The sequence below is a fragment of the Lysinibacillus sp. A1 genome, from assembly GCF_000801965.1.
Taxonomy (GTDB): Bacteria; Bacillota; Bacilli; order Bacillales_A; family Planococcaceae; genus Lysinibacillus; species Lysinibacillus fusiformis.
Genome location: NZ_JSZM01000020.1, coordinates 57,672 through 115,342, shown reverse-complemented (window position 1 = coordinate 115,342; position 57,671 = coordinate 57,672). Strand labels below are relative to the sequence as shown.

The following is a 57,671-nucleotide window of genomic DNA, read 5'->3' as shown; positions in this document are numbered from 1 at the left end:
GCCGATTTTTTGTTTCATTCGCTTGTACTATATCCAATCCCTCTATGTGTTTGAATAATGTTCTCTCCTATTTTTTCTCGCAATCGTCGAATATGTGTGTCCACTGTTCGTGGATCTCCCATATAGTCCAATCCCCACACTAAATCTAGTAATTGATCTCTCGTCAAAATTTGTCTCCGATTTTGACTAAAAATTCGTAACAAATCGAATTCCGTTTTCGTTAACTCTATTTCTGTCCCTGCTCGCCAAACACGTTTACTTGTAACATCGAAGGACACATCATGCAATTGTTGAATAGCTTCAATTTGCAGTAATTTTTTTGCCCTCATTATCAGTACCTTAGGATAAAAGGGTTTATTGACATAATCGTCAGCCCCCTCTGCTAACGCCTGAAATTCATCTTCACCAGTGTCCCTTGCTGTAAGCATTAAGACCTTAATCTTTTGTGTTTTTTTCATTTCACGACAAACCATCATCCCATCTATTTTAGGCATCATCCAATCTAAAATGGCCAAATCAATTTTTTCTTGATAAAAAACGGTAAGTGCCTCCTCTCCATTTGTTGCGGTAAAAACCGTGAAACCCTCTCTTTGAAAATAGTTTTGTAAAATCTTTAACATATCTAATTCATCATCTGCAATGAGAATATTCATGTATGAAGCTCCTAATTATCATATTTTTCCAGATTATATTGTTCGATTATAGCAATTAATTTTTCGGGATATAAAGGATCTGTCGAGTAATTGCTTTTTTTCAAGGCATAGGCGGCTTCTTGATAGGTTGAAGCCGCCAGAACCTCTTCGTATTGTTGTTCATTCCAACTGGTACCCTCTAATAATAGCTGACGATGGTCCTTTAATGCACTTTTCCAATCAGGGTAAGCCCTAAATTCTGCTTCAGTTGTAAAGCTTTTATTTTGTTCATATTCAACTGTCGGCATTTTAATAGACTTTCCATGATATCTGCCTTTTATCCCAAACAGGTTATTTGCATTAACCGCTAATTCACTTTTACCGTAATTCGACTCCAATATAGCCTGTGCAATAATTACACTAGGCAATATCTCTTGATTTTGCTTATTTAATGCAACGGCTATTGATGCTATTTCATCAATAAATTCAACTTCGTCTTGATGACCATGTCCAAATAGCTTGACCATATAAAGGGCTAAAATAACGATAAGTAATAGAATACTGATTTTTTTCATTGTGTTTTACCTCATTTCCATTTAACTGATGGTTATATCGTAAAACAGCAATGTTACAGTTATTTGACAAAACATTAAAAGTTGTAAAAACAGCCCGTACTTTTTAAGGTACAGGCTTGCGCATTGTTTGTTTCAACCTCTTCCGATTAACAATGCGAAGTTAAAGGGAACATGAAATTCCCTGGCAGAATCGCCTTTTTTGAAAGAACAAATAAAGCGTCGTCATCATTAGGTTGGATGGTCGCGGTCATGCCATTCAAGGTAAACTCCGGCGTGAAATAAAACACCACTTTTTGGGTAGAATCTTTCACAATAATGGCTAACAACTCCTCTATATGAATGGGCTGTAAGGAGATGATATCAAAAATATTTAATACCCCCTCCTCTTCCTCCATCAATACTATTGTTTCTAATTCTTCTAGATAGTAAATGGCTTGAGGGAAAACTAACGTAAAATAAAACATTAATAAACTTTCATTTTGCTCAACAGCGATTATACTTGAATGGATATATCGATTTTTTGCATAATCCTCAAGGAGTGCTAGATCTTGCTCAACTGTCAGCTGTTGGACGCTAGTCTGCTTTCGTTGAATAGGACTTGCTGTAAGGTCTAAGCTGAATTCACTTTCATGTATACGAGTAAAGCCAAACTTCGGATAAAAATCTAATACTGTTTCATTGGCAAAGAGATACATGAAATCACAGGTCCCCTCATACTCTTTCATGATATGCAGCATCAGCTGCTTTGCCAAGCCTTGATGACGATAATGTTCATCGGTCATGACCGTACCAATCTGAATCCCCTTTAATTGCTCGCCTTTTATGCGAATCGACATTTTATAAACCGAAGCATTCGCAATCACTTTTCCTTCTTGAACAAATGAATAAGGAATATATTGGTCGTTCCAATACCCTTTGCTATACCAATCTCGAAAATCCAATCCAAACGTTGTTATCGCTAAATCATTAAAGCTTTCCTTTAATCGATCATCATGACGATAATCGCTCACTAATTCGTACTTTTCCATGTTTATTCCCTCCGATTTTATCTATTTATACATTATTATTATTGGAATCATCACCTCCTAAAAACAGAAAAAGACTCTATGAGAAAACCTCATAAAGTCTTTGCTTATATACAGAAAACAACGTTAACCACTGCAGTGGCTACGATAGTATCTGTTTATATGGATCAGACAAATTTATGCTTCTCTACGTTATCGCAAAAGGGCAATACTAAATAGACCTATCATGTTTCAAGTATGATAGAATGGCCCTTCTATTAAATTCATGGGAATTTAATTTGCGATAATAAGTTTTAGCATAAATGTCTAATCTCCCTTCTGTTTTTAAGATTACTGTAAGCTTACCACTTTTTGTTAAATGTTGTCTAGAGATATATTGACAATGTTTAGATTGAAAAAGCATGAAATAAGTATAGAAAATCCTTCAAATGTTAAATCTATAAACGAAAGTTAATCATGAAGGGAGCCTATAATTCAGCATGAAATTTAAACTACCTTTCAATAAACAACAACCACCATCCGTCGAAGAGACACCAAAAGTAAAAGAAAATCTTGTAAGGGTCGCCCCGACAACTGATCATTTTATTCAGTCGATTCAAAATGCGACGAATAACCCAGCTGATTTAATCATGAAGGCTATCCCACCGAATGTTACGCTTATTTATATAGATAATTTAGTCGATGATCAGACATTGAACAATGACATTCTTGCTAATTTGCTAAATAACCCTCAGGAAACACTAGAAGGCATTGAGATGACTCTTTCTATTCCTGAAGTTGTCAAATCCAATCTACTACAGGAAACAGTAGAATCGATGGTCAATGGGTCTGTCGTTATTCATCTAGACGGCTACTCTGAAGTTCTTATTGGCAATATCGCTACTCGAGAATCCCGATCATTATCGGCGCCAGAAAATGAGTCACAAGTAATTGGGACTCAGGTTGGGTTTAATGAAAGTCTAACTACAAATATTTCTTTAATCCGTCGCTACATAGTAAGTCCTAATCTTTGTCATGAAAAACTAAAAATCGGCACGCGTACAAATACCTCGGTCTCATTGCTATATATGAATGGCATTGCTAATGAGCAAATGGTCAATACAATGCGCCAACGAATTACGGATCTTTATGTCGATGAACTACTTGATAGTGCCGTTTTGGCAGAGATGATTGATGATAATTCATTGTCAGTATTCCCTCAGATGTTACTGACGGAAAGGCCTGACCGATTTTGTGATGCGATACTAGATGGCAAAATGGGCGTTTTAGTGGATGGTAGCTCAATGGCCATCATTTGCCCGCAAACATTTACTGAGTTTTTTCAAAGCCAGGAAGATCAAAACTTACGCTGGCAAATTGCTACCTTTCTTCGTTTATTACGACTTTCTGCCTTCATTTTATCCGTCTATTTAACACCCTTTTACGTAGCGGCTTTAACTTTTCATTATGAGGTCATTCCGCAAGCCTTTTTAGTGCCATTAAGTGAATCCAGAGCCTTAGTTCCTTTCCCACCTATATTCGAGGCATTATTATTGGAATTTATTATTGAACTACTGCGAGAAGCTGGGGCAAGGCTACCAACTAAAATTGGACAAACTATTGGTATCGTAGGCGGTATCGTAATAGGGACTGCCGCTGTACAAGCAGGTATTACAAGTAATATTTTATTAATTATCATTGCTTTAAGTGCACTCGCATCCTTCACTTCGCCGAGTTATATGATGGGCAATGTCATTCGTTTGATTCGTTTCCCGATCATTATCCTTGCAGGCTTTTGGGGTTTTTATGGCATCATGCTAGCTTTTTGTTTTATTCTTATTCATCTTTTACGTCAAACAAGCCTGGGTGCTCCGTATATGTCTCCTTTCTATCCACCAAGGTTGAAAGAAATGCGGGATAGTATTATCAGATTGCCTATTCCCTTAACAGCGAAAAGACCTGCGTTAACGAGACCAAAGGATAAATATAAATTCGAGCCTGAGCCAATAAAACCGGAAAAAAGTTGAACTGAAGGTGAAAGAAATGAATAATCCTAAACAACTTAACCCGAAAGAGATGATTAACGCTTATTTACTCTTTTTTGTCGTGCACGGCGCTCAAATTGGGGTCGGCATACAGGGATTTCAACGTATTATCTATCAAGATGCAAGGCAGGATGCATGGATTTCAGTTCTTTTAGCAGGTATTGCTACACATATTGTCACATTTTGTATGATTAAAACATTGGAAATATACGGCTCCAATGATTTATATGGTATCCAACAAGATATTTTCGGAAAATGGATTGGCAATTTTTTAAATGCTTTGTATGTCACTTATTGCACCGTCGCCTTTTTTTCTGTTCTGCGTAATTACATTGAAGTGATCCACGCATGGATTTTCCCTAGTATTGGGACATGGTTTCTGTCAGCTACTTTATTAATCATTATTATTTATGCTTTTACAGGTGGACTTAGAGTTATAGTGGGTGTGTCCTTTTTCAGTATTATTCTCTCCCTATGGATATTACCAATGCTAGCCTTTCCAATGAAGTTTGCCTCTGCGGAAAGTTTATTTCCGATTTTTGAAAACGATATTCGTTCCATTTTAAAGGGTGCCCATTCCATGACCTTTACCATTATCGGCTTCGAAATCTTAAATGTTATTTACCCCTTTGTAAAGGACAAAAAAAATATCCGCAAACCTGTTCATTTAGGGTTGTTGTTTACAACATTGATTTATGTTGTAGTCATGATAGTGTCCATTGCTTATTACAGTGAGGGAAAATTACTAAAAACAATTTGGGCAACATTAACATTGTTTAGTTTTATTAGCTTCCCTTTTATAGAACGCTTTGAATTTATAGCCGTTTGTTTTTGGATGCTAATTATTATACCGAATCTATGTCTGTATTTATGGGCTGCTTATCGAGGGGTAATTCGATTAGTTAAAATACGCGCCACGACATTTGTTTGGGTATTTTCCTTCATCGTTTTCATTTTCACAATGATCATTCAAACACGTACAGAAATTGATACGATTAACACCGTATTTGGCAATATAGCATTTTACGTTATTTTTATTTACCCTATTTTGTTATGGATCTTGGCTATATTAAAAAAGAAGTTTTCATCAAAGAAGGTGCCCAAAAATGAACAAGCTTAGATGCTCTTTTATTGTTTTTCTGTCATTGATATTTTTATATGGGTGTGCTCAAACGAATGTATTGGATAAAGTAGGGTTAACCACACTAGTGGGCTACGATGTAGGAGCAGAAAGCAAAATAGCTGCGACAGCCGTTATTCGTGAAGTCAATCCAGAGTTCCAAAGCAAAGTGGAAGTTTTGACGACAGAAAATGAAACGAGTAAAGGAAATCGTATGGAAGCGAACAGGAAGCTTTCTAAAAAAATAATGGTCGGTCAAATGAGGGTTATTTTGTTTGGTGAAGAATTAGCAAAAGAAGATTTACGTTATTATATTGATACTAGTCTAGAAAACGCAAGCGTCAGCAACGGTATTTATATGGCCGTAGTGGAAGGTAAAGCAGCACCATTTCTGAATTACGAATACAAAAATATTGAGGATATTGGTCAGCATGTATTCAGATTAATCGAGCAAAATGTGAAACAGGAATATATGATTTCGGCGACTCTTCATCAGATTGCTCATGATTATTATTCCATTGGACGAGATTTAGCTATGCCTACCATCAAAAGAGATGGTGAGTTTGTGGAGCTAAGTGGCGTGGCTCTCTTTAAAGGTGGCAAAATGGTTAGTACGCTTCCAGCAAAAGATAGCTTTTATGTAAAAATTGTCAGAGATACGTTTAAAGTAGGTTTATATGAAACCATTTTGGAGAAAGAAGATATTCCACCTAAATTACTGCATAAGCCTGCAAATAAAATAACAGTAGCCTTTGATGCCATTCACTCGAATAGAGAGATGAAATTAATTGATGCAAAAAATCCTGAGTTTGATTTAAATATTAAAATTAAGTCAAGGGTATTAGAAGTATTTCCAGATATTAATCAAGGTAACCGAGAAAGCGTGGCAGCCCTTGAAAAAGCCATCGAAAAAAAATTGACGAAGGAAATAGCAAGAGTCATTGCCCATAGTCAGGAAGTAGAATCCGATATTTTTGGCTTTGGTGAAAAATATAGAAGCGTTGTGAGACATTCTAATTTAACAAAAGACAAATGGCATGAAATGTATAAAGATATGAAAGTAAATGTGAAAGTTGATTTTGTGGTCTTAAGAGACGGTGTTTTTGAATAAGCTATTGCCCATCATGGCCTGTCATAATGGATATAAAATGATGGAAGAACATGTCATAGTGGATATCGAATGCAATACGATGTCTTTTTTCATCACTATTAACATTTTCAAATGGTCGTGTTTCGGCAATGCTCTGCCCTCTAGCAGGTCCATCTAATTTATCGACGACAGTTACAGAGTAAGACTCATAAATGAACATCTCAGGATAAATCGTTGCCATTAGTGTTAACGCATCATGGACTGGGCTACCTAGTAGTGACGGGTCCCGTTTCTGATAAAATTTTGTATAATATTCCATGAGAGGTTTGAGGATTTTTGTCTTGCCAAATGAGTCTATATAATCAACCATCCCAGGTGTAACAATCGCCTTCTGTGTAGCATTCAATGGAATAATTGTGACATTTTTCGCATAGTTGAGCACAATATTTACCGCAAATGGGTCCCCATGAAAGTTTGCTTCTGCTACGGTCGTAACATTACCTGGCACCCAAAATGCTCCACCCATAATATAAAATTCCTTCACATGTTGCATGAGCTGCTTATAAAGAATAAACATCGTCGCTAGTGATGTAAGACGCCCAATATTAACAATGATTAGCTCATCATCCTTATATTTCTCGATGATTTGAACGATTTCTAAAAAGTTTTCAATTTTTATTTCATGATCTTCGTTTGGAATAATGGGACCAAGCCCATGTTCTCCATGTATTTCTGGATAATATGTTGGCTGTTCACCAGTTAGAGGGATCTCTGCTCCTAAAATAACGGGAATTCCCTCGGGAAAATCAAATAATTTCATGACATAATAAATATTAGATACAGCATCTTTTCTTGAGACATTTCCATAATCAGCAATTAACCCAACGATTTCGATTTCTTTGTGTAATCTTGCATAAATCAATGCTATCGTATCGTCGATGCCAATGTCTCCGAATAATAAGACCTTTTTCATCAAACATAAACCTCCCTTTTACTGCCAATTCACCTATCCTTATAGTACGGTTCCTATGACCAAGACGACACTGATTGTTTACTTTTTTGGAAAAATTAGTACATAAAAACCCATCTGTCATTGGCAGATGGGTTTCGAAACGGATATATTAACGATTCTGTTCAAGGAACTGATAAACAGCCATCATTTCTTGTTTATTTAACTCTCTAATACGATTGAAAATAGGAATTTGCGCCACTGCTTCCAACTGGTTTCCTTCCGTTACCACATCGCTGACGATACCCGTTAGCCATGTATGCACGTCAATGTCTTCGATGTTTACCTTTTGGCCCTCATCATTAATACCAGTTGCACCACAGCTGACGCATGGAACCGTTAATTTATAGACACCGTCATGTAGTCCATCTTCTGTCAGAACCTTTTTCCCCTTACAGAATGGACATGCATGACTCCCTTTCACTTTATTGATTTGCGTCACTATTTTTTTATAGCCAAAAGCTTCATAAACATACGTCAGTTTTTTATATTTACCATTCGTAAAATATTGATCAATGATGGTGTCTCTCGTTTCATAAATATTCGGGAAATCACAAATCGTTACTTGATTTTTACGGCTGATGGCAGCAATATTATCTTTGATTTTATCCCAGAATGGTAATGTGTTTTGCAGAACAATCTCGTAGCCAACAAAGCTTGCAAGCTCTAATTCCAGCATTTTCAGCGATACTTGCGTTTCTCTTGGCAGTAATGAAACATCCTGTATGAGTGACATATCACTGCCTACAATGGCTTTGATTTTTTCAAGCTGTGGTAAATGGCCTACTAGTTTGATGACCTCATCAATCGGTTGATGAATTATTTCTCGAATATCCGTGTCACCAAAGCGTAATTTCTTTTGGTGATTAAGGACAGAGCCATGACAAATTGGGCAAGGGACCATCTCTCTTGTTTCCTTCATTTGCTCTTTAATGATGGATTTAGAGATAACCATATAACGGCCAATAATAAGATTAAAGCCTTCCCATTTTTTTGAGGATTTTGTTGCTTTATCATAAAATGATTTGTCCCAATATCCATATAAGAATGTATGCTTTTCTTCTTCCGTCATTTCATTATAGCTCTTACTGATATCTTGACCCAGTTCATTTTTGATCTCTTCAAAAAGGAATGCTAATTTTGAATGCTGGTAGTATTTTAGAACATCCATCACCTCTGGATACAATAAGCCGTCCCAGAATGGCACATTTTTATGTTGAATGACTAAATCAAAATCGAATTCTTCAATCTGTAATCGACCCGAACAGCTAGGACAATGATTTTCTTGGCTAAAGAAATCAAAGCTTCTCGTATCCTTATTGGTCGGATGGGCAGCCACAATATGATTGATAAGACCACCTATTTCATATAGAAAACTATATTGGCTGTATAAATGTCTTTCAAGGTCAATCGCAATAACAGGTGCAATTTTATTGGATTCATATTCACCGTAAATTAGACGCGCCATTGATGAAAGACTTTTTAAGATGCCACCTTTGTATATATTTTCGGCATTTTTAAAATAGCGAATAGGATTGTCTTGTAAGTAATGAATACCCTTTTTCGATGCTAAGGTAGATGTGATTGGTAAATCAGCTTTGCTTTTCGTAAGGTGCGATTGTTTAAAATATGCTTGATGATCCACTACATCAAGATGTGTCACTGGCCCCTGCTGTCTTTTACCAAAGTCCACAATATAATCAGAGCTTTCAAGCATATAGGCATTATGCTCAATCATGACAATGGAGATCGAATCATCTTTCAAAATATCCCTAATACTATCAATAAATTGGTTTAAAATATTTTGCGATAATCCTTTGGAAGGCTCATCAAAAATAAACAGTGTGTGAGGATTTCGCGTATTGGCGAACAGCTCTGATACTAAATGAACACATTGGAATTCACCCGTGGAAAGAGTTTGTGTTTTTCTTTCCAGCGTTAAATAGCCTAGCCCAAGTTTGATGAGCAAGCTTAAACGTTTATGCGCAATATCTTCCGTTGGGAGCTCCTCGATAATGTCTTCAATCGAGCGTTGAAAAATATCATCGATTTCGTCACTATATTTGGTCAATTTCTTTTTTATATCAAGAAATGTCGCAACAGTAGATCGGCTTGTAATTGACTGATTTCGATCTTGCCCAACCATCACTAATTTATCTTTTGGATAGCGCTTAAGAAAATCCTTTGCGATACACTCATTTACTAGAGTTGATTTCCCACAGCCAGACTCTCCTGTGAAGGTGACCAGTTGATTTTGGGGAATTTCTATCTCGGCAATTTGGATATTGCGGCAATGTAGGTCGCGGAATTGATAGAAGGTCTTTGGTTTTAGCTGACTACGTTCCCAATAGATAGGCTGTGGTCGAGGAGATTCTTCCACAATTCTTCCTCCGTATTTTCCACTCCCTGGTCCAAAGAATAGATGCTTATCTGCAGTATCTAAAACCGTATCCGAATGATCAATTAGCCAAATTTGATTTTTAGAGCCAAGTCGTTGAATCTGCTCTAAAATTTTCAAGAGTGTGTCATGGTCAAGACCTACCGAGATTTCATCAACAATAATTACCGTATTTTCGCTCGTTGCCATAAACTCAGCTAAATAGAGTCTTGTTAATTCTCCTCCTGATAAAGTACCCATAATGCGATTTAATGTTAAATAGCCAATATTCATTTGGATAATATTTTGAAGAATATGTTGTTTCTCTTCACTAATCTTTAATTCCGCTGATAATGAATGGATTGTTTCAACACTTAATTGATGGATATCCGAAATACTATATTGTCCATCTCTTATTGTTAGCTGATGCTGCTCTACTTCCTCGCTATAGCGCTTTCCCAGACATTTTTTACATTCAACATTTTTCGTCGTCCCTCGTCCTTTACACGCCGGACACCAGCCTAGTGCATTATTAAAGGAAAAAACTTCTGGAGATAAATGAAACTCTTCCGCTAATCGATCACGTATTTCCTTAAATACACCTGTATGCGTACCGATAGTTGAGCGTGGATTTGTAGATATGGATGATTTCCCTAGAAAAAGAACTAATGGCATATTCTCCATTTTTATGGCACTAAAATTCGTTTCCATAATTGCTGGAAACAAATATTGATATTCAGCCTTAGGTAATAAAGAAACAAGACGTTTTTTGGATTCTTCCCCTATCGTTTGACAAAAAGTGGTTTTCCCTGACCCAGACAACCCTGCAATGCCAAGGGATAGATCTTCAGGTAAGTCGACATCTAAACGGTTTATATTGTTGGCAATAAGTTGATTAATCTTCATTCTGTTTTCCTTCCGTGTTTACTATTTTCACAAGGACTTTAATATCTAGGAACAGTGACCTTCAGAAAATGAAAGAACACAATTCATTTGAAGGAATTGCGCTCTTTTTCATAAAGGTTGATTTGATTACTAGGCTAATACTTTTTCAAGCTGGCTAGCCATGTTAGTCCAAGCGTATTTAGCTCCTTCAATTGCTCCTTGACGAGCTTTTGTTTCTTCACTAAATCCACCTTGATCGAGATGTAACTGAGTTGTCCCATCAGATGCTTGCGTTAATGTCCATGTTACGGTTGTTGTTTCACCCGCACTTGTCCATGTATAAGATAGTTTATGTGGCTCTTCAATCTCAAGTACCTCACAATCGACAATACCATCCCACCATTCGTTTGGCTCAGCTCGGAACTGGAATTTATGGCCAACAATCGGCTGAAAATCATTGCTCCAAATCCATTTTGCAAGTGTGTCCGAATCAGTTAAGGCATGCCATACTTGCTCGATGGAACTTGTAAATGTAAAATCTAATGCTACATCTGGTTTCATTTGTCTTCCCCCAATAATAAATGTAATTTTGAAATTCTTGCTTTCCAAAAATCTTCGTAAATCGATATCCAATCTTGTATTTCTTTCAATGGAGCCGCATTTAGCCTATATCTTGTTTCCCTACCTTCTTTTCGAGCGATCACAAGACCTGCGTCTTTCAGGATAGTTAAATGTTTTGACACGGCAGTACGTCCCATATCAAAGTGAGCCGTTAATTCGTGAAGCGGTAACTCATCTGCCTTAGCTAATAAATTAATCAATTGGCGTCTTGTAGGGTCAGCAATGGCTACATACACGTCACGCTCTTGATGATTGTTATTCAAAACCACCACCCTTTCTAATATGACACTAAATGGTGTCCTAATTATATGACACCGTTTAGTGTCTAGTCAATTATTATTTTGGACATTTTGCTATGGATTTTATACTTATCAATACAAAAAACACAAAGGTGAGCTCCTCTGTGCTTGTATTGATGATGATTGTCTATGGATATTTTGCTTTGGACATGCCATAAAACAGGCATCCATCTGTTTTTTGGTTATTTTTATGCAAGCTCTAATGGTAAAAATGCATATTCACCATCTCGAATAATTGGACATTTACGAACTTTGATCGGAAATTGGAAAAGGGGTCCATCCAAAACGGTAGTATGGAATTCTCCCCCTTCTCCACAAGGGTCGATATTACGCTCTTCCAGCTCTTTTATATAATCAGGGGTAAGTACTCGTCCTAAATCCTCTTCTGTCATGCCTAATGACAGATTAACGGTCACTACCATCGTGACAAACCCTAAGTGAATAAATTCATCAACAGCTTCCCGATGATTCATCTCCCATAACGGCATACCAAGCTTTAATCCAGCTTTTTTCGTCACCTCATCATGCCAGCAGCCGTGTGCGGGCATATCTAAATCGCCCGTAACTAACACCTCTGCCCCTTGATTTTTCGCATTGTTTAAAAGTTCAATAAATACACGTTCATAATGCGTCCAACTTGCCGCAGCCGTATAAACTGGCAATCCGATAGAATCGGCTTGAGCCTGTATAAGCTCGGGTGGCATACCGTGTGATCGAGAACGTTTCCCTTCCTCCTCCAGCATGACAATCAGACCTATCGCTCGTCCCACCTGTGATGCTTTATATAAAGCTAAAACACTATCCTTTCCCCCACTGAATGAAGCGATGAATGGATGATTTTGCGCATTATTTTTCCAGCCAGTTGTTTCTGTCATTTCTATTTCTCCTTTTACTGTCCATGAAGATCAATCCTTCTTGCACTGTTATTAGGTAGTCGTTAATAAGTTAGCTTCTTCAATTTTGCTCACCTAGGTTATTAATTTATCTTACATGATAAAGATGAAGGATATCACCCCTTTATTTTATCACAAGCATGCTGGATATTTATGTTAAGGTATAGATAACGGTTGATGGAAAAAGGAGGAATGTTATGAGTGATTATGTAAAAGCACTAAGACAACAGGTTGGGACAATGCCTCTTATTTTGGTAGGTTCAACGGTCATTGTCTTGAATGACGAGAAACAAATTCTTCTCCAGCTGCGCTCTGATATAAAAATGTGGGGTTTACCTGGAGGAGCGATGGAGCCTGGTGAAAGTTTAGAGGATACTGCTAGACGTGAACTGTTTGAGGAAACTGGCCTACAAACCTCCCAACTTCGTTTTATAACGATGCTATCTGGTCAGCAGGATTATTTTCACTATCCAAATGGGGATGAAGTATATGGGGTAACTGCCGTCTTTATGGCAGATCAAATAGATGGACAGCTTGCAACGGTTGATGGCGAGAGTTTACAGCTAGGCTATTTTTCTTTAGATGCGTTGCCATCTAATATCGTCAAGAAAGCAAAAGTTATTATCGATACCTATTTATTAAAGGAAAACTTCACTAACAAGATGAAAGGTCGTGACTACGTTGAACGTTTTTAAAGCAATGTTATTTGATTTAGATAACACCTTACTTAATAGAGATGAGGCAGTAGATAGATTATTTTTCAAGCTAGTAAAAATGTGTTACAGGGATGTCGATCATACGTTAGAAAATGAAATGCGACAACAATTTAAAGTTTATGATGGAAAATACTTTGGTCAGCGTGATAAAACCGATGTTATCGCATCATTTTTTGATGAATTTCCTCCGCAAAATGGCATGCCAAACCATGCTATTCAAGACTTTTGGAATCTTCACTTCCCTCAATGTTTTGCTGTTCATCAGGATACGATAACGTTCATTCATCGTATAAAGCAGCAAGTGAAAGTGGGCATAATCACAAATGGCTCTGTAGAAAGGCAGAAAGCTAAAATAGCCTATACAAATTTAGATCGCTGTTTTGATACGGTCATTATTTCTGAGGAAGTGGGATTTAGTAAACCAGATAAGCGTATTTTTGAAATGGCCTTAAAAAGACTGAATGTCAATCCAGAGGAAACTCTTTTTGTTGGGGATGACTTAGAAAAGGATATTGATGGGTGTCAACAGGCCCGTATAAAGGGCATCTGGTTTAATCCAGACATGCGCAAAAATGACACTACTATTCAGCCATATGCCGAGATTCATACGTTGGAGCATTTAGGAAGCTACTTCAAATAAAAGAACAAAACCCCTGAGTTTTCTCCCAGGGGTTCGTGTCTGTACTATTAATATGCTTGGGCAAACCAAACAGTATGTTTTGCTTCATTTCCACAGCAAATACACGTCGTTTTTGTTATTGGTGGATTGAATGGAATATTGCGAGTCGTGTATTTCGTTTCTTCCTTCACTTTTTCCTCACACCCATCTTCCCCACACCACCCAGCAAGTATCCAGCCTGGAATAGTGCCGTTTTCCTTAGCTGTTTCAATGTGCTGCTGTAATTGTGGCAGTGTATCAATCGTTGAATGAGCATGTGCCTCTCTGAATCGACGAGCCTTTTCTAGTAAGCGTGTTTGCATCGTCGTTAATTCGTCCTCAATGGCTGCCACAATAGTTGATAATTCAATCGTCTGTTTGTCATCCTCATCACGTGCTTTCAGTAAAGCTTGATTGTTTTCAAGATCACGTGGGCCTAATTCGATACGAACAGGCACTCCTTTTAGCTCCCATTCATTAAACTTAAAGCCTGGCGATTGGTCTGAATCATCAAGTCGTACGCGAATCCCCTTCGCTTTTAATGCCACAAAAATTGCATCCAGCTGCTCCATAATTTGAGGATTCTTTTTCCAAGGTCCTACTGGAATTAAGACCACTTGGGTTGGAGCAATTCGTGGAGGTAACACTAATCCTTGCTCATCCCCGTGCACCATAATGACAGAACCAATTAAACGAGTAGATGTCCCCCAAGATGTTGTGTGTACATATTCGTGCTGGTTCGCTTTATTTAAATATTTTATGTTAAAGGCTTCTGCAAATTTTGTCCCTAAATAATGAGACGTACCTGCTTGCACAGCCTTCCCATTTTTCATCATTGCCTCAATCGAATACGTATCGACAGCTCCTGCAAAACGTTCTGATGGCGTTTTCTGTCCATCATAAACTGGAATTGCTAGAACTTGCTCCACTACTTCTTTATAAATGTCTAGCATTTGCATCGTTTCTTTACGTGCATCTTCCTCATCCACATGAGCCGTATGCCCTTCCTGCCAAAGGAATTCTGAGGTACGAATGAAAGGCAATGTTTTCTTTTCCCATCGGAAGACATTTGCCCATTGATTAATGAGCACAGGTAGGTCACGGTAGCTTTTAATCCAATTTGAATAAAGATGGCCAATCATCGTTTCAGATGTGGGACGAAGTGCTAAGCGTTCTTCTAATTTTTCACCTGCTGCTTCTGTCACCCAAGGAAGCTCAGGTGAGAACCCTTCAATATGATCCTTTTCCTTTTGGAAGAAGGATTCAGGAATTAGCATTGGAAAATAGGCATTTCGATGACCTGTGTCTTTAAAACGACGGTCCATTGCCTCCTGTATATGCTCCCAAATTTCATAGCCATCTGGTTTAAAGGCGATACAGCCACGAACTGGCGTGTAATCCATTAAATCTGCTTTTTGAATGGTTTCGATATACCATTTTGAAAAATCCTCTAGTTGTTTTGACATTGTGCTTACCTCCATTTTTTTGTAAGTATTCTATTTGATGAATAAAAAAAGCACAAAGCTATCCTTGTATAAAGGACGTCTTTGTGCTGGACCCGACGTGGTACCACCTTGAATTTAGCTTTAAGCTATGCTTAAAACCCTCTAGCGTTTAGTAACGAAAACGACTCGGTTATGTTTTTCATAACTTCTCCGTGGTAGGTGTTCAGTAAAGAAGCGGTGATATAGCTCTCAGCAAATGCTATATTTTCTGTTTCACTATTCTTACTTACTTGGCCACATCATCAAATTGTAATTTATATTATCTCTCACTTTAGCAAAATCATTCATAAATAGCAATTAATAACTGGAACTATTGGTGAACGACTGTAAAATTAAATTTGTAAAATCCTCTACAGAAAGAGGCTTACTAAAATAATAGCCTTGAACATACTCACAGCCATGCTCACGAAGTACGTTTAATTCAGCTTCTTCCTCGACACCTTCAGCAACTACTTGTAGGTTGAGCGCATGAGCTAAAGAAATCATGGCGGAAATCATTGCAATACCTGATTTTTCAGGAACGATATCACGAACGAAAGCACGATCAATTTTAAGTACATCCACAGGGAATTTTTTTAAGTAATTTAAAGATGAATAGCCTGTCCCGAAATCATCTAATGAAATCGTAATTCCAAGCGCACGCAATTGATTAATCGTATTAATTAAATCTTCTGTATAATCAAGCATGCTCATTTCTGTAATTTCAATTTCTAATAAATGTGGGTCAATGCCTGTTTCCGCAATGACTCCCTTCACCATATCTACAAAGCCTGAAGTACTTATATGAATGGGTGAAATATTAACAGCTACTCGTAATCTGAGATTATGTGATTTATTCCAAAGTTTAGCCTGTGCACAGGCCTTACCTAGCACCCATACACCAATATCATTAATTAGTCCACATTCTTCAGCAAATGGAATAAACCGATCTGGCGGGATATGTCCCAATTCGGGATCATACCAGCGTAATAATGCCTCCATACCAATAATTGTGTCTGTTTTTAAATCAATTTTTGGCTGGTAATGTAATTCTAATAAATCCTTTTTTAAAGCTTGATGTAATTTTGTTTCTAGTAAAAGCCATTTATCATTCGCTTCATCCATATTTGCACGGTAGAGACGATATTGATTTCCTCGCGTAGATTTAGCAGCATACATCGCAATATCAGCATTTTTCAGTAATTCTTCTACAGTGTTTGCGTGATCTGGGAAAATACTAATGCCTATACTAATACTTGCATAAAATTCATAGTTATCTACTACAAAGCTTTCATTAAAGACACTAATAATTTCCTTGGCCATTTCCTCTATACGATTTACATCATTTAAAATCATGACAAATTCATCGCTATTGTGACGATAGAAAGAATTAGAGGTATAATCAATATTCCGTAAACGATTCGACATTTCCACTAAAAACATATCACCGATAATATGACCAAGCCCATCGTTAATGTGTTTAAAACGATTCACATCAATGAAAAATAACGCAAACTTTTCTCCTGTACGTCGAGATTGATGGAATTCATTTTCTAAACGCTGTTCTAATTTACGACGATTTGGTAGCCCTGTTAATTCATCGTGATAGGCTATGTGGGTAATTTTTTTAATATCCTTTTGCGCTGTAATATCGACGCGTATTGCGATATACTGATAAGGCTTTCCCCGCTCATCAAGGAATGGGAAAATAGTTGTCTTCACCCAATATAAACTGCCATCTTTCGCTCGATTGCAAACCTCGCCATTCCACATCTCACCATTACCGATTGTTCTCCACATCTCTCTAAAGAAAGATTTAGGATGATAGCCTGAGTTCAGTAAACGGTGATCTTGGCCTACTAATTCTTCACGCGTATACTTCGAAATTTTACAAAAATGATCATTAACAAAAGTAATTTTTCCGGTACGATCTGTAATTGCCACAATAATGGAACTATTCATAGCGGAAAAAATATCTTGCAATTCTTTAAGACTGTAGTTCATTTGATTACTACTCGGCGTGATATTCATCATTTTCATTCTCCATTCATTAAAATATGAAGGGTTTGGTACTTTTGCTTTATTTTACAGCGAGGTATAAAGTTGTGGTATATCGCCCTTTTTTCTGTAATTATATTATAGTCTTAGAAAAGCAGTTAATTCAACCCAAATATGAAATCATTCGAGTCAAGGTTGGGATAGTTTTTGATATAAAATACAAATATTAGTTATTATTAACACTCTAAATTGTCTAATTTTAAAGTTTTTGAATACTTTTGTACTATTGATAGTATTTTCCTTAGGCTATTTCTCCATTAAATACAAAATACTAATAACTTATAAATTTATCAGATTGTAAAAATGAACAAACAAAATGCCTTACTGTTACTCATAAGCAGTAAGGCATTTTAATAGCTAGGAGACCTCATATTCTATTGATCCTCCAGATGTTTTAGCATGCTCATTATAAGCATGTAACTGCTCTTGAGATAAATTTAACATATAATAATGAAAATTGATGGGCTCTAATCCATGCTCCTCACATATATGTCGATAATATTCATAGCCTTCTCGATAATCAGTCATCTTTATTTCTCCCTTTCACTTGAACTACTTTTCCTTGTACGTATAATATCGTGACATTTCTACTTTAGAAATCAACGAATTTTCCAAAATCTTTTTTTGAAATGATGAAAGCCCAGTCCATGTTACTTAGTATGGCTGGGCTTTTCATAAAATATTCGCGTCGGCTTCCGTCATCACCATATTCTTTTAAATCCCTAATTGTTTTGCTTGCATATTATAAGCGGAAAGTTGCTTCTGCGATAACTGTAATACATAATAGCGGAAAGAAATTGGCTCTAATCCATAACGCTCACACATTTCACAATAAAATTCATATCCATCTCGATACTTTGACATTAAAAATTCCTCCTTAGTTGAATCTGTTTTATAACAGTTGTTTTTATTTTTATTTAATATATAACAGATTATGATGGACGTCAAGTGCTTATGACAGAAAAAAATCATAAACGCTTGCATCGCTTTACAAGCGCTTATGAACACCTAAAATATGGAGTGTTTTTGGCATTCAATGGTAAAATAAACTTTAGAACGGAGGGAAATGCACAATATGAAGAACATCATAGCAGGAATTATGTTAATAGTAGGTTTAGGAATGATAGCTAATACACCTGTATTGGCAGGGCCTCTAGCAAACAAGAAGTAGAGAATAGGCCAATCGAAGTGGTCGTCAATGGTGAATTTATCAAGCTGGATATACATCCACTCATGGACCGACATCATCTTTTCATTCCTATCCGTGCCCTTGCATCACTTGGACTTTCCTTTAGTTTTAATGCTAAGACTAAAATGACAACCGTGCAAAATAAAAATGGTGATTACTTAAAAATCACTGCCAATAGCCATTCTTCTTCTAACAATGGACAAGATGTACAAATGGAGGTGCCTGCGCAAAACCGCGAAGGTCGTATCCTTGTTCCTCTCAGATTTGTTTCTGAATCATTGGGTTACGACATATATTTTGAACCCATTCGTCAATTCGTTTTCATTCATGCCAAAGACTATTCGTTTGATTCGTCTATATTGGAGCAGGAGGATCTTCAAGCAGCGCGCAAAGCTGCTATTGCTCTACCTATAAAGGCCGATTTTAAAACACTAGGCACATCTGATGGACATCGCTTACACAGTTATACCTTCCCTATCGGTCGAGCAGATGTATATCATTTACTCGATGCTATGTTTACATTTGTGGAAATTAAAAAGGGTCAGGCCCTTGCCATTGGACAGCTTTTCCGTGAACGAAGAGTGCCATCTATAGCCGTAGGGAATATTTCATCCAATATGAGTTTAGATACTGACCCCATCATGGAACTCTATAACCATGGAAATGTGCTTTTTACTGAGTATGAGGACAATACAGCTAAAGCTAGTTACACTGAACAAGACTGGATATTTTATAGAAAAGAAAATGAAGATGGACATTTATTCAGACCTCATACAAAAGCTTCCTAATCAATGATCAATCGCAAAAAAACCCATCTATCTGGTTAATGGATAGATGGGTTTTCAAATTAATTTGATGCCTGTTGCCAGCTATTTTTTATTTCCTGAATTTGCTGGATATGACGTTGTTCATGGAGATAAATTTGCTCAATCCATTGATCGAGTGGACATTCACCAAGAGCTGGATGCTTCATAGTGTGCTTTGCTAAAGCATCAGCGTCCTCAATCGTTTCTAAAAACCCGAGAAATTCTGCTCTTGTTTTTGCTAGCAATTCCACCATCTTTTGAACATGGAAAGGATTTTCCGATGGCTCCACTATGCTTGGCGCTTGAAATTTTCGTGTACGGTCTAACAGCAGCTGCATATCCTTTCGGTCAGGAGACGATTGTTCCTGTGATTTTAAGCCCCATGTAACAGCCTTCTTTGTAGCTTCCTCTACTAAAATCAGGTGATGACAAATTTGTGCTATACTCCAATTTTGTGCATCTGGCTTGTCATTAAATTCGGTATCACTTAAATGATTAATTTCCAGAAGTAATTGCTCTCTTGTGGCATCAAATTGATCCTTTGCAAATATGATCATACGCTACCCCCTTCATTCGTTATACCTTTATATTCGACAGAGGTGGGTGAAAATCATCTTTCATGCACCATATTAAATGGATTGTTTTCTAAAACCTGCTGTAGCTGTTCATCCTCAATATGTGTATAAATTTGAGTGGTTGCTACACTTGAATGCCCTAAGATGTGCTGTAAGCTCCTAATATCAGCACCAGCCTTATACATCAAAGTTGCCGAAGTATGGCGCAGCTTATGTGGTGTAAGTCGTTCCTTTTGAAGACCTGATTGCTGATTAATTCGCTTCACGATTTTAGCTACAGTTTGCCGTGTAAAACGTGTTCCCTTTTGGGAGACAAAAAGGGGCTCATCTCCGTTTCCCTTATATGGTGTTTTCCCACTATTCTCATAGTCTGCTAGTGCCTGCATGCAGCTATCATTCAAGTAAACAGTACGCTCCTTATTGCCCTTCCCGACAACGGTTAAATGACGTCCTTGTATAGATGTAATATTAAGCTGGCATAGCTCTGTCACACGAATTCCTAAGTTTAAGAAAAACATCATCATACAGTAATTTCTTGGTGATGCCTGATTAGCAGGTATGCCATCTATAAATTGTGTAGCTTCTTGAAAATTCATATAGATGGGTCTTTTTCGACCAATTTTCGGTGTTTCTAATTCCTCTGCTGGGTTTTCCTCAATTAGTCGCCGTTTCCCTTTTAAGTATTTGAAAAAGGATTTTAATGTCGCAACCTTCCGTGCCCTTGAAGCTGCAGAATTTCCACGCTGTACCTCACAATACTCCATAAAGTAATAAAGGTCCTCCAATGTAATATCTCGAATTTCTTCTATTGTAATGGTGGCAATATCAATGACTGATAAATTTTCTATATCAAGATCCTCCTGGACAGCTGTATGGAAACGGAAAAATAAAGTCAAATCATATTCGTATTCTTTTCTTGTGCGCTGGGACTTTCCTTTGATGGTAGTTAAATAAACAAGAAAGTCCTTCATGATTTTTGGTTGTTTTGTTTTTTGCATCCCAATCACCTCTATTTGCTCTATTTTACCATAAAAAACGTTCCCAAATATAAATTTGGGAACTTTATTGAAAAAACAAGCTACTTTTCTACACTAAAGAAACGTACGTTCTATATAAGTGAATAAAAAAGATCCCCTTTTATATAGAGGACCTTCTGACTAAATAAGAAAAGAATTGTGACAGTTTTTGGTTTTTAGGTATAAAGTTGATGTTCTATGAATATTAAAATCTAGTATACTTCTATTGCTTTGTGAGGCGACTCGAAAAATAGAAAGGTGGGTAACTGCCCATGTCGATTCGTCTCACAACACGCATGGTATTATTTGGATAAAATGACTATTTTACAAAAACTGAGTATTTCTGATCAGCTTGTTTTGTAAGAGACCAGTTCGTCGATAACATTTGCTGTAGTTTTGTGACCGTTTCCTCATCACACATCAAATGCTGGATACCAGTTTCTAAAAGTTGGTAATCTATCCCTTCTTCAAGGTTAAAGCGCAGGTGCAATAAACGTTGGATGCCAGGTAATGTTACATACTTGATTCGATAATGGCCATGTAACGCATCTAAGAACTCTTGTTCGCCACCCTGAAAAAGTGCCATTGTTTCACTAAAATCATAGTTTGGTACTTGTTCCTGCCAGGCTGATACATCCCCCGCCCGTAAAGCACGTAAGATTTCCTCGTCAGAAAAGTTTAATTTAGAAAGTTTATCAAGTTCATAAGCTTGCATTAGATTAATGATTGTCATGAATGTTAGCTCCTTTTATGTATTTACTCACAGTGTACCATGTTTTTATTACTACTCAAATTCGGAGGGATCCATATGATGAATTTATATGATTCTAGTCTGTTTTTCGATGAAATGTTTGATGGCAATCAACCGAAGCCCCATTATCGATCTTTTCATCATAAGCTATCCATTTTTTCGCAGGAGCAACTCGAGGAGAAATATCGTCAAGCCCAATCAAGCTTTCTCAGACAAGGCATTACTTTTACGGTCTATGGTGCACAAGATGGAACCGAAAGGACCATGCCCTTTGATTGCGTCCCTATCATTATTCCTCAAACACAGTGGGCAAGTATTGAGGCAGGCGTCAAACAACGTGTGGAAGCACTGAATTTATTTTTACAGGATGTGTATGCTGAACAAAAAATCATCCGTGATGGCTATATCCCTAGAAAGCTGGTAGAAAAGAATCCATATTTCTCGCCAATCATGCAGGGACTTAAGGTGCCAATTGCTAATCATATATTTTTAGCAGGTATTGATTTAATACGGGATGAAAACGGTGATTATTTCGTGCTGGAAGACAATTTACGGAATCCTTCAGGCATTTCTTATGTGTTTGAAAACCGTGACGTCATGAAGGAAGTGTATCCAGAATTTTTTTCAAAGCATACGATCTTATCTCTTGATAAGCAAATGGCTAACATGAAAAAAGCACTGCTTGCCCACCGCCCACCTACTATGGATGAAGGGCGAGAACCAAAAGCTGTGCTACTAACAGCAGGAATGTACAACTCGGCCTATTATGATCACGTATTTTTAGCTCAGCATTTAAGTATTCAACTGGTGGAGGGCCGCGATTTAGTCGTACAGGATTTAAAGGTTTATATGAAAACCATCTATGGTTTACAGCAAATCGATATTATCTATCGCCGTATCGATGATGATTTTTTAGATCCGGTTGCATTCCGTGAGGACTCTTTATTGGGTGTCCCTCATTTAATGGCAGTTTACCAAGCAGGCAATGTGGCCATTTTAAATGCTGTTGGCAATGGCGTGGCAGATGATAAAGCGATGTATGCCTATGTCCCTGAAATGATTCGCTATTACCTACAGGAAGAGCCAATATTACCGAATGTGAAAACCTATCATTTAGAAGATGAGCAACAGCGAGCGTGGGTACTGAAGCATATTCAGGAGCTAGTCATTAAAAATGTGAGTGCATCCGGGGGCTATGATATGCTGATTGGTCCTCATGCAAGTGAGGAAGAAATCGCTTTGTTTAAGGATAAAATTATGGTGCATCCATGCCAATATATTGCCCAGCCAACTATCAAATTGTCTAGAGCACCATCCTTTCAAAATGGACGATTCTATCCTTGCCATGTGGATTTACGTGTGTATGCCATGAAGGGTGAGGATTGTTATGTATTGCCAGGCGGATTATCACGAGTGGCCTTACAAGAAGGTTCACTTGTGGTCAATTCATCGCAGGGCGGTGGTGCTAAGGATACATGGATTTTAAAGGAGGAGTTGCAGCATGCTGAGTCGAGTAGCCGACGCGTTATATTGGATGGCACGGTATAGTGAACGTACACAAACCAATACACATATATTACAGGTACAGCTGTTGAATATGTTGGAGCAATCTGGGCAAGAACATGATTATATTGATCATTGGGAGGCTGTATTAAATATTTGTGCCTCAAAGGAGGAGTATTTAGCCAATTATACAGCTATACGTGTGAACCCATTAATTGATTATCTTCTGTTTTCTGATAAAAACGGAAACTCTCTCCATGCTACATTACGCGCCATTCGAGAAAATGCCCGAGTTACGAGAGATCGTATACCTGCGGAGCTATGGGAAATACAAAATGCCTTTTATTTAACTAAGCAACAGGACATACTAACAATGGATCGGCCTATCCCATTAATTGATCTTCAAGCTTTTTTACAGGAAGTTCGGAAAACGTTGTGGATGGTGACTGGATTAATTGAGGACACGATGGATCGGGATCTCCCCTTTTATTTCATGCAGATTGGGAAATGGCTGGAGAGAGCAGAAAAAACAATGCGGATGACGTTAATTATTCTCGAACAACAGAAAATAACTGGCCCATCCCTTCATGAAATGGATGGTACATTTCTATTAGAGCTTGCTGCCGCAAAAGAATCATTTTTGCAGAAGCACCGCCAAACCAATCTCTTATCGGTCATTCGATATTTATTGCAGGATGAACATTTTCCTTGCTCGATCATGTTTTGTCTGAAAAAATTAGAAGAAGCTCTCAAGTCCATCGAGCATGATCCTTTGTCGTCAAAATGTTTAACGCTTCATTCGACCATCAAAAGCTTCGTCCTAGCAATTGATCATCTTGATTTTTGGTCAATGAGCGTTGAGCAAGCCATCACTATAATGGAGGAAAGATTGAGTCAGTGGATTGCCTTTAGCGAAACATTCTCGACAATCTATCATTTATATGAACCCAGCATACAACCTTGAAAGGAATCCATCACAGCTCCCTTTCAACAGGCAAGTCAGTAAGCAGAAGGAAGCGGACACGATGAAATTTGAAATTCAACATACAAATATTTTTCAGTATGAGTCTGAAGTCGATCAAAGCTTAAATACGATTCGTTTAAAGCCGCGGAGTGATGAGCGTCAACGGCTGTTATCCTATCGAATTGCAATTACTCCATCCTCTCTTACCCGTGAGCATACGGATATTTGGGGAAATACAGTAGGTTCATTTTATATTCCTGAGCAGCATCAAGTACTAGAAATTCATACATCGTCGATTGTCAGTATCCAGCGTGCGCCATTTATTCACCGCATTCAATATTCGCCCGAAATGCAGACTATTTTTCACTCACAACTATTTTATGAACATTATCTTCCCTATTTAAAAACAACTCATTTTACGTATATGACAGAACAACAGCTGGAGGAAGTTTTTCATGCAATTGGCCATGCTGAAAATCCTGTGCTCTTTTCGCTTAATTTAATGCAATACTTATACTCTAGCTTTGAATATGATCCTTCAGCAACAGATGTGGGTACAACAGCCAGTGAGGCGTTTGCCCTAAAACGTGGCGTATGCCAGGATTTCACTCATGTTATGCTAGGTGTATTGCGTTCTAAAGGAATTCCAGCACGTTATGTTAGTGGTTATTTATATGTCGATGAAAATTCAGCTCTCGTCGGCGATATTGCAACACATGCTTGGGTAGAAGTTATGATACCTGGTATTGGCTGGATTGGTCTTGATCCAACAAATAATGTGGAAGTATTAGAAAACCATATTATTTTGTGTATTGGTCGAGATTATAGTGATATAAGCCCTGTTGAAGGGGTTTATTCAGGAGGCAAGCATGATTTAACCGTAAAAGTAAGTGTCAAAGCATTGAATCACTTATAAGAAATAATGACCTGTGCAGGAATGGCGACATACGCGATTGCTGCACATTTTTTATTCAAAGCGCTGTTGTCTTTCTGTTAGTACCCATTTGCGAACATAGCCCATTTCTTGCTGAATATGTTCCAGTGTTTTCTCTTCCTGAAACGCCCTTTGCATAACGGTATAACGCAAATCGGTAGCTCTGACGTTTTTTCCAATATCTTTAGACATCGTTTGAAAAATACGTTCCACTGTCTTCGTCGTAATCGACTTTGTCATGCTTGCCTCACTCACCCACACCCATTCCTCTACCTTTTTGTCATGCATGGATTCTGTTTCTTCCTTATAATGTTCTAGCATGTCCATAAGTAAGGGTGAACACTTTACCTCACGGCGTCCGTTCCGATTGGCAATAAAAAGAGTTGATTTTTCCCTTTGGAAATGCGACCACTTCATCCGTACAAGCTCTGCTGGCTTACAACCTGTTTCCATCAAAACTTGAACAATACAACCATTCCGTCTCGCCAGCCATGCATGCTCTGCTGATTTTGCATATTGAAAATAAGTCGGCCAAACATTAGCCATTTGCCCGATTTGCTTATTTGTGAGTACTTGTAACGCCTCTTTTCGCCTTTTTCTCGGCTGTAAAATATGTTGATAATCAAAGGGCTCCATCCATTCTCGTAAGAATATAAAGTCTACAAAGCCACGCATTGTTGCTATTTTATGATTAAATGTATTGATATTGCTATAGGTCTCCTTTATATCGTGACAATAAATTTGTAATAACTCTTGAAATTGGTGATCTACATACAAGTAATTTTTTTCATGGGCGAAGGATAAAAAATGCTGCCCATCCATATTGTACTGCTTCATCGTTGCTGCACTTTTCTTTAATGACTGCAACAGCAACATATATCTGTTCCACGCGTCCTTTAGTGTGATCATTCATTCCCTCCTTGTTGACTGAGCGGTAGTTATTTTCATTTTACTATATATTGCGTGCGTATGTTCTTGTTTTTGATATAAGATTATAGTGTCGGATAATCTGTAATCAAGGCTCATACCCGCTCCCATCCTTCAAGGCTTCTTACATAATTAAGAAACAAATGTTCGTCTTTTAGTTTCTCATACCTTTTGCTTTCTTACAATAGTAAATTCCGTTCCTTGTTGTAGAACAATTGCTATTTATTCCACCTATTTTGTATAACAACGCAATTTTATATGAAAATTCGTATAATTTCGTGTTTATCGTTCCTTGTGCTATATAATAAAGGTATAAACAAATTAGGGGGCTCTTAACATGCAAGTAAAGACGACTCGACTGGAAGCAGAAGATGCAAAAATTATTTATCAAGAAACTGCTGGGCTAGCAATTATTACGATCCATCGACCACAGGCGAAAAATGCATTAACCGCAAATATGTGGGATCAATTAGCAAAAATTGCCCTACAAGTATTAGATAATCCTAAAAATAAAGTCCTTATTTTACGAGGCTCAGGACAAAATTTCACTGCTGGCTCTGACATTAAAGAATTTAATGCCATCTCTCTCGACAAGGCTGAGGAGGCGTTTATACATATGGAAAAGACCATTTCCACTATTGAGCGCTTGCCGATTCCTACGATTGGTGTGATTAATGGGCCTGCCATGGGGGCTGGGTTGGAATTAGCGCTAGCCTGCGACATCCGGATTGGCTCCGATAAAGCCAAACTCGGCATTCCTGTTGGTAAATTGGGGATCACTTTAAATAATAAATTTGCACAGCGCTTAGTACAGCTTGTCGGCCCTGCTACAACCAAGGATTTAGTATTTACAGGAAGAATGTTTAAAGCAGAGGAAGCTTACAAGCTTGGGATGCTCAATTATCTTGTAGCAGAGAAGGATTTAAATAAATACATGATCCGCATGGGTAAGCTTGTGGCGGGGATGTCTCCTGAATCCTTATTTGCAGTCAAGCAATCTGTCCAAGAATGCCTGGATAGTGTTCCAGCCTTATGGCATGGCTCCACGCCATTTGTCGGCAATGATTTTGCAGAGGGTTGCCGAGCATTTGTTGAAAAGCGCCAGCCACTGTTTACGCGTCAACCTAAATAAAAAACAGGTACTCTTCTCGCCCTATAGCGACGGGAGTACCTGTTTTTTATGACTTTTTCTTCTGTATTCCGGATTTTGCATGAACATGGATAGCATCCAATTCATAGCCAAAATGCGCATAAAACTCTGTCTGAACTGCTTGTTGTAAGTTATATAAACGTTCTGCCAAGGGATAATCGATCGGTAGCCTTACCTGTAGGGTCAATATAGCTTGGACTTGTTCACCTAGCACAAATTGGACTTGCTCCACCTTTTGCACAAAATCTTGTTGTTGACAGCAATACGTAAGTAGCTGGACATAAACATGATGACTAATCTCAATATACTCCCGTTGAAAATCAGGACGAACAATGGTTGTTTCCCCTATCTTTTCACGTTTTGTTGAAAAAATCTCCATTCCCTTTAGCACCAGTCGCTTAAAGAAGTTTTGCTCAACTTGTCGATAAGGGATCGGCATAACATGCTTCCCTTGCGTTTGACGAATAAAACGAGCTTTTTGAATGTCCTTAAAGGAACGAACATCTTCCACATCATAATAATGCTCGATAGCCCCTAGCTCCAGCTGCTTTGCAATACTGTTTGTCATTTTCGTTGACGTCCCAATAAGTAAAATAGATTCCACTCGGTGGGTCGCTAGCGCTTTCTTGACGGCCTCACGATGCTCTTGATCCGTAAAAATGGCACGCCTGACAGCGGTAATTGTATTTTTTTCAAATTTGGCAGAAACTCCTGCGACCCTCACGCCATTGACAATGAGTAATCCATCATCGATAATCGCCTGAACGCCAATTTTATGGGCAAATGATAGAGCACTAGTGCTTTTTCCTGTGCCACTTGGTCCACTTAACGAATATACCTTCAAAGCCCTCACCCCCTCTTATGCTAATGATAGTAGGTAGACCCATTGATTCGTACCTTGATTCTCATTGAAAAGCTATATAGTAAGTATAATACAACTTCTAGATTTACGGAATTTACAGTAGGTTTGGTTTCCCCAACATTAGGCAATCCATTTTCGCTAGCCTATGCACACATCCTCTACATTATATAAATATTTTCTTTTTTCAGAATATCTGCCCCTTTCTGTGCTTTAGTATGATAAAATGTGAACTACTATTCTGTTATACAACTACAAGGAGTGTACTAGTCTTGAAAATCGTACCATCTAAAAAAATGTCATTATTTACACCAGCAATTTTCGGAGATTTGAAAAATTTTGCGAGAGAGCAGCAAACAAAGGGCATGACCCTGATTGACTTAAGCTTAGGAAGCCCGGACCTTCCCCCACACGCCAAAATTCGTGAACATCTATCTTATCGAGCAGGTTTAGCTGAATCGTATGGCTATACACTTACAGGCACACAGCGTTTTTATGAGGCAGTTAGTCGCTACTATAAGCGTCGTAGCCATGTTGATTTAGACCCCACTACTGAAATCATTCAAACGATTGGCTCTCAAGAAGGCTTAGTGCATCTTCCAATGGCCTTTTGTGATCCAGGAGACATCGTGCTATCGACAAACCCAGCTTACGTTGCGTATGACGCAGGTATTCACTTAGCTGGTGCAACACCCTATTACATGCCTCAAACAGCTGACAACAACTATCTTCCAGACTTAGATGCTGTACCAGAAGATATTGCCCAAAAAGCAAAGCTATTAATTTTAAACTTACCAGGAAACCCAGTACCTGCCATGCCATCCTTAGCATATTTTGAAAAAGTGATTGCCTTTGCTAAAAAATATAACATCATCGTTCTGCATGATGCAGCCTATTCTGAGTTTTATTTTACGGGGGATGGACCGATTAGCTTCCTTGCTACCCCAGGTGCGAAGGAAGTAGGGATGGAAATTAACTCCCTTTCCAAAAGCTTTAGTTTAGCAGGAACACGTATTGCCTATATCGCAGGAAATGCTGAAATGATCTCGATTATAAAGCAATTAAAATCGAATTTAGATTTCGGTATTTTTGAGCCTATTCAGGATGCAGCTGTCGTTGCCCTCGATCATGCTGAAGAAATTACGGCAAACTTACGTGCAACCTTCTCTAAGCGTCATCAAACACTGATGAATGGCTTACAGGCACTAGGTTGGGACGCAGCACCTTCCAACGGCGGTATGTTTGTTTGGGCTAAATACCCATATGATATGGACTGCACAGAACTTGCCTTTAAATTGATCGAGCAGGTTGGCATTGTGACGGTTCCAGGTACTGTATTTGGTACGGCAGGTCAAGGCTATTTGCGCTTAGCACTCGTACAGCCAGCGGAAATCCTTCAGGAAGCTGTTGATCGTTTAGCGCAAGTACAAGTACTACAAGAAAACTAACATAGAAAACCCTTCTAACAACATGCTAGAAGGGTTTTCTTAATTAAATCCAAACATCATTTTCAGCAGTAAGTGCTGATTTTTCCTCCCCCGTATTCACTACCCCAACAGGCTCTACAAGCAAAATTTTACACTCGGCAGCGGCGTAAGGCTTGTGTTCAACTTGGCGTGGTACGACAAACATTTCCCCCTCCTTTAATCTCACTTCTCCATCACGGAATTCGATGACAAGCTCCCCTTCAATAACAATAAACACTTCATCTGTATCATCATGTTTATGCCAAACAAAATCTCCCATCACTTTAACAAGCTTGAATTGATAGTCATTCATTTCAGCAATTACCTTTGGTGACCAGTGTTCTTGGAATTTCGCTAATTTTTCTTGAAAATTAATCGGTATGTATGTCATTCCCTTTCTCCTTCCTTCATCTCCTATTAAAAATACAGCTACTGTCAAGCGGCAGTAGCTGTATTTTCTTATACATCATATTTTTGGTGAACGTCGTCCTCGTAACGGTTATAGCGCTGTTTAAATAGCTTGAATAAATGAGTCACAAGCACTTTAAAGATGGCATATCCTGGAATGCCCAAAATGACACCAGGGACACCAAATAGCGAGCCTGCCGTTAATAATACAAAGATAATTGTAATCGGGTGAATACTGAGCGATTTCCCCATAATTTGTGGAGAAATGAATTTTCCCTCGATTAACTGCACGATTGTCCATACAATCGCTAGCTTAATCAGCATCAATGGTGATGTGACAAGAGCAATAATAACGGCTGGTGTGATGGCAATAACAGGACCTAAATAGGGCACCACACTTGTAATCATCGCAAGGAAGCCGAGCAATAAAGCATATTTCATTCCAATAATTAAGAAGCCAATCGTTACCATTGCACCAATACACATGGATACTAAAATTTGCCCTTGTATGTAAGAACTAATTTGCTTGTCCATATCATGGAAAATTTCAGTCACTTCTTTACGCATACGCGGTGGGCAAACTTTCAGCATAAATTTCGGTAACTTTTCGCCCTCTTTCAGTAAATAAAACAGAATGAATGGTACGGTTACAAGCGATAGAACAATGCCTGTTAACGTTGAGAGGAAGCCCGTAATACCGGATGCGACACCCTGTGCTATATTTGCAGCTGTATCCTTCACAGTTTTCACCATATCTGTAGTGAAGTTTTTAACCACTTCATTGTAGTCAAAATTAATTTTATCTAAATAATCGTTAAAACGTGAATGATTAAAGAATGCAACAAATTTTTCCGTAAACTTCATAAAATACTCTGGGAATTCCTGTACAAGGTTCGTGAATTGGTCACGTAAAAACGGATAAACCAACACAACAAGCAGTGTAATGACACCAATGACCGCAATGTAGAGTATTAAAATACCCCAAATTCTCGGGATACGCCATCTAACCAAGATCGCCAACAATGGACGTAATAAATAGTAGCCAATGACGGCTAGTACCCCTGGTAAAATGACTACTTCAAATAATACTTGAAGCGGGGTAAAGATAAAGGAAACTTGATTAAACATAAAAATAACACATGCAACTAATAATAAAATAACCAGCGTAAATAATAGGTTTCTACCACCTAAGAAACGAATAAACTTGGTTGCTAACAGGTTTGAACGTTCTTTTGGTCTTTCTTTTTCCATATATCCACCCCAATCAAAAAGCTCTACCTTTATATTACAGGATAATGTTGGATTTTGCTAAATATCACTCCAGTGAAATGCCTAAAAAATCACTTAAAAAGGCCTTATTTTGTTCCACATCTATCACGATTGAATCGCCGGCATGACTAAAGTTTTGGAATTGATAGCTACCTTCAATTGGAATCGTTGCTTTTTCAATGTTCACCTTGCCCTTAGATAACAATTTCAGCACTTGTTGCATTTCTTCAGCAGAAGAATAATCGGTTGTAATATAGCCTTGTGCTGCCCCTACGAATTTTGGTAAATGCAATACATTCGCAGGTGTTAACAGTTCATTTTTTAAAGCCTCGATAACCTTTTGCTGACGTGCTACACGACCGAAATCACCTTCCGCATCATGACGGAATCGTGCATAGCCTAGTAACTCCTGGCCATTTAAGTGATGAACACCTTGCTTTAACTCTACCCCAATATTTTCAGACATATCCTTCTCAACGTCCATCTCAACACCATTAGGCGCTAAAATATCCACCAACGATTCAAAGTTTTTAAAATCGATAAGGGCATAATGGTGAATCGGTAATCCGAACATATTCGTCAGTGTATCCTTCAGCAGCTGTACGCCATCTAAGTAGTACGCTGTATTAAGTTTATAGGATTGATAGCCCGGTATTTCCGCATAAATATCACGCATAAAGGATACGAGCTTAATATCATTGTTTGATTTATTCCAAGATAATACCATCATCGTATCTGTTCGAGATTTCTCCTCGCCACGTGTATCGACACCGAGGATTAAGTAATTTTCGATATCACCTTTTAATGTATCGCCAGAAAAATCCTCCTGCTCAACTTGTGTTTGATTGGCAAGCTTTAGTCCACTTCGGTACTGCATGATAGAGTACCCTGCCACAATCATGACACAGAGTATTAATAATGTAAAAATTGCTCTCCCTTTACGAAGCTTTCGTTTTGTAGGGCGTTGTGAGCGTCTTGTATAATCTTGCTCTTCCATAATGACTAACTCCTCTATTTTTTTATAGTTAATGTAACGATTGATTAGCCGGAAAGTTTCATTTAGCTGATAGAGGAAGTCCCAGCTTCATCTATCTTATTGTTATTTTACACCCAAATGCTCAGTTTTTTCGCCAAACAATGCTATAATATTTTCACAAAAGAAAGGATGATGTACATGATAGAAAAAGCTACATTTGCTGGCGGTTGTTTTTGGTGCATGGTTAAGCCATTCGTCGAGTGGGATGGTATACATAAAGTAACATCTGGATATATGGGCGGCCATTTAGAAAACCCAACATACGAGGATGTTAAGAAAGGGACTTCTGGCCATTTAGAAGTCGTCGAAATTGAATTCGATTCAGCCATTTTTAGCTATGAACAACTGCTAGACATTTATTGGATGCAAATCGATCCCACTGATGCTTTTGGGCAGTTTCATGACCGTGGAGAGTCCTATTCAACAGCCATCTTTACTTACACGGATGAACAAAAGCAAATCGCCGAGGCATCTAAAGAAAAGCTTGCCACTAGTGGACGCTTCGATAAACCTATTGTAACCAAAATTCGCGATGCTGAACGCTTCTATCCAGCGGAAGACTATCACCAAGATTACTATAAAAAAGAAGCTGATCACTATAAGCAAGACCGAGCTGTTTCGGGCCGTGATGAGTTTCTAACTAAGCATTGGGATCAATAAACAAACAGAGGTGCCTCAATTTTTCATTGAGACACCTCACTTTTTTTGTAAAAACACATACTTAATTTTAGATGGGTGTTTCTAAAAATGATTGTAGTGCCTCAAAGAAACGCTTGCCGTATTTATCAAATTTCACTTCACCGATGCCGCTAATGTGGCGTAAATCATCCAGTACTGCGGGCTTCTTGTCACATAAATCACGTAATGTTTTATCTGAGAATACTACAAATGGAGGAACTTTCTCTTCATCTGCAATTTCTTTTCGTAACACACGTAAATGTTCAAATAAAGGATCATTATCAACCAGTTTTTTAACCGTTACAGCTTCCTTCCGCATGACCTGTCGTTGCCCTAGTAGAACTTCTTTGCCATCGGCTGACACATAAATAGTGGGATACGTGCCGTGCTTAACTGCCAATAAGCCTTCTGCAATTAGAAACTCAATAAAGTTTGAGACATCTTTAGACGAATAATGCCCTTTCAAAATGCCATAGGTCGATAAACGTGCAAATCCAAATTCATTCATTTTTTGATTTTTGGAGCCGATAAGTACTTGAGCCACCATCGTCTTGCCAAATTTTTGGCCCATCCGTACAACACAAGCGAGTACCTTCTGTGCATCCTCCGTCACATTCATCACAATACGGCCATCATTACAATTATTGCAGCGACCACAAGGCTCCTCTTGTACTTCACCAAAGTAAGCTAAAATTGCATTTTGTAGGCAGCCCTCTGTATGGCAATAATCGACCATTGTTTGGAGCTTCGCTAATTCCTGTGGTATTCGTGCTTCGTCTTGTGATTGGTCTATGAGAAAACGTTGGGTTTGAACATCTCCGGAGGCATACAGTAGGATACAAGCACTTGGAAGTCCATCTCGACCAGCTCTTCCTGCTTCTTGATAATAGCTCTCCATGTTGCGAGGCATTTGATAGTGCAACACAAAGCGCACATTACTTTTATCGATCCCCATACCAAAGGCATTGGTAGCCACCATAATGCGTGCCTCATCTTTTAAAAAACGCTCCTGCTCAGCCATCCGTAGATCCTCTGAAAGCCCAGCATGGTATTTGGCTATCGCTTCACCCGACCGACTTAGCATGTCATAAATTGCGTCTACCGCTTTTCGTGTAGCGGCGTAAATAATACCGACTTCCTGTTTATTTTTTTGCAAGTAATTTTTAATATAACGTTCTTTATTTTCACCAATTAACACCGAAAGGGCTAAATTATCACGTGTAAAGCCTGTCATCACGGTTGCATCTTCATCAATGGTTAATATTTTCCGAATATCCTCACAAACAGCAGGTGTCGCAGTCGCGGTAAGCGCTAAAACAGTTGGCTTATGCTGCCACAGTGTGAAAAGCTTTTGAATGGAGCGATAACTTGGTCGAAAATCATGACCCCATTGAGAAATACAATGTGCTTCATCCACCGCAATTAATGGCACGGATAAATAGGACAATGCTTGAAGGAAGGAAGCACTTTCAAGTCTTTCAGGTGCGATATACAGTAGTTTTAAATAACCAGCACTAGCTAGCTGCATCGTTTCATTCACTTCTTGTGCTGTTAATGTACTATTTATATAGGCAGCTGGAATATTGGCTGCTCGTAAAGCTTCCACCTGATCTTGCATTAAAGAAATAAGAGGCGATATGACGATTGTGAGCCCCTCAAGCATTAACGCTGGAATCTGATAACAAATAGACTTCCCTCCACCTGTTGGCATCACACAAAGGCTCGATTGTCCATGTAAAGTTTGTTCAATAATTTGGGCTTGTCCTTGCCGGAAGGCCTCATAGCCAAAATGATGCTGTAGCATTTGTCTTGCTTGCTCCATGCAAAGTTCACTCCTCAGTAGTAAGACGAAGTAGCTTGTACTCGCCCTGTTCATTTTTCATAATTTCATAAAGCATGATGGAATGGGCAAGTGCCTCCTGACCAGCTGCATTGGTCAATACATACTCCGTTTTAGCTCGTACCTGTAGATGCTGATCCATAATACGAATATCTTGAATGTCCGTATTCGAGAAATGAATCTTCGCCTGTTTGGAAGCATAGTAGGCAACCATACCTGCCAAAGTGTCTTGCAAATCTTCTGATCCTACAATCGGCTCCATAACACTTGCATCTTGAATAGTGACAGCGCCTTTTAAATGCTTATGGAATGTATCTAAAAAAAGATTGATTTCATCTATATTATACGCAAATATATTTTCACCATATTGGTCGATGGCTTGCTGTACGGCTTCTTGATCACCCTGTTCCATATAAGGATATAAATTTTTTGATTGGGATAGGCGTACACTCGCCTTCATGCCTTCCTTTAACCACTTCTGCATAAATGGTTGAATTTCCTTTATGGGCAATATGTATGGTTGTGCTTCACCTTGCTGCTGACGGTTAAAATAAAGACCGACAATTGCTCCGTTTTCCGCCTCCATCACAGGACTTCCCAAAGGTAGCTTTTCCTCTGTATCAATATAATAAGCAGCAATTTTATCTTCGTATTTTTGAATCGTATAAGGTAAGCCATTCACATAAACTGATAGCTGATCAAGCTCCCCCACATACATTTTAGGTACTTTTACATTCGCTTTATAGGTCACCTGCAAAAGTGCAACATTATGTGCCGTTGACATAAAATGAACATTCGCTGCCACTAGCTTATCCGGACCAATTTGCACAAGGGCAGTTGGCTTTGAGGCTACTAGCGCGCCATTAGTTAAAATATAAAGCTCATCATCCTTTTGCTGAATAATAATGCCTGCACCAATTCCATGCTCACCTATCACCTTGACCTCAGGCACTATCTTTTCTTCTTGCTTGGCCACTGTTTTTGTTGGCATCTCTGCTTTTTCTGCTTGAAACCAGCCTGCACCTATTTGACTGTCACAACTAGTCATTAGTATTGTAGCCGCTCCTAAAACGAGCATCTTTTTATACATACCTTCACCAAAACTTTCTTTTCAACTATCTCTCTTGTCTATCATAATCAAGGTCTTAGGATGTTTCAAGTTTACATAATATTATTATTTGAATTTAATTAGTAGTAAAATAGAGCAATCGCTTTAGTTCTATTTCATTCTACCTATTAAAATTAATGGGTTCTCTGATTTGCTGTGAAAATGGATGGATTTTAGGCCTTCAAAATATTTTTGACAAAAAAAAGACATGCGTTTTGAATGGCATGCCTTCTTGAATTAATTTTTTCGCAATAGCCCTGTTGTCGCGATTATTCCAAGCATTAATGCGAGGAAGATTACGTACGTCCATGTATGGTTACCTGTCATGTCATAGCAAACGCCAATCACAACAGGAATGATTGCACTTAGCATAAAGCCACCTGAAAATACCATCGATGACCAGCTGTTAGCTTCCTGATCATTTCTAGCTTCATCAAGTGGTAACAGCAGGCCGATCGGAAATAGCCCACTTAGAACAATGCCGATTATCCATACGGCCAGCCACAAATAAATACCTGAAAAAAGCCATAATAATGTAAAGCCTATCAGCCCTAAACAGCCCAATGCCACTACCCATGCTAATCGATTCGTCCATTTCTCCATAAGCATCGGCACAGCAATATTCCCTATCATTTGTACAATAGACATAAACGTCAGCATCATACTCGCTTCCTTCAGCGTCATTCCTTTGTCCTGTAAAAGAGGTGTAAGCCACGACATCATTGAGAAAAACAGGGAGGTTTGTAAGCCAAAATACAATAAAATTGACCAAGCACGTCCAGTTACCCAAGGATTACGCGCCGGTTCGTTTTTAGCAAATTCTTCACCATCTCTCCCTTGTTCTTTCGGGATTGCCCAGCTCCATAGAATAAGGGCGACCATAGCCAGTAAGGCCCACAAGCCCAGTGCAACTGTCCACTGATTATCAAAATACTGATAAAAGCTCACTGTCAATGCTGCACTTAAAGTAGCACCAACGCCGATGCCAAATGAATAGATACCAATAACAATCGTAAAGCGCTGAGGGAATTTTTTCTTAATAAATGCATTTAATATAGGCCCAATCATCGCAATAGCCAAGCCTGCCGCAAAACTAGTGACAACTAATAAAAGATAGCTTTCTTGGAAAAAGCGTAGCCCATTTGCAAAGATGAGTATAACCATTAACAGCACGATTGCTAATTTTGTTCCAAGCTTACGCTGAAATGGTACAGCAATCGGAGCAAATAAACCCATGCAAAAAACTGGGATAGAGGTGAGAAAGCTCATACTCGTATTGGAAACCTGTAAGTTTGTCATGAGGACATTAAAGAGTGGCCCAATCCCCGTTACTGCGGGTCTCATATTAAGTGCTACAAAGAATATACTTATTACGACTAAAATTAGTGAAACGGTCCATTGTTTTTTATCCATTTGATTTAATCCTCTCTGCTGCCAGTCAATGGAAGAGTTTTCTTCTATTATTCTATCCTTTTACCATGTATTCTATAAATGGTCAATGCTTTGAATATGCGACCGTTCACTACATATTTTCTGGCGACTCAATGCCCAATAACGCTAATGACTCTTTTAACACTATCGCCACACAATGACAAAGCGCTAGACGAGAATCTTGCTGGGCATCATCAACTAATATTTTTTGATGGGCATAATATTTATTTAATAAACGTGCTAGTTGTAAAGCATATTTTGCGATAATGGATGGGTCTGCCTGATTAAAAGCGGTGTCCACCACCTTCGGAAATTGTTCCAATAATAAAATGATTGGCCAAGCCTGCTGCCCTAATGGAGCAAATGTCTTCATGTGAGAGGGTACATCGCCTTTTGCCAAGATAGAGCAAATACGAGCATAGGTATACTGTACATAAGGCCCTGTTTCCCCTTCAAAATTCATCATTTGCTCGATGGAGAATTCAATATCGTTTAAACGATGATATTTTAGGTCATTAAAGATAACCGCTCCAACTCCTACTTGCTGCGCTACTCGCTCTTTCTGCTGTAAATGAGGGTTTTTGTCTTCTATATTGCGCTTAGCTGTGGCAATCGCCTCGGCTAGCACATCCGCTAATAACACCACTTTACCTTTACGTGTGGACATTTTCTTACCATCTTTTAGCATCATCCCAAACGGTACATGCTGCAAATCTTCTGCCCACTTATACCCCATTTTTTCGATCACCTGAAATAATTGTTTAAAATGGAGCGTTTGTTCATTGCCAACTACGTAGAAAATTTTGTTCGGTTGATACTGTTGTTGTCGGTAAAAGGCAGCCGCTAAATCACGAGTTGCATAAAGCGTGGCGCCATCTGTTTTTGTTATTAAACAAGGAGGCATTCCCTCCATCTCTACTACAAAGGCACCCTCTGATTCCATTAGGAGTCCTTTGCTTTGTAGCTCTGTCACAACCTCTGTCATTTTATCATTGTAAAAGGCTTCTCCTGTATATTCATCAAAATTGATACCTAGCAGCTGATAAATAGCCTGAAATTCATCTAACGATACATCGCGGAACCATTGCCACAATGCTAACGCCTCTGAATCACCATCCTCTAATGCTTTAAATGCGGCGCGAGCCATTTCATTTAATGTAGGATCTTGTTCGGCCATCGTATGAAATTTAACATAGATCTTTAATAATTCCTCAATAGGAGATGCTGTAATGGCTTCCTTATCACCCCAATTTTGATAGGCAACGATAAGCTTGCCAAACTGGGTGCCCCAGTCCCCTAAATGATTAATACGAATAGCCTGGTAACCATTTTTCACTGCAATATTTGCCAAGGCATTGCCAATGACGGTTGAACGTAAATGCCCCATAGAGAACGGTTTAGCAATATTGGGCGATGAAAAGTCGAGGACGACACTCCCCATTTCGGTTTTATTCGTACCAAAATTTTGTTGTTCCTGCATAATAAGGCCCAACACTTGTTGCGTTACTTTTGCTTGATTTAAAAAGATGTTGACATAGCCACCAACAGATTGCACCTGATGGATCATCTCATTTTGCAATTGGTTCGCTATTTCCTCTGCAATTTGTTGAGGTGGCTTCTTCCATATTTTAGCCAAGGTGAAGCATGGAAATGCCACATCGCCAACTTCTAAACTTTTTGGTTTTTCTAGCAATTGTTCCACGTCTTGAGCTGTTAGCTGATGCTTTAAAATTTCAGCAATACTGTTTGCAATTTGTTTATTCATGTATATTCTCCTCCATTTTCAATAAAAAAAGCCCCCGCCTCTATAATTAGAGACGAGAGCATTGTAATCCCGTGGTACCACTCTAGTTGCCATTCATCATGACCACTTTCCATTGTTAACGAGGTGACGCCCCGCTATTCTCTACTAGTAGTTCGAGAATCTTCTCCAAAGTGCGCTTCATTCATGGTTTCTGTATTAGGCTCACACCATCCCTAACTCGCTTTCCAGTTGTCCCATCAATTACTCTCTTTATCATCGAATTTTTCTATGATTTTGACATATTTTACAGGAGTCTTTTCTAGACGTCAACATTTTTTGTATTAAATAATCATTGTCATCACTTCAGGGAATCTAGAATATCTTGCCTGGGCAGCAGCAACGTTGGCACTGATTGCATCCGCATTCACCTTCATGTTGTTACAGAAGGCATGCAAAAGATCCACATTAAAAAAACGCTCCTCATTTAGAGGAACGTTCTTTTTCTATATAATGAATGACATCTGCCATGATGGCATACATCTCTTTTAATTTCAGTTGCTTATTGTCCTTCACTTTTTTCGCTACTTTTTCAGTAACAATTTCTTTTTCAATTAAGCTTTCCCAGCTTGTTCCAGTCGATTCATCGATAAGTACATCTGACAAATATTGCGCCAGCTCATCTCGCGTAATAGCTTCATCACCCGTGCTATATACCTTATTAATGACAATCTCCAGCTTATCTTTCTTATCGGCTGTACTCTCTCCGCCGGCACGAATCATACTTTCTTTAAACATTTTAGCAAACTTAATTTTCGTTGCTTTACTGTCGACCTTTAAATCATTATCATAACCACCCACTACAAGTCCATAGTTAATTAACGATTGAATGGCTTCATCATACCATTCGCCTTGATAAGGATAGTCCACAGAAAATGAATCGATATAAGCACCTTGTTTATCCAATTGCTCTCTTAATGTAGCAATTAATTTTTTATCCTTGCTCATTTCTCTAAAAGTAACATCTTGTTGAAGAGCCAGTGCTGCCGCTGTCCCTGCCGCTTCCCCAGTCACCATACCAGTCGGAACAATACGGGCACTTCCTGCTGCTAAAGATGAATAACCTGCAGATCGTCCTACAACAAGTAAACCATCAATATCCTTTGGTACTAGAGATCGGAAAGGAATCGCATATTGCTTTGGTGCAGAAATGACATAGCCATAATCATGTGGTGTTTGAGCCTGCACATCTACCGGATAAGAGGCAATGCCAATGCTATCCCAATGATCGCGATTTTGCCAAATATCGGACATTGGTAATTGATATTCCGCCCTGATATGTCTAGTTTCTCGTACATAAAGCTCTTCTGGGAAACTGACGATTTCTGCTTTTTCAAATCCAGGGAAGTTTTCCTGTAAATATTTAAGTACATGCAATGTTTCTTTTTTACCTGCAGCAATGGCCGCCTGCTTCGAATGATCATTTAAGCCATCAATCCCGAAAATTTGTAAGGCATTAATAAAATATTCATCATCCACTCGCGCTAAATTTAACCCTCTTAATCTTGTACCTTCTTGTAAAGGTGTATATTCATCATGAAGCTTTGTAAAGCCCCACATAACGGTATGATTCAAGTTAGCCCCGCCAAATACATCTGATTTCGCCGCTTTCTTTACTTGATCCCAGTCCACATTTTTCAAATGAAGCATTAATGTTACAGCCATGCGCTTATCCTTTATCCCTATATCTTCACCACCAACGAAGAAAGGAACTTTAGACATTGTAGCAAAATCCGCATCCTGTGTAGCATCTATGAATGATTTTCCTTTAACGACATATGTACCGTATTCATTTTTTAGCTCAACAGACGTTAGTTGGTGTTGTTGAAGATTCGCTTTGACAACTTCCGTTTGCACCGACAATGTTAAATTTGGTTCCTCATCAATCAGCTTTTTAAATGCTGCTTTAGCTCCGACGATACCAAAAGCATCATTGCCTCGAACAAGCTCATGCCATTCTTTAAAAATACCTTCACTGATGGAATTATTATGACCATCTCGTGGAATATCTAGGAAATTCAACATCCCATATGTAAATAATCCACCCAACTCTTCACGTTTTTCTACCAATAATGTTTTAGCCCCATTACGTGCTGAAGCAACCGCAGCAGCGACACCCTCAGGCTCACCACCAATAACAATTACATCATATTCAGACTCTATATTGCTAATTGGTACTGGCTTTTTATACTCATCCACTAATTTATTGTATGCCATAGAGTTTGTTATTTCTTTGATAAAATAGTAGCTTCCAAACCCAAGTAAAACTACTAAGATAGAAGTGGCTGTCCATAATAAGCCCTTACCCATAATATACCTCCGATTGTTAATATTTCCAATAACATGTTTATTTTATCATCATTTCCGTCTCTTAAAAGAGCTGAATGTCCTATTAGTTCCGTTGCCGAATATTGTATGGCCTATCATTTACTATAGTATTTTCCTATTAAATTAGCGCAAAGGATACGTGTATTCCATCATATAGAGGATTGGGATATTTTTTCCGATTTGCAGACAAGGTTCGTTTCGTCACTTCATTAGGCAGTCAAAACGGGGATGTGCTGATGGGCACAAGTAGATAATCAGGATAAATTGTACCTGATAAAAAAACAGTCAGAATCATTTTAGTCTATATTTTTGGCAATAAGCAACTAAAACCCCCGTGGTAAATGATGTCAATTTACTATTCTTTTTCAAAAATAGTTAAATACACTACTATGTAGACGCATCATCTTCAAATAAAGTTACAGGAAAAAAGATATTTTCATTAATCTTTCATGCGTTAATTTCATCCGTTCCTCCAGCATCAATTTACCATTTCACTTCCAACTCAAAATTTGTTATGTTATCTAGTAAGAAAGAATTTTCAACTACTTAAACTTAGAAATAATAAATGAGGTGTATGTATGGATCGATTTGAAGTTTCTTTTAAAAATAAAGCTGTGCGAATCTGGTTTTACACGGTATTCCCTGCCACTATATTAGCTATTATCTTTATTATTATTTTGCCCAATGAACAAAATAAATATGTTTCATTAGGTTTGTCACTAGTTGTAATCGTATATTATATTTGGTTTATTTTTTATACGAAAAAGCAACGCAAATAATAGAACATGTTGTGCTGGAAAGTAAACTCAAACTAATGGCCATGCCCCATTCCAATCATAACGAACCGAGTAAGCAAAAATTGACTGGCTCAGGATCCGTACACTACAGAACCTAAACCAGCCAAATCGCTGTATCATGAATAAGCAAACTTTAAGGGTGTAATACCTCATGATTATGCCCCTTTACGTCTACCCGGTAATTTCCAAAAGTTTTTTTCTATTATCTGAGCTTAAATGGCCAAATCTATTATAACCAAAAATATAGATGCAGTTATTATTTATTTTCCAGTTATATGAATTGCCTATTGTATCAAAACCATAATAAAACCCTGGCTTGCCTAAATAATCAGTAACCCATTGCCCATTTGTTCGTGTGGCAGATTTTAGATTACTCGTTTCATGAGCATTTACAATACCACGCTCATATCTTGTTAGATAATAGACATTATTCTCATAAGGTTTTACAGCTTTAATCGGTGCTTTTTCTACGGCTACTCTTGAAATGGATTGTCCATCCACATAATATAAAAACGACTACTTTTATGCAGTCGTTTTTTACATTTCATTATTTAAATCCTTGCCAAGCCGTACTTCTCAAGCTACTATTTATATTCGTTTCAAATTGAATTAAAGTACCGTTATTAATCATGATGTTAAAAGGCTCTGCATAATTACTATAGCCTTGCGAATATGCTTGACGCCCTTTGCTGTTATTTAATAAATCCATAATGCTAGCGTTATTAAATGTCTTATTAAAGAAAGATAAACTATTTTTCGATGAATTCCAATCAGCGTTTGCAGAACGTACAGCTGCTGATTGCATACAATTTATTTCAAATCTACAAAGTTTAGCGTTGTCCGTATTATTATTAAGATGATCTAATGCAATCAAAGCCACTTCATGTATATCCCCTACAACCCTAGCTTTATTAACACCTATATCATTACTATTCATGAAATTCCATGAAAAATGTCTTAACGCGTCAGATGCATTATCCCACGTCTTTAATACTCCATCTTTGTAAAAGTTTTTATCCTTTGCATAACGGATAGCGTGATCTCTGGCTCCATTGGAATTTTGGAATGCTGCAGCAATCTCAGAAGGTGATAATACACCATTAGAAAGATGAAGTTTTCCTTCTAGTGTCTTTAATGCCACAGAATCAATATTAGGCAATCCATATGAACTGTATGGAGTGATAGTTACAGACTCTTCATTAGACTTATGTAAATCTAAATCAGGATCTATTTGACTCAAAAATGCATTTATTCTTTCATTTAATTCATCTACATCTATATCTTGTGTAGAGTTTAATTGATTTTCTGTAGTATGATTTAAATTACTTGGTTGGATAGAAGAAAAGTAATTTTGAACATCTTTTTGTAATTGGAAGTTTTCAGGATTATCTAAATGAGACCAATCATTAGAATATTTCCCTGTTAAAGGATCTTTCGTTATGAATTCTTCGTCAATGGATAAAGAATTATCTGAAGCAAAGACTGTACTTTCACTAATACTTAAAATGAATAGCAAAGTGAAAATCATAGAAAAATAATATTTTTTCATTGTAAAATTCCTCCTTTTATATTAAATTATAACATATAAATGGTTGATCGATTGTTGAATAAATTTTCAGATAATAAGACAAATTAAAGAAGGAGATAGTAAATGTTTTTTATATTAATTGGAGTTTTAACTATTTTATCTATTGGGATTACTTATTTTTGGATGTTAGGGAGTCAAGTTTATATAGACCTTAGTCGGAGTTCTGCAGCTTCTAACTTTCCAGGAGATATAACAGCTACACAAAAAATGATTTACCAAATTATTTTTCCTTCATCATTATTTGTAGCCTTATTAATTCTTACATTTTTACTTTATTTAATATTTAAGAATAAAACAGATTTCACAGTTGGAAAGAAAGTAGCTATGTATAGTGTATCCTTAGTTTGTACTGTGTATTTGTTTATCGAATTGTACATTTTTATTTTTTAAAAAAAGTGTATAAAAGGAAGTATGTTTGCAGTAAACAGCCAAATAATATGATGCTTTGAAATAAAGTTTGAGCAAAAATGCCTCTCAAACCCTTATTTTGCGTTTAATTAAGAAGAATTCCTTTTGAAAAAAGATTGATCAAAAGGGATTTTTCTTTAGCAGTTTTAAATTAGGTTTGATAAAAAGGCTTGATTATTTTCTACCTGTGTTGCTCCATAATCGCGCCCGATTGTTGAAGTTCGTGGATGACTTGCTCTATTCTCATCTAAGTCTGATAAAACCAATCCGTATCCCTTGGACTTGTCCAAGTCGCACAACAACCACGCCACTTTGTGCCAGGTTTGCATTTGAGCGATACCTTTTAGGATTCATCATCGGGTGGATTGCTGTAAATACGTCATTTACCTGAGTTCGGTACTCCACCGGGCTTAGGTCTTTTAATTTTTATTTCATTCGTTTGTGATTGTAGTAGTGAATATAGTCGTTGAGCTCCTGTTCAAAATGTGCCCTGGATTCAAATTCTTGTAGATACAGGAGTTCAGATTTTAATAAGCCAAAGAAATTTTCGATGACTGCGTTGTCCAAACAATTACCCTTACGGGACATACTTTGTGTAATACCATGTTGCTTTAATGTTTGTTGATACTTTTTCATTTGATAATGCCACCCTTGATCTGAATGAAGAATAACTTGATCACTTGATTCGAGGCGCTCCAATGCTTGTTCTAACATATTATGGACTAGATTATACACTGGACGCTTCATTACCGTGTAGGCAATGATTTCGCCATTTGATTGGTAATTTTTCTTGCATTTGAACTAAAGTATTCAACTTTTTTAAGTACGCATTCTCCATTTCTAATTGTTTGATTCGTGCTTCTGACGCCTCAATAGATCCTTCAGCTGGTGTTGACTTCGTTGTTCGTTATGTCTCTTTTTTCATAGATGAATGCCCCTTTTTCTTAGAAACAAGAGCATCATAACCACCAACTTCAAACTTCAACTTCCAATTCTGAATCATGCCAGGAGATGAAATATTGAATAGTGCAGCTGTGTCTCTCGAAGATGTACCTGTCTCGTTCATATAATTAAGTACATTCATTTTATAGTCAGCTGAATATTTTGTGGACTTTAAGAAAGTCTCTACGCCATTTATTTGATAACGGCGAACCCATTCACTGACAACCTCTGCTGTCACACCGATATCTTTCGCAATTTCAAGCATAGTTTCATATCCATTTAAATATCGTTGAACTGATTGAATACGTTGTTCAACACTTACTTTTGCCATAAAAAACCCCCGTAATAGTTAGATTGATGTCTAACTTTTACGGGGCAGTTCAAGTAGTCCCTGGTTTTTATATAAAACTAAATTGAATTCGCCATTTCAACAAGTAACTCTTTTTTGATGGAATCTGCATATTTATTATGAACACCAAACATATACTGCAAATTATTTTTTTCAAAGACAAAGAAATTGTATATTTGAAGTTCAAAATAAACTCCCTTACTACCATCTTTGAGTGGATAGCTTTCACCTTCAAAGTCCAATTTATGTTTTAAAGACCGAATGTCAATTTTAAATAAATTCTCCTTTATATCTTTGTCTACAAAAATTAAGTTTAAAGTGGTATTCGAATTATATTCAGAATCTACATAAAATTCGCCGAATTTGTGTGTAAATGAAATGGTAGGAGGAATTGTAGGTAACTTCACTTCAGTATTGTAGTATTTTTCAAACTCATTAACAGCACTTTCAAGGGGTTTATATCCTCCCTCAGAATATTTATCCTCCAAAGAAGGCGATTGAGTATTTGCATAAACATTAACACTAAAGGTAAAAATAAAAATGCAACTAATTATAAATAAATTATTACAAACTTTTTTAACCATTTTGCTACAGTCCAATCAATAAAATAAAACATTAATTTCTGAACTATTTTTCAATAAACCTCCCTTCAATATTTAGTATTTCAATAAAAGTAAGGATTATTCAGCTGTATTACAAAATAAAAATGAAAAGGATCTAAGTTCAATATTACTCGAACTCAGATCCTTATATCTTTATTTTTATTGCGAGACTGAACCTCTTCCAATACATCTTTCCTTAATTGATGTATCACTAAAAAACACCTCCCGAACCCACATCTTACGTTAAATTAATAGAACCCGTTTTGAAAAAGATTGATCAAAACGGATACTTCCTCTGAGAAGTATTGTTTAATTTCTATAAAAAAGTTTGATCATTTTCTATGATCTAATCTTAAAAAAATCTCCCCCTTTTCCTCACTTAAAATGCAGGTATCGATTTAGTAGTCTTCTAAAATTTTGAAAAGATGATTTCTGAAATTGATTCAGCGTTAAAAGATAAAATACTTTTTCCAAGTTGTTTTACCTTGCTTGGTGTTGAAAATTTTTGCTATAGATTTTTATAATATGTGTTGCAAAAAGGAAAAAATGATGAACATCGAGAATTTGATGTTCATCATTTTCTTTAACTATTTTTTAAAACCTACTTAACCGTTATTATCTTCATACTTTGTACCTTCTGGAAAATTATTGGACATTGCTTTAGCATTTTTGAAGTTAGAGTCATTTGACAAGATAAGTAAATTTTCGCAATCGTGTCCTATGCAAAAAATATTTTGACCATCTAGCATACGAATTTGTTTACTATTTAAGGTATTCTTCTCAAAGAATATATTTTTTTGCGTGACCCACAATACTAGATCCCCTGCACATGATATTGGTATGACTAAAGAAAACAACTGTTTCAATTTGTCTTCATTTACAACTTCTATAATTTTATACTTTCCTTCTAAATCATAGTTTTTAGGATCAAATCCATATTGAACACAAAATGAATTGAATTCTTTTTTCATGTAATCTTCAACTTCAATGAAAAAGTACAGAGGAAAACCATTTATCTTTTTTATCCAAGAAGGAAACCAGTTCTCATTACATTCAGGTAAATAAAGCCCAGAAATATCAATAAGAAATTGAGGTAATTCTTTGATAGCAAAAGGCATCTTTTCTAAATAATCTTGGACATTCTCACAATCAATATTTACATATTCAAAGTAAAACCCCATAATTAACTCCTTTATATTTTCTTTTACCATACCCCACATATATTTCTTTTTATCAGTCAATGTATATCCTTTTATATACTGATCATTCCATCTGAAAACATAGTGAAGATTAGGATTCCCTAAATGAATGCCAAGATAATTGGATTGTTATTAACATAACTAAAACCATTTAGCGTTAAAGGATCCATTGTATCGCCACGTACAGGATCTAACGATAAAAAACACCTGTATCTGAATTATAGTAACATGCCATTAAATAATAAAGTTTTGTATCCTCATCATAACGATACCCTGCATAGCGATATGGATTGATAGATGCCATTGTACCACTTTGGTTTATGATGTTGCCCCATGCATCATATGTGTATTCCGCCACAATAGTTCCGTTTGAATCGGTTAACGCTTGTACATCCCCACGATAGTTCGTTAAATAGTAATACGTTGAGCCTCGATATGTCATTGATAATGGATGGTCGTTCTCGTCATATGTGTAGGCTTTGGTAATAACTCCATTTGCATCTTCTTCAAATAGGACTCGGTTCGTCATACCACTATAACGATAATACGTTTCACCATTACTATCTTTACTATACACACGACGACCATTCTCGTCATAACGATATGTTTGCAACTGTCATATTCGTTAGAGTCTTTACTTCTGTCAATTGATCAAAAGCATTCCATACATATTGGAAAGCACCATCATTTGTTACTGTACCGTTAGCACTCACTATATATGTTTTCTCACCAGCAGCGGTCATTTGATTCGTATCATTGTATTTATAGTTGATTGCAACTGGCATTCCATTCCGCACAGTTGTTTTGGATGTACGATTTCCTACTTCATCGTATGTGTAAGAAATAGCTAAACCATTGCTATATTGTTCTTTTATTAACTGATTTAATGCGTCATACGTGTAAGTTACCGTACCAGCATTATTTGTTATTTTCGTTATTTGCTTATTTTTATCGTACTCATATTCATTTGGACGCCAAGTTGTTGCATTATTTGTTTTCAAAGTTTCTTTTTGTAACTGATTGGCATGGTACGTATTTAGAATAGCTGCACCATTTCCAAAAGTTGTATTCTCTAATAAGCCATTTTTGTTCCATCCAAAGTTTGCTAACTCTTGTCCGTTGTAAGTAAGAGCTGTTGTCTGCCCGTTCGAATCTGATGTAAATCCAATTTTATTTGTGCTGTATTGAATACTTGATAGTTGATCCTCATTTTTATACGTGTAAGTAATCGCACGATTCACAGGTGCACTAATGTCTATTCTTTGTAATAGCTCATTTTCTGCTTGTGTGTACGTAACCTTTTGATTATTCAATGTATGATTAGTAACGGTCGTTATTAAACCGTCAATTTGTGTCGTATACTGATTTAGATTATTAATTTTCACCAATTCTGAATTAGTTCATTAGAGCTTGTATATTCAATTCTATCACCGGTTGCTTTTATGATCTCATTTAATTCACCATCTGCATTATATTTATAGTTTGTTACTTTTTCTTTGGAGTTTGTTTCTGATTCTATAGCATTTTGTGCATTATATTTGAAAGAAGTTTGTTTAACAGCAGTTTAATGGGTAGCACCATTGAGCTTTATACTTTCTTTCTCCATTTTCAGTGGAGAAGGTTAGTAAAAACGTTTCCCCTTTTTCAAACAAATCATATATTTCAAGGAGGCTGTTTTCGTTTTAATGTATATAGTATTCGAACTTTCTTTTTATTTCCCCACTTTTATATAAGTATTAATATTACCCAGTTTACTAAATTTTTTATCAAAGGGTATTCTACTATTAAAGTTTTCCAACCAGTAGGTAGCTTTTTCCAATTCCTCGTTCTTTATAAAAATTTTAATAATTTTACTAAAATTAGGGCTGAAATAAAATTCTTGATGTTCCACAATTTTCAAGCCTTTATGGAAATACTCAGAAGCCTTATTATATTCTTTTAAATCTACATATAATAGTCCGATATAAATAAACGCACTTGATTTTTCTAAATCTGTTAAAGGTTCCTTTAAGCCAGAAATCATTGTGTCAATAGCTTTGTTTTTCATAAAAAAAATATCAAATAGGTTCGCTCTTTTTACAATACTATTATATAATTTAGATGATTTATTTTGAGAAATACTAATTCTAACAACCTCCAACTATTTAATTTTTCTTAATAGATATCGTTCTGCATTAGATAGAGCTCTATCAATAGTTTTTCCAAGCCACGTTCTATCAAACCATGCTTCATATTTAAAAAGTTTACCTCCTAAATTCGCTGCTGAACTTGCAGCTCCTTTAAGAAATCCACCAGAAATATATGCACCAAATCCACCTGTGATAAAACCTTTAATTGCTGCTTTATTAGGTGCCCTATTCAACATAGTAAACCCCTTTAATGCCAATTTTCTTGCAACAAATGCGCCTACACCACCACCCCCTACAATTAACGCAAAATTGGTTAATGTATTAGCACGAAAATCAGCGAAAATCGCCTTAATAAAAAATCTTAACAATGATTTTAAACTATTTGCAATTGAAAATGTTCCATCTGGATCCACATTCATCACTGGATTATTATTCGCATAATTATAACCATTCAACGATAAAGGATTCATTGTATCACCACGTACTGGATCTAATGATAAGAACACACCTGTATCCGGATTATAATAACGTGCCATTAAATAGTAAAGCTTTGTACTCTCATCGTAACGATTTCCTGCATAGCGATATGGATTGATAGTTGCCATTGTACCGCTTTGACTCATAATATTACCCCACGCATCGTATGTGTATTCCGCCACGATGTCACCATTTGAATTCGTTAGGGCTAGTACGTCTCCACGATAGTTCGTTAAATAGTAATACGTTGAATCTTGATATGTCATTGTTAACGGATGTCCATTATCGTCATACGTGTAGGCTTTTGTAATGACACCACTTGCAGTTTCCTCAAACAACACTTGGTTAGACAATCCATTATATCGATAATATGTTACACCATTACTGTCTTTACTATATACACGACGTCCATTTTCATCATAACGATAAGATGCAATTGTTAGTGTTAGGAGCTTTACTTCTGTTAATTGATCAAATGCATTCCAAACATATTGGAAAACACCATCATTTGTCACATTTCCATTTGGACTTACAGTGTAAGTTTTCCCACCAGCAGACTTCATTTGATTAGCATCATTATAACTATAGTTAGTTGTAGTTGTAATACCGTTTTGTAAAGTCGTTTTAGAAGTACGATTTCCAACTAAATCGTATGTGTATGAAATGGATAAACCATTATTGTATTGTTCATTGACTAGTTGGTTTAAAGCATCGTACGTGTAAGTGACTGTACCATCTTCATTCTTTATTTTGGTTATTTGCTGATTTTTATCGTATTCATACTCATTTGTACGCCAAGTGGTTGCACTATTTGTTTTCAAAGTTTCTTTTTGTAACTGATTAAAATTATACGTATTTAGGATAGCTGCACCATTTTTAAAAGTCTTGCTCTCTAATAAGCTATTTTTATTCCATGTGAAGTTCGCAGCTGGTTGTCCATTAAGTGTGAGTTTAGTTGTTTGGCCGTTCTCATCTATATCATACTCAATAGTATCTGTACCGTATTGAATACTTGCTAAGTCTTTTTCATTTTTATAATTATAGCTTATCGAACGATTCACAGGTGCGCTAATGTCTATCCTTTGTAAAAGTTCGTTTTCAGATTGTGTATACGTAACTTTTTGATTGTTCAATGTATGATTTGTCACAGTTGTTGTTAAGCCGTCTGTTTGAGTTGTATACTGATTAACTCCATTGATTTTCACTACTTTTGAATTAGTATCTGTAGAAGTTGTATAGGAAATTATATCATTTGTTGGTTTTACAATCCCAATTAATTCGCCATCTGCATTATGAATATATTTTGTTGTTTTTCCTTCTGCATTTGTTTCTTCTTTTACGGCATTTTGTGCATTATAGATGAGAGACATTTGTTTACCAGCAGCGTTTGTCACAGATGTTAAATTACTGTTGCCATCATACGTATAAGTAGTAGTTTTATTTGCTGCATCCTGTACTTCTACTAATTCATTTTTTAAATTGTAGCGATACCCTGTAATTTGCTTTTTCCCATCTTCATATGAAAGAATATTACCATTAAAATCTTTTGTAATTATAGTCGTTATATCTAGCTGATCATCTCGATTAGTTGTTACGTTTTGGTTATTATCGTAGTTGGTGTTATACGTTTCGTTTTTTCCATCTGGATACTCTACTTTTGTCATATCCCCATAGTCATTATACGTATAGGTTGTTGTTTCACCTTTTGGAGTGGTCGATGTATTCAGATTACCTTTCTTATACGTGTTAATAGTAGTTTGCTGATTAGCGTCTGTTTGTGTTAAGAGATTACTATTTGCATCATATGTGTAGGATTCTGTCACACCTTTTGAATCAGTAGTGCTTAAAACATTCCCTTTTGTATCATAGTTATAATCTTTAGTGTACGAAGTTCCATCTGTATAGGCTACTTTTTGAGATAAAACATTAAAGTTTTCATCTAATTCATAGGTTGTTGTATCCCCTGAAGGATCGAATATTTTCTTCACACTAAAATTGTTATTTAATCCATAGCGTGAAACTGTACCTTCTGGGCTCGTAACCGTTACAATATTGTTTGTTCGGTCTAAAGAGTATTCGGTGATAGAAGCTACTTGTCCATCTAAAGATGGCTCTGTTACAGAAACTAAATCCAGCTCACTATTATACCCATAAAGCATTATTTTTTGTCTACTATCGATGATTTTCGTTAACTGTCCATTAGTCGTGTAGTAGAACGAAGTAGGTGTTGATGTTTTATCATCGTCATCGTTCTTATCTTTCTTAACCACTACTCTTGTTAAGTAACCATCTGTATACGTATACTTTATATCCTGATCATTATATTTTGCATTCGTAATAAGCCCATTCGTATACGAAAACAGCAATTTTGTGCCTAGATTAGTACTAATAGAAGTAAGCTGATTTGATGTATCATAATTATAAGTGATTGTATTGCTATTTAAATCTTTTTGCTCTGTAATATAGGCTACTTCAATATCTGTATCACTAGTGCTTTCTCTAACTTTAAATGTTGTTGTGATACCAGTTTTGCTAGTCAGTTTAAAAGTGTACTTATCCGCCATAACTAAACTATCATAATTACCTGCTGGTGCAATATACTTATCTCCATCCCATGAGTAAACATGGACCGTACCATCTGCATCTTTATATTCGACATTAAAATATTTATCATTATAAAATAATTTCTCTGAACCTGTAAAACTCCAACCATAGCCAAATGGAGATTTTTCAAAATCCTTACTATTATACGTTCGAGTGAAATCTAGACCAAAGCCTGCATAGTTGAATAAGCTAAAATCTGTGTATTGAACAACATTATTATTTGTCCCTAAATTTACATAGTTAGATCCATTTGAAATATCATGTGTGGCATAATCCCAATAATCTTCTAAACCTAAACGGTTAGGTGTTTTATAAGTAACCACAAGTTTTGGTTTATACGCGAGTGGGTTGGTTGTGCTTTCACTACTAATGAATTTTTTATAAATCAATGTTCCTTCTGTTGTACTTTTTAATAATAAACCTAGATTTGTATTTGGATTAGTAAGCCAACCACTCACCATAGTCGTTGGAATAGACCATCGTTGAATTCCATCTTCTACATTACTTGGTACAGAAGAAACACCTGTGACAGTCGAAAGAGACGTCGTATTAAAATCCCCTCCAGCTGTTGTCCAACCACCTGCTGTTCCGTAGTTATTCCATGTTGCCGTATTTTCATCCCACGAACGTTTCATGGCGTGCATACTTAGATTAATAGGACTTGGATCATTTGTTGAAGATAGATATAGACTTACATCAGCAGACATAATGATACTTTTTTCAGGAATAGGTGTCACATCAAATTTCAATAAACTTCGTACAACATTTCCGTCTGTCGCTGTACCTACACCTAATTCTGTGTCATTCCCTCCAGTTTGCGTTGGGAATTTTTTGCGAATTGTTGTATCTTCCATTTTAGAATTTCCTTGGATACGCACAATTGTAGGATCAATAACAATTGGATATTGGCGCTCTTTATCCTGTAACCATGTTGCATCAGGTATTAGATCAATCCATAATGTATTGTTTTTCTTACGTGTCTTGAGGGTTATATCATAGGACTTTGCTTCCTCTGGAATGGAATTAACACTATCAATAGATTGATAGCCTACAGGTTTAAAAGCATCGTACATCAATGGAGCTTCTATAACATATTTCATTTCACCAGTAGAAGCATCCTTCAAATAAATTTGATTATCAATCTGTTCATAAGATAAATTTTCGAGAGATAGCTGATATGAAAAAGTTTGCGGTAACCCCTTTTCAGGTTTTTGGTTAATCGTAATATCTTCTTTTACAAAGTTTTCTCCAACAGAATAAATGGTTGAAATATTATCAAATACATTCTCATACTGAATTTGATTATCTGTAGCAACCCCAACCACCTCTTTTGCAGAGGTTATTTCACCTGTTTGTTCAATTTCCTTTAGACCAATATCCAGATTATAATGATCTTCTTTCACTTGTACGTTATTCGTTTCATCTTCAATTTTTTCATCAAAAATTACAGCAAAGCTATTGGCTTTATTTTTATATTGACCTTTGCCATCGTTCTTGTGTTTTTGAAGCTCGTTATCAATATCTTTCCAGTTATCTTTATCATCTTTAAAATGAATAGGTGACTCATAAATTTCTGTTGAATAGGTGCCGTCTAAATTGTCATACGTTTTAGAGGTTTCAGTACGCTCCCCTGCTACTTCAATTTTTTCTTTTTCTTTCTGTACATTTTTGTCTGACTGTACTTCAGCAGCACTTGCAAAATTCTCAAAAGGAATAAACCCTATAAACAGCGTAAGTGCTATGGTGCAAATTAATATTTTTCCAAAAAGACCCCTCAATTACATTCCACTCCTAAACATATATACTTTTGATATCTCTCCAAAGACATCCAATAAATATTATCACTATTTATATATCTAGGTACAAGGAAATATATAGTTGGTATTTTTTACTTATTAAATAGTTGTCATGCATATACTTACCCAATCATTTTGTCTACTTTTAATATAAAATCTGTTGTCAACGCATCTGGCTCATTTGTTTTTGGGTCTGTAGGATATTTAAGACCTAATTCTTCTACAATGACAATTGTTTCTTCCAACGGCAATAAAGGAAATTGTTATCGAATATCAACAACGGAATCCGAATATTTAGTTAAATGAAAGTAATTCTGTTCCAAATCTGATAAAAATTCATGCTGTCTATTTGTTTTAATTCCTTTTAAACATGTAGATTAATCTTTCAAAGAAACATCTTGAATGTTTAAGCATGGTCCAACTTAAGAATCACGACCTTCTTTAATCCACTTTTCTACTTTAGATGTTATAGTTCGTTTAGACATAAAAACACCCCTTTAGATTAAAATTATCCAAAGGGGTAAAACGGTATAACTTTATTTTAAACGGTACGACTTTATTTCAAACTTACAATTACAATGATAGAGGTATAGGCTATGTCATATTCTCCAACATATATTTTTGCAGCCAGCTTTTCTCATTGTTTGGATATAGTTGATATCCTAATTCATCGATCATAACCTTTTCGCAAGAGTTGATTTCAGAATTTTTTATAGTCCAATATTTTTTTAAAAATTGTATCTTTTCAAATTTGGAAAGGAATGATTCACCAATACACAAGAATATTGACTATGAATCCAATTCCAAAAACAAATTGTGGAACATCAATGCTCCACTTTTCAAAATAAAAAAATATATTGATTTCAACACAAAATTTATGAAAAGGATAGCCAAAATCATTTCTTAAGTTCTCTTTTTCAACTATAATTATTTGAGTAGCCCATAATTAGGTGCTACATAACTTCATTACTTTATTTTTGATTCCCATTTACGCTGCCGCATGAAAGGAATGATACAAGTATGAAGTTATATAAATCATTAAAAGAACCCGAAATATATCACTATTTCAATGCAAATAAAGAAAAACTATGGATGTTTCGACATAAGTATTACGATGCTTCTGGAAAACGCCGCGAGAAGAAAAAAAGTGGTTTTACAACTGAAAAAACAGCATTGAAAGCCTTAATGGAAGTAAAAACTGCAACGTTACGTGGAGAAACTAAACAGATAGAAAATGATAGACTGACTGTTGGTGAATGGCTAGATACTTGGTACGAAATAAACCATAGAAAATGGAAGATTAGTACAAGTACACAAAGAGAAATGATTATTCGAATGGATATAAAACCGCTTTTAGGTCATTACAAATTACAACAATTAGATAAATTGACATACGAGCGTGAATACATTGCAAAACTTGAAGGCCGATACAGTTCAAATACTGTACGTTTACGACATAGTATTTTCAAAATAGCTATTAATGCAGCTGTGGAAAATGAACTAATTGCCCGAAATCGCTTTACAAAAGTTAAAATAACTGAACCTGACAAATACAATACTGAAAATATAAATTTCCTTTCTCCAGAACAATTGGTTACATTTCTCGAGGATGCAAAAAAGCACGAGAATATTACAAATTATAGCCTTCTACTGACAGTTGCCTATACGGGCATTCGTAGAGGTGAAGCATTGGGACTACAATGGCAAAATATCAACTTTACGAATAATACAATTACTATTGAGCGTACCCGAGACGATAAAGGAGTACGCTCACCTAAAACAAATAACAGTTATAGAACCATTCTAGTTGATAATATAGTGATGAAGCAATTAGAAGTCTACCAAAAATGGTGTAAAGGTTTATTGTTTTCCTGTGGCAAAAAATTAACTGAAAGTACATTTGTCTTTCTCTCCGCTAACTCATTTGAACCGTTATCCGCTGAACGAACAAAAAAAATAGTTGATAGAATTACAAAAAGAACTCTTATTCCCAAAATTACTTTGCACGGATTACGTCACACACATTGCACCATCTTATTACTTCAAGGAATGAATGTGAAAGTAATTTCTGAAAGACTGGGAAATACACCTGATATGATTTATAAAGTATACGGACATGTTTTAAAAGAAATGGAAACGGAATCCGTAGCTTTATTCAGTAACAGCTTACAGCAAGCTGGGGCAAGAACTGGGGCTATTCAATAAAACAAGTGCCAATAAACCTTGCTGTCATAATGTTTATAGACTATGGAACATATTTCATGATATACTAGTGCCATTGTGAAAAAAGGAGGAACTTGCATGATTCAAGTTAGTAATGTAGGTCTTCGCTATGGCGATCGTAAACTATTTGAAGACGTAAATATAAAATTCACACCAGGTAACTGCTATGGTTTAATTGGGGCAAACGGTGCTGGTAAATCAACATTCTTAAAAATTCTTTCTGGTGAAATTGAAGCACAAGAAGGTAACGTATCAATGGGCAAGGACGAACGTTTATCTGTCCTCAAACAAAACCATTTTGAATACGATGATTATACAGTGCTTGACACTGTTATTATGGGGAATAAACGCCTCTATGACGTAAAAACAGAAAAAGATGCTATCTATGCAAAGGAAGATTTCTCAGATGAGGATGGTATGCGTGCCGCTGAGCTAGAAGGTGAATTTGCAGAGCTAAACGGTTGGGAAGCTGAGTCAGAGGCAGCGACATTATTAAACGGTTTAGGTATCTCAGATGACCTTCACTACATGCTAATGGGTGATCTTGAAGGTTCAGATAAAGTAAAAGTATTACTTTCGCAGGCCCTATTTGGTCAGCCTGATGTACTGTTACTCGATGAGCCTACCAACCACCTTGACTTAAAAGCTATCCAATGGTTAGAAGAGTTCTTAATTAACTTTGAAAACACAGTCATCGTTGTGTCCCATGACCGTCACTTCTTAAACAAAGTATGTACACATATTGCTGATTTGGACTTCTCTAAAATCCAATTATATGTGGGTAACTATGATTTCTGGTATGAATCTTCTCAATTAGCTCAAAAAATGGCTCAAGACCAAAATTCTAAAAAAGAAGAAAAAATTAAAGAATTACAAGCGTTTATCGCACGATTCTCTGCGAATGCTTCTAAATCGAAGCAAGCGACATCTCGTAAAAAAATGCTGGATAAAATCGAGTTAGATGACATTAAGCCATCAAGCCGTAAATATCCTTTCATCAACTTCCAAATTGGTCGTGATATCGGGAATGATGTATTAACAGTTGAAGGTCT

50 protein-coding genes, 1 pseudogene and 1 other annotated feature (2 of these 52 cut by a window edge) are annotated in these 57,671 nt (G+C 36.8%); of the genes and pseudogenes, 16 read left to right on the top strand and 35 right to left on the bottom strand.

Going from position 1 to position 57,671, the window contains the following annotated elements; translation table 11 throughout:
- The 4 genes from PI85_RS16730 to PI85_RS16715 all read right to left on the bottom strand — a co-directional run.
- On the bottom strand, window positions 1-18 hold the 5' portion of the coding sequence (locus tag PI85_RS16730; protein ID WP_036125849.1) for a sensor histidine kinase. Its footprint begins 1,317 nt before the window's first position; the window shows 18 of its 1,335 coding nt (coding positions 1-18); it begins with the start codon at window positions 16-18; the stop codon falls past the left edge of the window.
- Complete coding sequence (locus PI85_RS16725) at window positions 15-653, bottom strand: response regulator transcription factor (RefSeq protein ID WP_036125847.1); 639 nt, start codon at window positions 651-653, stop codon at window positions 15-17. The genes PI85_RS16730 and PI85_RS16725 overlap by 4 nt, the downstream gene beginning before the upstream one ends.
- An 11-nt stretch (window positions 654-664) precedes the next feature.
- The gene (locus tag PI85_RS16720) at window positions 665-1,207 is read right to left on the bottom strand and encodes a glycoside hydrolase family 73 protein (protein WP_036125845.1); all 543 of its coding nucleotides are present in this window, start codon (window positions 1,205-1,207) and stop codon (window positions 665-667) included.
- Between the two features lie 146 nt (window positions 1,208-1,353).
- Window positions 1,354-2,235, bottom strand: coding sequence for a GNAT family N-acetyltransferase (locus tag PI85_RS16715; protein ID WP_036125843.1), 882 nt, complete (start codon window positions 2,233-2,235; stop codon window positions 1,354-1,356).
- 476 nt (window positions 2,236-2,711) lie between these two features.
- Between PI85_RS16715 and PI85_RS16710 the strand changes: the two genes are divergently transcribed.
- From PI85_RS16710 to PI85_RS16700, 3 genes are read left to right on the top strand one after another with little or no spacing between them, the layout of a single operon-like run.
- Window positions 2,712-4,238 (top strand): spore germination protein, encoded by a 1,527-nt coding sequence (locus PI85_RS16710; RefSeq protein WP_036125842.1) that lies wholly within the window; start codon window positions 2,712-2,714, stop codon window positions 4,236-4,238.
- 16 nt (window positions 4,239-4,254) lie between these two features.
- Window positions 4,255-5,376 (top strand): GerAB/ArcD/ProY family transporter, encoded by a 1,122-nt coding sequence (locus tag PI85_RS16705; protein WP_036125840.1) that lies wholly within the window; start codon window positions 4,255-4,257, stop codon window positions 5,374-5,376.
- On the top strand, window positions 5,363-6,487 hold the full coding sequence (locus tag PI85_RS16700; protein WP_036125839.1) for a Ger(x)C family spore germination protein: 1,125 nt from the start codon (window positions 5,363-5,365) through the stop codon (window positions 6,485-6,487). The genes PI85_RS16705 and PI85_RS16700 overlap by 14 nt, the downstream gene beginning before the upstream one ends.
- Window position 6,488: 1 nt before the next feature.
- Here the strand turns inward: PI85_RS16700 and PI85_RS16695 are convergent, their stop codons facing one another.
- From PI85_RS16695 to PI85_RS16675, 5 genes are all read right to left on the bottom strand, one after another.
- On the bottom strand, window positions 6,489-7,442 hold the full coding sequence (locus PI85_RS16695) for a nucleoside hydrolase (RefSeq protein WP_036125837.1): 954 nt from the start codon (window positions 7,440-7,442) through the stop codon (window positions 6,489-6,491).
- Between the two features lie 145 nt (window positions 7,443-7,587).
- Window positions 7,588-10,758 carry an ATP-binding cassette domain-containing protein gene (locus PI85_RS16690; RefSeq protein WP_036125835.1) on the bottom strand — a complete coding sequence of 1,057 codons (3,171 nt, stop codon included), beginning with the start codon at window positions 10,756-10,758 and terminating at the stop codon, window positions 7,588-7,590.
- Window positions 10,759-10,887: 129 nt separating this feature from the next.
- Window positions 10,888-11,298 carry an SRPBCC domain-containing protein gene (locus tag PI85_RS16685; protein WP_036125833.1) on the bottom strand — a complete coding sequence of 137 codons (411 nt, stop codon included), beginning with the start codon at window positions 11,296-11,298 and terminating at the stop codon, window positions 10,888-10,890.
- A complete protein-coding gene (locus PI85_RS16680) occupies window positions 11,295-11,621 on the bottom strand; it encodes a helix-turn-helix transcriptional regulator (RefSeq protein ID WP_036125832.1) in 327 nt (108 codons plus the stop codon). Before PI85_RS16680 ends, PI85_RS16685 begins: the two co-directional genes overlap by 4 nt.
- Before the next feature lie 224 nt (window positions 11,622-11,845).
- On the bottom strand, window positions 11,846-12,532 hold the full coding sequence (locus PI85_RS16675) for a diphthine--ammonia ligase (protein ID WP_036125831.1): 687 nt from the start codon (window positions 12,530-12,532) through the stop codon (window positions 11,846-11,848).
- 215 nt (window positions 12,533-12,747) lie between these two features.
- Here PI85_RS16675 and PI85_RS16670 point away from each other — a divergent pair, with 215 nt between their 5' ends.
- Together PI85_RS16670 and PI85_RS16665 are read left to right on the top strand one after the other, a co-directional pair.
- A complete protein-coding gene (locus PI85_RS16670) occupies window positions 12,748-13,245 on the top strand; it encodes an NUDIX hydrolase (protein WP_036125830.1) in 498 nt (165 codons plus the stop codon).
- Window positions 13,246-13,249: 4 nt separating this feature from the next.
- Window positions 13,250-13,906, top strand: a complete 657-nt coding sequence (locus PI85_RS16665) for an HAD family hydrolase (RefSeq protein ID WP_036127936.1) — start codon at window positions 13,250-13,252, stop codon at window positions 13,904-13,906.
- Between the two features lie 47 nt (window positions 13,907-13,953).
- On the opposite strand, the gene proS is transcribed toward PI85_RS16665, so the two are convergent.
- The 4 genes from proS to PI85_RS16645 form a co-directional block, all read right to left on the bottom strand.
- Complete coding sequence (gene proS / locus PI85_RS16660; protein ID WP_036125828.1) at window positions 13,954-15,390, bottom strand: proline--tRNA ligase; 1,437 nt, start codon at window positions 15,388-15,390, stop codon at window positions 13,954-13,956.
- Window positions 15,391-15,726: 336 nt separating this feature from the next.
- A complete protein-coding gene (locus PI85_RS16655; protein WP_235318504.1) occupies window positions 15,727-17,442 on the bottom strand; it encodes a bifunctional diguanylate cyclase/phosphodiesterase in 1,716 nt (571 codons plus the stop codon).
- Window positions 17,443-17,823: 381 nt separating this feature from the next.
- Entirely contained in the window at window positions 17,824-17,994 is a 171-nt protein-coding gene (locus tag PI85_RS16650; protein WP_036125825.1) for a hypothetical protein, read from the bottom strand.
- 186 nt (window positions 17,995-18,180) lie between these two features.
- On the bottom strand, window positions 18,181-18,330 hold the full coding sequence (locus PI85_RS16645; protein WP_008177633.1) for a hypothetical protein: 150 nt from the start codon (window positions 18,328-18,330) through the stop codon (window positions 18,181-18,183).
- Window positions 18,331-18,654: 324 nt separating this feature from the next.
- Between PI85_RS16645 and PI85_RS16640 the strand changes: the two genes are divergently transcribed.
- Window positions 18,655-19,443: a copper amine oxidase N-terminal domain-containing protein gene (locus PI85_RS16640; RefSeq protein WP_052323551.1), complete on the top strand. Its 789-nt coding sequence runs from the start codon at window positions 18,655-18,657 to the stop codon at window positions 19,441-19,443.
- A 59-nt stretch (window positions 19,444-19,502) separates the two neighbouring features.
- Here the strand turns inward: PI85_RS16640 and PI85_RS16635 are convergent, their stop codons facing one another.
- From PI85_RS16635 to PI85_RS16625, 3 genes are all read right to left on the bottom strand, one after another.
- Complete coding sequence (locus PI85_RS16635; RefSeq protein ID WP_036125822.1) at window positions 19,503-20,018, bottom strand: DinB family protein; 516 nt, start codon at window positions 20,016-20,018, stop codon at window positions 19,503-19,505.
- 53 nt (window positions 20,019-20,071) lie between these two features.
- Window positions 20,072-21,034, bottom strand: a complete 963-nt coding sequence (locus tag PI85_RS16630) for a tyrosine recombinase XerC (RefSeq protein WP_036125820.1) — start codon at window positions 21,032-21,034, stop codon at window positions 20,072-20,074.
- Between the two features lie 337 nt (window positions 21,035-21,371).
- The gene (locus PI85_RS16625) at window positions 21,372-21,785 is read right to left on the bottom strand and encodes a hypothetical protein (protein ID WP_036125818.1); all 414 of its coding nucleotides are present in this window, start codon (window positions 21,783-21,785) and stop codon (window positions 21,372-21,374) included.
- 75 nt (window positions 21,786-21,860) lie between these two features.
- Here PI85_RS16625 and PI85_RS16620 point away from each other — a divergent pair, with 75 nt between their 5' ends.
- The 3 genes from PI85_RS16620 (at window position 21,861) to PI85_RS16610 (ending at window position 25,186) form a co-directional block, all read left to right on the top strand.
- Window positions 21,861-23,351 carry a circularly permuted type 2 ATP-grasp protein gene (locus PI85_RS16620; RefSeq protein WP_036125813.1) on the top strand — a complete coding sequence of 497 codons (1,491 nt, stop codon included), beginning with the start codon at window positions 21,861-21,863 and terminating at the stop codon, window positions 23,349-23,351.
- A complete protein-coding gene (locus PI85_RS16615) occupies window positions 23,305-24,270 on the top strand; it encodes an alpha-E domain-containing protein (protein ID WP_082011586.1) in 966 nt (321 codons plus the stop codon). Before PI85_RS16620 ends, PI85_RS16615 begins: the two co-directional genes overlap by 47 nt.
- A 61-nt stretch (window positions 24,271-24,331) precedes the next feature.
- Window positions 24,332-25,186, top strand: a complete 855-nt coding sequence (locus PI85_RS16610) for a transglutaminase family protein (RefSeq protein ID WP_008177642.1) — start codon at window positions 24,332-24,334, stop codon at window positions 25,184-25,186.
- Window positions 25,187-25,237: 51 nt separating this feature from the next.
- Here the strand turns inward: PI85_RS16610 and PI85_RS16605 are convergent, their stop codons facing one another.
- A complete protein-coding gene (locus PI85_RS16605) occupies window positions 25,238-26,113 on the bottom strand; it encodes a site-specific integrase (protein WP_036125812.1) in 876 nt (291 codons plus the stop codon).
- Between the two features lie 355 nt (window positions 26,114-26,468).
- On the opposite strand from PI85_RS16605, the gene PI85_RS16600 reads away from it, so the two are divergent.
- Window positions 26,469-27,263 (top strand): enoyl-CoA hydratase/isomerase family protein, encoded by a 795-nt coding sequence (locus PI85_RS16600; RefSeq protein WP_036125810.1) that lies wholly within the window; start codon window positions 26,469-26,471, stop codon window positions 27,261-27,263.
- A 46-nt stretch (window positions 27,264-27,309) separates the two neighbouring features.
- On the opposite strand, the gene PI85_RS16595 is transcribed toward PI85_RS16600, so the two are convergent.
- Window positions 27,310-28,134 (bottom strand): ATP-binding protein, encoded by an 825-nt coding sequence (locus tag PI85_RS16595; RefSeq protein WP_235318503.1) that lies wholly within the window; start codon window positions 28,132-28,134, stop codon window positions 27,310-27,312.
- Between the two features lie 278 nt (window positions 28,135-28,412).
- Here PI85_RS16595 and PI85_RS16590 point away from each other — a divergent pair, with 278 nt between their 5' ends.
- The gene (locus PI85_RS16590) at window positions 28,413-29,588 is read left to right on the top strand and encodes an aminotransferase class I/II-fold pyridoxal phosphate-dependent enzyme (protein WP_036125804.1); all 1,176 of its coding nucleotides are present in this window, start codon (window positions 28,413-28,415) and stop codon (window positions 29,586-29,588) included.
- A gap of 43 nt (window positions 29,589-29,631) precedes the next feature.
- On the opposite strand, the gene PI85_RS16585 is transcribed toward PI85_RS16590, so the two are convergent.
- The 3 genes from PI85_RS16585 to PI85_RS16575 form a co-directional block, all read right to left on the bottom strand.
- On the bottom strand, window positions 29,632-29,997 hold the full coding sequence (locus PI85_RS16585) for a cupin domain-containing protein (RefSeq protein ID WP_036125802.1): 366 nt from the start codon (window positions 29,995-29,997) through the stop codon (window positions 29,632-29,634).
- 68 nt (window positions 29,998-30,065) lie between these two features.
- A complete protein-coding gene (locus PI85_RS16580; RefSeq protein ID WP_008177648.1) occupies window positions 30,066-31,265 on the bottom strand; it encodes an AI-2E family transporter in 1,200 nt (399 codons plus the stop codon).
- A 64-nt stretch (window positions 31,266-31,329) separates the two neighbouring features.
- Window positions 31,330-32,280, bottom strand: coding sequence for an LCP family protein (locus tag PI85_RS16575; RefSeq protein ID WP_036125800.1), 951 nt, complete (start codon window positions 32,278-32,280; stop codon window positions 31,330-31,332).
- Between the two features lie 177 nt (window positions 32,281-32,457).
- Here PI85_RS16575 and msrA point away from each other — a divergent pair, with 177 nt between their 5' ends.
- A complete protein-coding gene (gene msrA / locus PI85_RS16570) occupies window positions 32,458-32,979 on the top strand; it encodes a peptide-methionine (S)-S-oxide reductase MsrA (RefSeq protein ID WP_081937095.1) in 522 nt (173 codons plus the stop codon).
- Between the two features lie 67 nt (window positions 32,980-33,046).
- Here the strand turns inward: msrA and recQ are convergent, their stop codons facing one another.
- The 5 genes from recQ to PI85_RS16545 form a co-directional block, all read right to left on the bottom strand.
- Window positions 33,047-34,819, bottom strand: a complete 1,773-nt coding sequence (recQ, locus tag PI85_RS16565; protein WP_036125798.1) for a DNA helicase RecQ — start codon at window positions 34,817-34,819, stop codon at window positions 33,047-33,049.
- 7 nt (window positions 34,820-34,826) lie between these two features.
- Window positions 34,827-35,885 carry a hypothetical protein gene (locus PI85_RS16560; RefSeq protein ID WP_235318502.1) on the bottom strand — a complete coding sequence of 353 codons (1,059 nt, stop codon included), beginning with the start codon at window positions 35,883-35,885 and terminating at the stop codon, window positions 34,827-34,829.
- Between the two features lie 297 nt (window positions 35,886-36,182).
- Window positions 36,183-37,358 (bottom strand): CynX/NimT family MFS transporter, encoded by a 1,176-nt coding sequence (locus tag PI85_RS16555; RefSeq protein ID WP_036125795.1) that lies wholly within the window; start codon window positions 37,356-37,358, stop codon window positions 36,183-36,185.
- Window positions 37,359-37,467: 109 nt separating this feature from the next.
- Entirely contained in the window at window positions 37,468-39,141 is a 1,674-nt protein-coding gene (gene argS, locus PI85_RS16550) for an arginine--tRNA ligase (RefSeq protein WP_036125792.1), read from the bottom strand.
- Between the two features lie 45 nt (window positions 39,142-39,186).
- Window positions 39,187-39,406, bottom strand: a binding site (T-box leader).
- A 194-nt stretch (window positions 39,407-39,600) separates the two neighbouring features.
- Window positions 39,601-41,487, bottom strand: a complete 1,887-nt coding sequence (locus PI85_RS16545) for an FAD-dependent oxidoreductase (RefSeq protein ID WP_036125789.1) — start codon at window positions 41,485-41,487, stop codon at window positions 39,601-39,603.
- Window positions 41,488-42,083: 596 nt separating this feature from the next.
- Here PI85_RS16545 and PI85_RS16540 point away from each other — a divergent pair.
- Entirely contained in the window at window positions 42,084-42,284 is a 201-nt protein-coding gene (locus PI85_RS16540; protein ID WP_036125787.1) for a hypothetical protein, read from the top strand.
- Window positions 42,285-42,473: 189 nt separating this feature from the next.
- On the opposite strand, the gene PI85_RS16535 is transcribed toward PI85_RS16540, so the two are convergent.
- Both PI85_RS16535 and PI85_RS16530 read right to left on the bottom strand, forming a co-directional pair.
- Window positions 42,474-42,803 carry a hypothetical protein gene (locus PI85_RS16535; protein ID WP_036125785.1) on the bottom strand — a complete coding sequence of 110 codons (330 nt, stop codon included), beginning with the start codon at window positions 42,801-42,803 and terminating at the stop codon, window positions 42,474-42,476.
- A gap of 46 nt (window positions 42,804-42,849) precedes the next feature.
- Window positions 42,850-43,851 carry a hypothetical protein gene (locus PI85_RS16530; protein WP_036125782.1) on the bottom strand — a complete coding sequence of 334 codons (1,002 nt, stop codon included), beginning with the start codon at window positions 43,849-43,851 and terminating at the stop codon, window positions 42,850-42,852.
- A gap of 102 nt (window positions 43,852-43,953) precedes the next feature.
- Here PI85_RS16530 and PI85_RS16525 point away from each other — a divergent pair, with 102 nt between their 5' ends.
- Complete coding sequence (locus tag PI85_RS16525) at window positions 43,954-44,280, top strand: hypothetical protein (protein ID WP_036125778.1); 327 nt, start codon at window positions 43,954-43,956, stop codon at window positions 44,278-44,280.
- Between the two features lie 444 nt (window positions 44,281-44,724).
- Here PI85_RS16525 and PI85_RS23980 read toward each other — a convergent pair.
- The 7 genes and pseudogenes from PI85_RS23980 to PI85_RS23630 all read right to left on the bottom strand — a co-directional run bounded on the left by PI85_RS23980 (window position 44,725) and on the right by PI85_RS23630 (window position 54,378).
- Window positions 44,725-45,571 (bottom strand): annotated as a pseudogene (locus PI85_RS23980) (IS3 family transposase).
- 77 nt (window positions 45,572-45,648) lie between these two features.
- On the bottom strand, window positions 45,649-46,173 hold the full coding sequence (locus tag PI85_RS16510) for a hypothetical protein (RefSeq protein WP_036125776.1): 525 nt from the start codon (window positions 46,171-46,173) through the stop codon (window positions 45,649-45,651).
- Between the two features lie 623 nt (window positions 46,174-46,796).
- The gene (locus PI85_RS16505; RefSeq protein WP_036125773.1) at window positions 46,797-47,432 is read right to left on the bottom strand and encodes a hypothetical protein; all 636 of its coding nucleotides are present in this window, start codon (window positions 47,430-47,432) and stop codon (window positions 46,797-46,799) included.
- Between the two features lie 148 nt (window positions 47,433-47,580).
- Window positions 47,581-48,003 (bottom strand): RHS repeat-associated core domain-containing protein, encoded by a 423-nt coding sequence (locus PI85_RS23640; protein WP_052323549.1) that lies wholly within the window; start codon window positions 48,001-48,003, stop codon window positions 47,581-47,583.
- On the bottom strand, window positions 47,984-48,775 hold the full coding sequence (locus tag PI85_RS23635) for an RHS repeat domain-containing protein (RefSeq protein ID WP_235318505.1): 792 nt from the start codon (window positions 48,773-48,775) through the stop codon (window positions 47,984-47,986). Before PI85_RS23635 ends, PI85_RS23640 begins: the two co-directional genes overlap by 20 nt.
- Window positions 48,776-49,101: 326 nt before the next feature.
- A complete protein-coding gene (locus tag PI85_RS16495; protein ID WP_036125771.1) occupies window positions 49,102-49,530 on the bottom strand; it encodes a hypothetical protein in 429 nt (142 codons plus the stop codon).
- Window positions 49,531-54,378 (bottom strand): RHS repeat domain-containing protein, encoded by a 4,848-nt coding sequence (locus tag PI85_RS23630; protein WP_052323543.1) that lies wholly within the window; start codon window positions 54,376-54,378, stop codon window positions 49,531-49,533. It abuts the gene before it with no gap.
- Window positions 54,379-55,416: 1,038 nt separating this feature from the next.
- On the opposite strand from PI85_RS23630, the gene PI85_RS16485 reads away from it, so the two are divergent.
- On the top strand, window positions 55,417-56,601 hold the full coding sequence (locus tag PI85_RS16485; RefSeq protein ID WP_036125769.1) for a tyrosine-type recombinase/integrase: 1,185 nt from the start codon (window positions 55,417-55,419) through the stop codon (window positions 56,599-56,601).
- 96 nt (window positions 56,602-56,697) lie between these two features.
- Window positions 56,698-57,671, top strand: the 5' portion of a protein-coding gene (locus PI85_RS16480) for an ABC-F family ATP-binding cassette domain-containing protein (protein ID WP_036125767.1). Its footprint extends 631 nt past the window's final position; 974 of the gene's 1,605 nt are visible here — the first part of the coding sequence; it begins with the start codon at window positions 56,698-56,700; the stop codon falls past the right edge of the window.

Coding starts and splice junctions, on each gene's coding strand:
- PI85_RS16575 (WP_036125800.1), bottom strand. CDS start 32,280: ATGGAAGAGCAAGATTATACAAGACGCTCACAACGCCCTACAAAACGA.
- PI85_RS16630 (WP_036125820.1), bottom strand. CDS start 21,034: ATGCAAAAAACAAAACAACCAAAAATCATGAAGGACTTTCTTGTTTAT.
- PI85_RS16555 (WP_036125795.1), bottom strand. CDS start 37,358: ATGGATAAAAAACAATGGACCGTTTCACTAATTTTAGTCGTAATAAGT.
- argS (WP_036125792.1), bottom strand. CDS start 39,141: ATGAATAAACAAATTGCAAACAGTATTGCTGAAATTTTAAAGCATCAG.
- PI85_RS16715 (WP_036125843.1), bottom strand. CDS start 2,235: ATGGAAAAGTACGAATTAGTGAGCGATTATCGTCATGATGATCGATTA.
- PI85_RS16725 (WP_036125847.1), bottom strand. CDS start 653: ATGAATATTCTCATTGCAGATGATGAATTAGATATGTTAAAGATTTTA.
- PI85_RS16560 (WP_235318502.1), bottom strand. CDS start 35,885: ATGACTAGTTGTGACAGTCAAATAGGTGCAGGCTGGTTTCAAGCAGAA.
- PI85_RS16525 (WP_036125778.1), top strand. CDS start 43,954: ATGTTTTTTATATTAATTGGAGTTTTAACTATTTTATCTATTGGGATT.
- PI85_RS16610 (WP_008177642.1), top strand. CDS start 24,332: ATGAAATTTGAAATTCAACATACAAATATTTTTCAGTATGAGTCTGAA.
- PI85_RS16530 (WP_036125782.1), bottom strand. CDS start 43,851: ATGAAAAAATATTATTTTTCTATGATTTTCACTTTGCTATTCATTTTA.
- PI85_RS16600 (WP_036125810.1), top strand. CDS start 26,469: ATGCAAGTAAAGACGACTCGACTGGAAGCAGAAGATGCAAAAATTATT.
- PI85_RS16605 (WP_036125812.1), bottom strand. CDS start 26,113: ATGATCACACTAAAGGACGCGTGGAACAGATATATGTTGCTGTTGCAG.
- PI85_RS16655 (WP_235318504.1), bottom strand. CDS start 17,442: ATGATGAATATCACGCCGAGTAGTAATCAAATGAACTACAGTCTTAAA.
- PI85_RS16620 (WP_036125813.1), top strand. CDS start 21,861: ATGATGAATTTATATGATTCTAGTCTGTTTTTCGATGAAATGTTTGAT.
- PI85_RS16545 (WP_036125789.1), bottom strand. CDS start 41,487: ATGGGTAAGGGCTTATTATGGACAGCCACTTCTATCTTAGTAGTTTTA.
- PI85_RS16615 (WP_082011586.1), top strand. CDS start 23,305: ATGCTGAGTCGAGTAGCCGACGCGTTATATTGGATGGCACGGTATAGT.
- PI85_RS16675 (WP_036125831.1), bottom strand. CDS start 12,532: ATGACAGAAACAACTGGCTGGAAAAATAATGCGCAAAATCATCCATTC.
- PI85_RS16720 (WP_036125845.1), bottom strand. CDS start 1,207: ATGAAAAAAATCAGTATTCTATTACTTATCGTTATTTTAGCCCTTTAT.
- PI85_RS16510 (WP_036125776.1), bottom strand. CDS start 46,173: ATGGTTAAAAAAGTTTGTAATAATTTATTTATAATTAGTTGCATTTTT.
- PI85_RS16580 (WP_008177648.1), bottom strand. CDS start 31,265: ATGGAAAAAGAAAGACCAAAAGAACGTTCAAACCTGTTAGCAACCAAG.
- PI85_RS16485 (WP_036125769.1), top strand. CDS start 55,417: ATGAAGTTATATAAATCATTAAAAGAACCCGAAATATATCACTATTTC.
- PI85_RS16670 (WP_036125830.1), top strand. CDS start 12,748: ATGAGTGATTATGTAAAAGCACTAAGACAACAGGTTGGGACAATGCCT.
- PI85_RS16645 (WP_008177633.1), bottom strand. CDS start 18,330: ATGTCAAAGTATCGAGATGGATATGAATTTTATTGTGAAATGTGTGAG.
- PI85_RS16685 (WP_036125833.1), bottom strand. CDS start 11,298: ATGAAACCAGATGTAGCATTAGATTTTACATTTACAAGTTCCATCGAG.
- PI85_RS16690 (WP_036125835.1), bottom strand. CDS start 10,758: ATGAAGATTAATCAACTTATTGCCAACAATATAAACCGTTTAGATGTC.
- PI85_RS16585 (WP_036125802.1), bottom strand. CDS start 29,997: ATGACATACATACCGATTAATTTTCAAGAAAAATTAGCGAAATTCCAA.
- PI85_RS16665 (WP_036127936.1), top strand. CDS start 13,250: ATGTTATTTGATTTAGATAACACCTTACTTAATAGAGATGAGGCAGTA.
- PI85_RS16705 (WP_036125840.1), top strand. CDS start 4,255: ATGAATAATCCTAAACAACTTAACCCGAAAGAGATGATTAACGCTTAT.
- recQ (WP_036125798.1), bottom strand. CDS start 34,819: ATGGAGCAAGCAAGACAAATGCTACAGCATCATTTTGGCTATGAGGCC.
- PI85_RS16540 (WP_036125787.1), top strand. CDS start 42,084: ATGGATCGATTTGAAGTTTCTTTTAAAAATAAAGCTGTGCGAATCTGG.
- PI85_RS16710 (WP_036125842.1), top strand. CDS start 2,712: ATGAAATTTAAACTACCTTTCAATAAACAACAACCACCATCCGTCGAA.
- PI85_RS16650 (WP_036125825.1), bottom strand. CDS start 17,994: ATGACTGATTATCGAGAAGGCTATGAATATTATCGACATATATGTGAG.
- msrA (WP_081937095.1), top strand. CDS start 32,458: ATGATAGAAAAAGCTACATTTGCTGGCGGTTGTTTTTGGTGCATGGTT.
- proS (WP_036125828.1), bottom strand. CDS start 15,390: ATGTCAAAACAACTAGAGGATTTTTCAAAATGGTATATCGAAACCATT.
- PI85_RS16700 (WP_036125839.1), top strand. CDS start 5,363: ATGAACAAGCTTAGATGCTCTTTTATTGTTTTTCTGTCATTGATATTT.
- PI85_RS16625 (WP_036125818.1), bottom strand. CDS start 21,785: ATGACAATCATTAATCTAATGCAAGCTTATGAACTTGATAAACTTTCT.
- PI85_RS16635 (WP_036125822.1), bottom strand. CDS start 20,018: ATGATCATATTTGCAAAGGATCAATTTGATGCCACAAGAGAGCAATTA.